This window comes from Tatumella sp. JGM118 (assembly GCF_018257515.1).
In the GTDB taxonomy this organism is placed as follows: domain Bacteria; phylum Pseudomonadota; class Gammaproteobacteria; order Enterobacterales; family Enterobacteriaceae; genus Tatumella; species Tatumella terrea.
This window is the reverse complement of sequence record NZ_JAERJR010000001.1, coordinates 230,686-288,356: the sequence shown is the minus strand read 5'-3', so window position 1 is coordinate 288,356 and position 57,671 is coordinate 230,686. Positions and strand designations below refer to the sequence as shown.

General features: G+C 51.5%; 51 protein-coding genes (2 of these 51 only partly in view). 18 read left to right on the top strand and 33 right to left on the bottom strand.

Translation table 11 applies throughout. From position 1 onward, the window contains the following. The 6 genes in view from JK223_RS01335 to JK223_RS01310 are tightly spaced (at most 52 nt apart) and all read right to left on the bottom strand, a layout consistent with a single transcriptional unit that may run on beyond the window. On the bottom strand, positions 1 to 808 hold the 5' portion of the coding sequence (locus JK223_RS01335) for an anaerobic sulfatase maturase (RefSeq protein WP_212712416.1). Its footprint begins 482 nt before the window's first position; the window shows 808 of its 1,290 coding nt (coding positions 1–808); its start codon is at positions 806 to 808; the stop codon falls past the left edge of the window. A gap of 15 nt (positions 809 to 823) precedes the next feature. Continuing rightward, a complete protein-coding gene (locus JK223_RS01330) occupies positions 824 to 1,153 on the bottom strand; it encodes a DUF202 domain-containing protein (RefSeq protein WP_212712415.1) in 330 nt (109 codons plus the stop codon). Then, entirely contained in the window at positions 1,150 to 1,494 is a 345-nt protein-coding gene (locus JK223_RS01325; protein WP_212712414.1) for a YidH family protein, read from the bottom strand. The genes JK223_RS01330 and JK223_RS01325 overlap by 4 nt, the downstream gene beginning before the upstream one ends. Next, the gene (locus JK223_RS01320) at positions 1,491 to 2,216 is read right to left on the bottom strand and encodes a GntR family transcriptional regulator (protein ID WP_212712413.1); all 726 of its coding nucleotides are present in this window, start codon (positions 2,214 to 2,216) and stop codon (positions 1,491 to 1,493) included. Before JK223_RS01320 ends, JK223_RS01325 begins: the two co-directional genes overlap by 4 nt. A 52-nt stretch (positions 2,217 to 2,268) precedes the next feature. Beyond that, entirely contained in the window at positions 2,269 to 4,014 is a 1,746-nt protein-coding gene (locus tag JK223_RS01315; RefSeq protein WP_212712412.1) for a sulfatase, read from the bottom strand. 34 nt (positions 4,015 to 4,048) lie between these two features. Continuing rightward, the gene (locus JK223_RS01310) at positions 4,049 to 5,467 is read right to left on the bottom strand and encodes a PTS transporter subunit EIIC (protein WP_212712411.1); all 1,419 of its coding nucleotides are present in this window, start codon (positions 5,465 to 5,467) and stop codon (positions 4,049 to 4,051) included. Between the two features lie 1,448 nt (positions 5,468 to 6,915). Here JK223_RS01310 and JK223_RS01305 point away from each other — a divergent pair. Further along, positions 6,916 to 8,814 carry an aryl-sulfate sulfotransferase gene (locus JK223_RS01305; protein WP_212712410.1) on the top strand — a complete coding sequence of 633 codons (1,899 nt, stop codon included), beginning with the start codon at positions 6,916 to 6,918 and terminating at the stop codon, positions 8,812 to 8,814. Positions 8,815 to 9,449: 635 nt separating this feature from the next. Here JK223_RS01305 and osmE read toward each other — a convergent pair. After that, on the bottom strand, positions 9,450 to 9,791 hold the full coding sequence (gene osmE, locus JK223_RS01300) for an osmotically-inducible lipoprotein OsmE (protein WP_212712409.1): 342 nt from the start codon (positions 9,789 to 9,791) through the stop codon (positions 9,450 to 9,452). A gap of 245 nt (positions 9,792 to 10,036) precedes the next feature. Between osmE and JK223_RS01295 the strand changes: the two genes are divergently transcribed. Continuing rightward, positions 10,037 to 11,233: a multidrug effflux MFS transporter gene (locus tag JK223_RS01295; RefSeq protein ID WP_212712408.1), complete on the top strand. Its 1,197-nt coding sequence runs from the start codon at positions 10,037 to 10,039 to the stop codon at positions 11,231 to 11,233. Between the two features lie 67 nt (positions 11,234 to 11,300). Further along, positions 11,301 to 12,128 (top strand): ammonia-dependent NAD(+) synthetase, encoded by an 828-nt coding sequence (gene nadE / locus JK223_RS01290; RefSeq protein ID WP_212712407.1) that lies wholly within the window; start codon positions 11,301 to 11,303, stop codon positions 12,126 to 12,128. Between the two features lie 247 nt (positions 12,129 to 12,375). Here nadE and spy read toward each other — a convergent pair whose 3' ends face one another. The 8 genes from spy to JK223_RS01250 all read right to left on the bottom strand — a co-directional run bounded on the left by spy (position 12,376) and on the right by JK223_RS01250 (position 21,219). Continuing rightward, positions 12,376 to 12,849, bottom strand: a complete 474-nt coding sequence (spy, locus tag JK223_RS01285) for an ATP-independent periplasmic protein-refolding chaperone Spy (protein ID WP_212712406.1) — start codon at positions 12,847 to 12,849, stop codon at positions 12,376 to 12,378. 244 nt (positions 12,850 to 13,093) lie between these two features. Further along, a complete protein-coding gene (gene astE / locus JK223_RS01280) occupies positions 13,094 to 14,077 on the bottom strand; it encodes a succinylglutamate desuccinylase (protein WP_212712405.1) in 984 nt (327 codons plus the stop codon). A 12-nt stretch (positions 14,078 to 14,089) separates the two neighbouring features. Continuing rightward, the gene (gene astB / locus JK223_RS01275) at positions 14,090 to 15,436 is read right to left on the bottom strand and encodes an N-succinylarginine dihydrolase (protein WP_212712404.1); all 1,347 of its coding nucleotides are present in this window, start codon (positions 15,434 to 15,436) and stop codon (positions 14,090 to 14,092) included. 9 nt (positions 15,437 to 15,445) lie between these two features. Then, positions 15,446 to 16,897: a succinylglutamate-semialdehyde dehydrogenase gene (gene astD, locus JK223_RS01270; RefSeq protein ID WP_212712403.1), complete on the bottom strand. Its 1,452-nt coding sequence runs from the start codon at positions 16,895 to 16,897 to the stop codon at positions 15,446 to 15,448. Continuing rightward, positions 16,894 to 17,925, bottom strand: coding sequence for an arginine N-succinyltransferase (astA, locus tag JK223_RS01265; RefSeq protein ID WP_212712402.1), 1,032 nt, complete (start codon positions 17,923 to 17,925; stop codon positions 16,894 to 16,896). The genes astD and astA overlap by 4 nt, the downstream gene beginning before the upstream one ends. Next, entirely contained in the window at positions 17,922 to 18,059 is a 138-nt protein-coding gene (locus JK223_RS01260; RefSeq protein WP_212712401.1) for a hypothetical protein, read from the bottom strand. The genes astA and JK223_RS01260 overlap by 4 nt, the downstream gene beginning before the upstream one ends. Before the next feature lie 912 nt (positions 18,060 to 18,971). Beyond that, positions 18,972 to 20,396 (bottom strand): YchO/YchP family invasin, encoded by a 1,425-nt coding sequence (locus JK223_RS01255; RefSeq protein WP_212712400.1) that lies wholly within the window; start codon positions 20,394 to 20,396, stop codon positions 18,972 to 18,974. 151 nt (positions 20,397 to 20,547) lie between these two features. Next, a complete protein-coding gene (locus JK223_RS01250) occupies positions 20,548 to 21,219 on the bottom strand; it encodes a gamma-glutamylcyclotransferase (protein WP_212712399.1) in 672 nt (223 codons plus the stop codon). Between the two features lie 479 nt (positions 21,220 to 21,698). Between JK223_RS01250 and chaA the strand changes: the two genes are divergently transcribed. After that, the gene (gene chaA / locus JK223_RS01245) at positions 21,699 to 22,790 is read left to right on the top strand and encodes a sodium-potassium/proton antiporter ChaA (protein WP_212712398.1); all 1,092 of its coding nucleotides are present in this window, start codon (positions 21,699 to 21,701) and stop codon (positions 22,788 to 22,790) included. 85 nt (positions 22,791 to 22,875) lie between these two features. Here the strand turns inward: chaA and kdsA are convergent, their stop codons facing one another. From kdsA to hemA, 6 genes are read right to left on the bottom strand one after another with little or no spacing between them, the layout of a single operon-like run. After that, positions 22,876 to 23,730: a 3-deoxy-8-phosphooctulonate synthase gene (kdsA, locus tag JK223_RS01240; RefSeq protein WP_212712397.1), complete on the bottom strand. Its 855-nt coding sequence runs from the start codon at positions 23,728 to 23,730 to the stop codon at positions 22,876 to 22,878. 31 nt (positions 23,731 to 23,761) lie between these two features. After that, positions 23,762 to 24,571 (bottom strand): invasion regulator SirB1, encoded by an 810-nt coding sequence (gene sirB1, locus JK223_RS01235; RefSeq protein WP_212712396.1) that lies wholly within the window; start codon positions 24,569 to 24,571, stop codon positions 23,762 to 23,764. Positions 24,572 to 24,573: 2 nt separating this feature from the next. Beyond that, positions 24,574 to 24,966, bottom strand: coding sequence for a SirB2 family protein (locus tag JK223_RS01230; RefSeq protein ID WP_212712395.1), 393 nt, complete (start codon positions 24,964 to 24,966; stop codon positions 24,574 to 24,576). 1 nt (position 24,967) lies between these two features. Beyond that, complete coding sequence (prmC, locus tag JK223_RS01225; protein ID WP_212712394.1) at positions 24,968 to 25,816, bottom strand: peptide chain release factor N(5)-glutamine methyltransferase; 849 nt, start codon at positions 25,814 to 25,816, stop codon at positions 24,968 to 24,970. Next, positions 25,816 to 26,898, bottom strand: coding sequence for a peptide chain release factor 1 (gene prfA, locus JK223_RS01220; protein ID WP_212712393.1), 1,083 nt, complete (start codon positions 26,896 to 26,898; stop codon positions 25,816 to 25,818). Before prfA ends, prmC begins: the two co-directional genes overlap by 1 nt. 42 nt (positions 26,899 to 26,940) lie before the next feature. Then, a complete protein-coding gene (gene hemA, locus JK223_RS01215; protein WP_212712392.1) occupies positions 26,941 to 28,197 on the bottom strand; it encodes a glutamyl-tRNA reductase in 1,257 nt (418 codons plus the stop codon). A 218-nt stretch (positions 28,198 to 28,415) separates the two neighbouring features. On the opposite strand from hemA, the gene lolB reads away from it, so the two are divergent. The 3 genes from lolB to prs all read left to right on the top strand — a co-directional run bounded on the left by lolB (position 28,416) and on the right by prs (position 30,960). Beyond that, positions 28,416 to 29,036 carry a lipoprotein insertase outer membrane protein LolB gene (gene lolB, locus JK223_RS01210; RefSeq protein WP_212712637.1) on the top strand — a complete coding sequence of 207 codons (621 nt, stop codon included), beginning with the start codon at positions 28,416 to 28,418 and terminating at the stop codon, positions 29,034 to 29,036. After that, positions 29,033 to 29,887: a 4-(cytidine 5'-diphospho)-2-C-methyl-D-erythritol kinase gene (gene ispE, locus JK223_RS01205; protein WP_212712391.1), complete on the top strand. Its 855-nt coding sequence runs from the start codon at positions 29,033 to 29,035 to the stop codon at positions 29,885 to 29,887. The genes lolB and ispE overlap by 4 nt, the downstream gene beginning before the upstream one ends. Before the next feature lie 125 nt (positions 29,888 to 30,012). Next, positions 30,013 to 30,960: a ribose-phosphate diphosphokinase gene (prs, locus tag JK223_RS01200; RefSeq protein WP_025901877.1), complete on the top strand. Its 948-nt coding sequence runs from the start codon at positions 30,013 to 30,015 to the stop codon at positions 30,958 to 30,960. 129 nt (positions 30,961 to 31,089) lie between these two features. Here the strand turns inward: prs and JK223_RS01195 are convergent, their stop codons facing one another. Then, a complete protein-coding gene (locus tag JK223_RS01195; protein WP_212712390.1) occupies positions 31,090 to 31,356 on the bottom strand; it encodes a DUF2583 family protein in 267 nt (88 codons plus the stop codon). A gap of 193 nt (positions 31,357 to 31,549) precedes the next feature. Here JK223_RS01195 and pth point away from each other — a divergent pair, with 193 nt between their 5' ends. Continuing rightward, a complete protein-coding gene (gene pth, locus JK223_RS01190; RefSeq protein ID WP_212712389.1) occupies positions 31,550 to 32,137 on the top strand; it encodes an aminoacyl-tRNA hydrolase in 588 nt (195 codons plus the stop codon). Between the two features lie 115 nt (positions 32,138 to 32,252). Then, complete coding sequence (gene ychF, locus JK223_RS01185) at positions 32,253 to 33,344, top strand: redox-regulated ATPase YchF (protein ID WP_212712388.1); 1,092 nt, start codon at positions 32,253 to 32,255, stop codon at positions 33,342 to 33,344. A 563-nt stretch (positions 33,345 to 33,907) separates the two neighbouring features. On the opposite strand, the gene JK223_RS01180 is transcribed toward ychF, so the two are convergent. From JK223_RS01180 to JK223_RS01160, 5 genes are all read right to left on the bottom strand, one after another. Then, positions 33,908 to 35,626, bottom strand: a complete 1,719-nt coding sequence (locus JK223_RS01180) for an AIPR family protein (protein WP_212712387.1) — start codon at positions 35,624 to 35,626, stop codon at positions 33,908 to 33,910. Between the two features lie 724 nt (positions 35,627 to 36,350). Further along, positions 36,351 to 36,815, bottom strand: a complete 465-nt coding sequence (locus JK223_RS01175) for a hypothetical protein (protein ID WP_212712386.1) — start codon at positions 36,813 to 36,815, stop codon at positions 36,351 to 36,353. Next, a complete protein-coding gene (locus tag JK223_RS01170) occupies positions 36,812 to 37,174 on the bottom strand; it encodes a tlde1 domain-containing protein (RefSeq protein WP_212712385.1) in 363 nt (120 codons plus the stop codon). Before JK223_RS01170 ends, JK223_RS01175 begins: the two co-directional genes overlap by 4 nt. A gap of 944 nt (positions 37,175 to 38,118) precedes the next feature. Next, complete coding sequence (locus JK223_RS01165) at positions 38,119 to 38,358, bottom strand: contact-dependent growth inhibition system immunity protein (RefSeq protein ID WP_249213422.1); 240 nt, start codon at positions 38,356 to 38,358, stop codon at positions 38,119 to 38,121. Positions 38,359 to 40,004: 1,646 nt separating this feature from the next. Continuing rightward, a complete protein-coding gene (locus tag JK223_RS01160) occupies positions 40,005 to 40,508 on the bottom strand; it encodes a GNAT family N-acetyltransferase (protein WP_212712384.1) in 504 nt (167 codons plus the stop codon). A gap of 94 nt (positions 40,509 to 40,602) precedes the next feature. On the opposite strand from JK223_RS01160, the gene JK223_RS01155 reads away from it, so the two are divergent. Continuing rightward, a complete protein-coding gene (locus JK223_RS01155) occupies positions 40,603 to 41,559 on the top strand; it encodes a LysR family transcriptional regulator (protein ID WP_249213398.1) in 957 nt (318 codons plus the stop codon). A gap of 225 nt (positions 41,560 to 41,784) precedes the next feature. Here the strand turns inward: JK223_RS01155 and JK223_RS01150 are convergent, their stop codons facing one another. Beyond that, complete coding sequence (locus JK223_RS01150) at positions 41,785 to 42,261, bottom strand: GNAT family N-acetyltransferase (protein WP_212712382.1); 477 nt, start codon at positions 42,259 to 42,261, stop codon at positions 41,785 to 41,787. 700 nt (positions 42,262 to 42,961) lie between these two features. Here JK223_RS01150 and JK223_RS01145 point away from each other — a divergent pair. From JK223_RS01145 to JK223_RS01125, 5 genes are all read left to right on the top strand, one after another. After that, entirely contained in the window at positions 42,962 to 43,372 is a 411-nt protein-coding gene (locus JK223_RS01145; RefSeq protein ID WP_212712381.1) for an ASCH domain-containing protein, read from the top strand. Between the two features lie 179 nt (positions 43,373 to 43,551). Then, entirely contained in the window at positions 43,552 to 43,974 is a 423-nt protein-coding gene (locus tag JK223_RS01140) for a bifunctional diaminohydroxyphosphoribosylaminopyrimidine deaminase/5-amino-6-(5-phosphoribosylamino)uracil reductase RibD (RefSeq protein ID WP_371813010.1), read from the top strand. Between the two features lie 216 nt (positions 43,975 to 44,190). Then, positions 44,191 to 45,090 carry an EamA family transporter gene (locus JK223_RS01135; RefSeq protein WP_212712380.1) on the top strand — a complete coding sequence of 300 codons (900 nt, stop codon included), beginning with the start codon at positions 44,191 to 44,193 and terminating at the stop codon, positions 45,088 to 45,090. Between the two features lie 352 nt (positions 45,091 to 45,442). Further along, complete coding sequence (gene yddG, locus JK223_RS01130; protein ID WP_212712379.1) at positions 45,443 to 46,327, top strand: aromatic amino acid DMT transporter YddG; 885 nt, start codon at positions 45,443 to 45,445, stop codon at positions 46,325 to 46,327. Positions 46,328 to 46,617: 290 nt separating this feature from the next. After that, positions 46,618 to 47,835 carry a multidrug effflux MFS transporter gene (locus tag JK223_RS01125; RefSeq protein ID WP_212712378.1) on the top strand — a complete coding sequence of 406 codons (1,218 nt, stop codon included), beginning with the start codon at positions 46,618 to 46,620 and terminating at the stop codon, positions 47,833 to 47,835. Between the two features lie 211 nt (positions 47,836 to 48,046). Here the strand turns inward: JK223_RS01125 and JK223_RS01120 are convergent, their stop codons facing one another. Continuing rightward, positions 48,047 to 49,492 (bottom strand): MFS transporter, encoded by a 1,446-nt coding sequence (locus tag JK223_RS01120; protein WP_212712377.1) that lies wholly within the window; start codon positions 49,490 to 49,492, stop codon positions 48,047 to 48,049. Between the two features lie 108 nt (positions 49,493 to 49,600). Here JK223_RS01120 and JK223_RS01115 point away from each other — a divergent pair, with 108 nt between their 5' ends. After that, a complete protein-coding gene (locus JK223_RS01115; protein WP_249213397.1) occupies positions 49,601 to 50,479 on the top strand; it encodes a helix-turn-helix transcriptional regulator in 879 nt (292 codons plus the stop codon). 19 nt (positions 50,480 to 50,498) lie between these two features. On the opposite strand, the gene JK223_RS01110 is transcribed toward JK223_RS01115, so the two are convergent. From JK223_RS01110 to cbpA, 4 genes are all read right to left on the bottom strand, one after another. After that, positions 50,499 to 51,284: a putative hydro-lyase gene (locus JK223_RS01110; RefSeq protein ID WP_212712376.1), complete on the bottom strand. Its 786-nt coding sequence runs from the start codon at positions 51,282 to 51,284 to the stop codon at positions 50,499 to 50,501. Between the two features lie 87 nt (positions 51,285 to 51,371). Then, positions 51,372 to 52,610 carry an MFS transporter gene (locus JK223_RS01105; protein ID WP_212712375.1) on the bottom strand — a complete coding sequence of 413 codons (1,239 nt, stop codon included), beginning with the start codon at positions 52,608 to 52,610 and terminating at the stop codon, positions 51,372 to 51,374. A gap of 607 nt (positions 52,611 to 53,217) precedes the next feature. Next, positions 53,218 to 53,520, bottom strand: a complete 303-nt coding sequence (cbpM, locus tag JK223_RS01100; RefSeq protein ID WP_212712374.1) for a chaperone modulator CbpM — start codon at positions 53,518 to 53,520, stop codon at positions 53,218 to 53,220. After that, complete coding sequence (gene cbpA, locus JK223_RS01095) at positions 53,520 to 54,452, bottom strand: curved DNA-binding protein (RefSeq protein ID WP_212712373.1); 933 nt, start codon at positions 54,450 to 54,452, stop codon at positions 53,520 to 53,522. The genes cbpM and cbpA overlap by 1 nt, the downstream gene beginning before the upstream one ends. Before the next feature lie 579 nt (positions 54,453 to 55,031). Between cbpA and JK223_RS01090 the strand changes: the two genes are divergently transcribed. Both JK223_RS01090 and JK223_RS01085 read left to right on the top strand, forming a co-directional pair. Then, a complete protein-coding gene (locus JK223_RS01090) occupies positions 55,032 to 55,961 on the top strand; it encodes an AEC family transporter (RefSeq protein ID WP_212712372.1) in 930 nt (309 codons plus the stop codon). A gap of 51 nt (positions 55,962 to 56,012) precedes the next feature. Next, positions 56,013 to 57,671, top strand: the 5' portion of a protein-coding gene (locus JK223_RS01085; RefSeq protein WP_212712371.1) for an acetolactate synthase large subunit. Its footprint extends 6 nt past the window's final position; only the first 1,659 of its 1,665 coding nucleotides appear in the window; it begins with the start codon at positions 56,013 to 56,015; the stop codon falls past the right edge of the window.

The following is a 57,671-nucleotide window of genomic DNA, read 5'->3' as shown; positions in this document are numbered from 1 at the left end:
ATAATACCGGAGCCTGGCCACGCCAGGCCGCTATCGCCACATCGAACATCTGCACGGATACCTGACCGATATCCCGACGCACCCAGATATCAAATATCTGATTCAGAAATTCACCATATTGCCATGCAGGAACCGTCCAGGGTGCCAGCGATGCCCCACTTTCTCCCGGCATCACCAGCCGGAGAATAGCTGAACCCGGGGGGCTGATCCGTTCAACCAGAGGGATAAACTGAATATAACGGGAACCTGCTGTCAGTAAAAATTGGTACACCTCTGCAGCATGCCCGACATTATGTTTACCGACCACTGTCAGAGTATTAAACCTGACGTTGTGCTGTTGCAGAAGAGTCAGTGCTTTCATTACCCGTTCATGTGTGCCTTGCCCTGAACGGGTAACACGGTAGAGGTCATGCAGTGGCTGGGGACCATCAATGGAAAGACCTATCAGAAAATCGTGCTGCGCAAAAAAAGCGGCCCATTCGTCATTGATCAGCATACCGTTAGTTTGCAAAGCATGCTGAATCTGGCGACCTTCACCGTACTTATCACAGAGTTCAATAACCCGGCGGAAATAAGAAAGTCCCATCAGGGTGGGCTCCCCCCCCTGCCAGGCAAACAGCACCTGTTTACCACTCTGCGCGGCAATATACTGGCGTATAAAAGTTTCCAGTGTTTCATCGGACATTCGCCAGTTCTGTTTGCGCTCAGGGTACAGAGCTTCTTTTTCCAGATAAAAACAGTAACTGCAGTCAATATTACAGACAGAGCCAGTCGGCTTTGCCATCACGTGACAGCCGCTCAGTGTCATGGCAGAACTCCCTTTTCAGAACAATCGAGGCAGGCTATGTAGCATCAGGGCAAGGGCATTAAGCCCCAAAACACTGCATACCAGTCCTTTTAATATGAGTGAAGAGGACGAAAGCAGATGATTTTCACGGGATAGCGTGTTATGCCGGTGAAAAGCGCTAAACACTAGTCCCAGCGAGAATATTGCGGCAATGCTTCCCAGCGTCAGGCATACCCTGTCATCATGAACCAGCCCGCTTCGCATAATCAGCAGTGCCAGCACCAGGGAAGAGAATGCTGTCCGGTGCCAGGATAAGGCTGTGCGTTCTGGCTGAAGACCAGGATCTCTTTCGCCGACAATATTCACAACGCCACCAGCACAGCCAGGGTGAGCATGACGCCGGTTGAAAGTCCGCAACTGAGCCAGATAAGTGCATACGGGAAAGGTAGTTCGGAATCATTGCGCATGGCTCTCTCATTACGTACCCAGCGCCGGTAAGCGTAATAAGATAACCCTGCCGCCGTCAGACTAAGAGCAATCACCAGTGCACTACGAAAGAACTCCGGAGCAAGGCGAGGAGCTAACTGATCAATTCCAACCGCGGCCGCCATAAACGCCAGTGCCGTACGTATCCAGGCAAGGAATGTGCGTTCATTGGCCAGTGAAAAACGATAATCCGGTGGCGTTCCCTGCTTTTTCCACCTCATCGACTGTTCTCCACCCTATACTGGTAAAAGCGGGCGATATGGCGGGCAATAGTATATTCAACCAGTTCACCCTTTTCGTTGAAGCCTTTACGGGTTTTAATCAATAGCGGCTCTGAAGATGCCACGTTGAGAATATTACAGTCCTTTTCCGTTGCCATTTCTGCAGAGATGATATCCTGAAAGGCATCTATATTCTCACCTCTGGCTTCCAGAACGCTGTACAACCCATTAGTTATATCCTCCAGCGTCAAGGCCTCCAGTCGGGGTGTCAGCCAGATGTAATTCAACTGGGCAGGGACTTCATTCTGCCTGCAGATTGTTCGCGTCAGACACTGAAGCTTTTCACCCGATGTCAGACCAAAGGCTTCAGCCACAACCTCTGGTGGGAGGATAAATTCGAGTTTAAGATTTTTGCGATTAATGGGCACCTGCTGCTGTCCATCGACCAGACTCATTCGGGTTTTCACCCCCTGCTTTTCAGAGGTGCTGATGACCATCGTGCCGATACCGGCCTGCCGTTTCACCAGCCCCTTAGCAACCAGTTCTGCCAGTGCCCGCCGGGCCGTAATGCGACTGACGCCAAAACGTTCTTCAAACTCAGCTTCTGTGGGCAATACGTCATTTTTTTTGTACTCACCTGTTTTAAGTTTATGCAACAGGATGTCATACAGTTGAGCGTAAAGTGGTTTGGCACCACGTGTATAGTCAAGCTCTTGTTTCATAGCATAAACCGTCCTGTATAAAACACGCCCCTGTGCACAGGGGCGTGTTTCTCTAATTGAGTCGCATCTCTAAAGCCATTTTATAGAACACGCTCTGGTGCTGTTCTGCGGGAACCTCATCCAGCACAAACTGCCACAGGTTTTCCCGGTGCCAGTCTGCTTGTGCCTGTTGTTTCAGTTTCTGTGCCACCAGGGGTAGCTCGTGACTTTCCAGATATTGATGCAGGCAAACCATACCGTAGCGGATCTTCGGAGAATAGCGACTGTACTCCGGGAGGAGACCGGGATCACAGCCTAACAAAGGCGATCGATGTCCGGAAAAACCGTAACGTGACCAGAGCTCATCCGGGGCATCGGCTGCCAGTAATTCCCGCTCCATGGCAGTAAACAGACGCCCCGCGATGTTGATATCCTGACACAACTGCTCCTGATGCGGATCTTTTATCACGTCATAAAGGCGATGCCCGAAGCGATCGGCATCCCGGGTCATCACAGACTCTGCCGGGATTTTCATCACCTGGCAGCCTTTCGTAAAAGTGAAGCCCGGGTGCAAAGTCATCCCCTGAAGTTCTTTTGGGGTAAAGCGACGATTGATGCGTGTCGGCATCAGAGTGTATTCAAACAAATGATCAATCCCCTTTACAACGGGAGAGCGCATATACACATAACGACCGTCCGTGATATTCACATGACAGCCGTGATAGCCGAATAGAGCAAAATCACGAACAGGTGTATCATCCACAATGGCCGGTTTCAGCGAATGCCCCTGCATATCTGCGGGTTTATCAAGCCCAAAGTAATCCAGAATGGTCGCCGGGATATCAATCGTCTGTGCCAACGCCTGCCGGGATTCTCCTGCACCACCACATTGAGGATGCCAGATAAAGAAAGGGATATTCGCCACTTCGTTATACAAGGGCATGATGTTTTTACCCCACCATTCATGCTCACCCAGCAGGAAGCCATGATCGGTGTTGACGATAAGCAGGGTGTCTTTCCATAGGTCATAGTGGTCCATATGGTCCAGCACCTTACCCACATACTCGTCCACCATGGTCAGCAGCGCTTTGTAGTATTTCCGGATGATGCTTTGACGTTCTTCACTTTCAGTGACGAAGTAGTATGGCGGCCAGCCATCAAATACGGAGGGATCCTCAATGCCATACATTCTGAGGTATTTTTCAGGGACAAAGAATGGCTCATGCGGATCAAAACATTCCAGCTGTAAGAACCAGTTATCCGCCGCATGGTTAGTAGAAATGAACTCCAGCCCGCTGTTAATGGTTCGAGCCAGGTGATGATCTTCCTCGTTTGCCATAAACCTGACGTTGATTTGGTGTTGTGTACGACTGGTAATACGACGCTGTTTAATTTCCTCCGGTTCACCGGATTCATACTGATACTGCGGTTTGTCCACTACCCCCTTCCAGGCATCACCTTCCTGCCCGCGAATAAATTCATAGGTTGTATAGCGGGAGTGGTAGGTGGCCCCGCCATCACGCCAGTAGTGCTTGTGATCCGTCACCAAATGGGTATGGATCCCGTGTTTTTTCAGAATTTCCGGCATAGAGTCATCAAACGGCTCCAGCGGTGACCATGAACGATGCAGGAAGTTATAGCGCCCGGTATGGAGTTCCCGGCGGGCAGGCATGCAAGGCATGCTGCCGACGTAAAAGTGGTTAAAACGCACTGTCTTTTCTTTCAGGCGCTGAAAGTTTGGCGTGATGGCCGCATCACTGCCATACGCAGATAACATATGCTTATTCAGTGAATCGAACATCAACATAATGGCTTTCATACGAATTCTCCGTTATACGAAATCATACGTCTGTTCATGCGGGAAGGGCTTCTTTATCGTAGCCACGCAGTTTTCCGGTCACATACGTCAGGGCGAAAGCGATCGCACACCCTGTCAGCCAGGCCAGGACATATTGCAGGTATTTACCGTCTGCAATCAGCGGCAGCGCAGACAGACCAGCCGCTCCGACACCATTGGTCGTCACTCCAAGCAACACAACGATCATGCCGCCAAAACCTGCCCCGATGGATCCGGTAATAAATGCAAAACCTGCAGGAATATTAACCCCAAAAATCGTGGGCTCCCCTACCGCCAGAATCGACGTTGGAATAGCGCCTTTGGCGATGTTCCTCATCACCGGATCCCGGGTCAGCAGTAATACGGCTGTCGCTGCGCCCACCATTCCGGCATTGGACATGATTTGAATAGCGAACAGAGGGGCATGACCGGTGGCATTGATCATCTCAAGATGGATAGGGATAAGCCCCTGATGCAATCCCAATGAAATCAGGAACGGGAAAAGAGCTGCGAGAACAAAACCGGCGGCGAGCCCTCCCGTGGATAACAAGCCATTCATACCGTGCAGAATAGCATCGGACACCACACCTGCTGCCGGCATAATAATAAACAGCAGAGCACTGGCCATAATTGTCAGCACTATCGTCGGGGTCAGCACCACATCCAGTACATCAGGAATAACCCGGCGGATCTTACGTTCCAGCCAGCACATCAACCAGACGCAGAAAATCACGCCGATCAGTCCCCCCTGACCCGGTGTAAGGCCAAACTGCGTCAGTTGTGGCGCAATGGTAATGGCTCCCAGCAGGCCCCCCATAACAACTGTTCCCCCAAATTCTTTGGCTGCTGTTACGCCGGTATAAATCGGCAGAAAGCTGAACAGACCTTTGGAGACAATGTCAAAAAAGTGAATAACTCCCGTCAGATGACGCTGCTCAAGTATCACCTGAGCAGGGGATAAATCCCCTATAGCAGCAATCTGATGCATCATTGCATAGGACGTTGCAGAATTTACCAGCAAATTATTAATCCCCATCAGGATCCCGGCAGCAATCAGCGGGGGCAGGATGGGAACAAAAATATTGGCGATATGTTTAAGGATCTTTTTTACCGGCGTTTGCTTTTTCGCACTCTCCCGCGCGGCTTTAGCTTTCAGCCCGACATCCTCCGATGAGGGCGGTGAAGCTCCCCCCTTAAGCCGTTCGTTAATCAGAATGGTAACTTTCGAGGATTTTCCCGGCCCGACGATCACCTGAAGGGTGTCATCTTCCACCACGCCAAGGACACCTTCGATGGCTCGCAGAGCCTTCATGTCAACATTTTTCATATCGTGGATAGTCATGCGTACGCGGGTCATACAGTTCGTGACATGCCCCAGGTTCACCAGCCCACCACAGTGTTTTACTATGGTTTCAGCAACAAGGTTATAGTTCATTCCGAAGTCCTTTGAGGTAATGATCTCCCTATTGTTATAACAATATAATATTATTATTTATGTGCGTGTGGTCAAAATTTAAACATGGGCGTTTGCAGGATAATGTCCAGCGAGGGCCAGGTGATGCCCATCCCTACAACTTTTCGATCCCGATGGGAGAGGTTCTGAACGTTGCTGGCGGGTGGTTGGTTATTAAGATAATGAAAAGAGAAGTAACAGCGTTTTAGCCTTAGACGGAATGTTAACTTCAAAAAAAACTTAGCTGAATTCATTGGGAAGTTTCCTGCATCAATATACAATCAAACCAGCCAGGGGAATGATATGAAATTCAGGGACAGTGCATCCTGTAATGTCATCCACGATGCTACCCTCTGAATTAATGGCAGAATCTGCGTTTTTTCTCCATGAATAATGTGACTCACACATCTTCTCCATTACCCGACAGGCTACACATGATGTGTTTATCACAACTGCTTTAAATCCCCCCAATCAATCTCTATAGATATTTAGTAGCTAACGCCATTTACCGCATTGATAAATAATAATATATTTAACATCATGACGTTTATATCGAATTGATAATTTTCCGCTTGCAGATGTTAACCTGAAGATTTCTTTTTTATCCTGCCTGATTTTAATTGAACAATACTCTGGCCGTCCGGTATCGCCGATCATCTGACGCTCTGTGATATATTTATGACATACTCAGAGTGAAAATAACCGTCAGGACATTAACGAATGATTAAACACCATTATGATTCCGGGAATTGCCCTGTTCAGGCTGAGAGCTCTGAAATCAATGGAGTCCTCATCCTCCTGTTATTTCTACGGAGATTACGTACCTGTCACCACTGGCTGCACTTCCGGACCAAATTCATGAGTTAAAACGACTCATGTCATACCGCCTGAGCCAGTCAGCATATTCCTTAGCTGTTCCCCCGGACAGTATGCAAGAGAGTCAGTGACGATAATAGTCATGGCAGGGATTACTGTCTGCAGTTTCAGAGCCAGATAACTCCCTGTCTTATGGTTCACGGAAGTATTATCAGAAATTTTATTTTGAATTTTTCATTGAAGTATTTACTGATGTAAGCCTGATAAAAACCCCCTATTTGTGACCAGTCTTACTATATAGTTTCCCTGTAAGGGGTAACATAAAAATGAACCTGCGGTATTCTTAAGAGTTAATCACCCTCACTTCATCGTAAGGATAATTAAATATATAATCAACTCAGCCATTGATTTATCAATACCTAAGTGACAAAGGAGAAAGCCTTATCAGATAGTTTTTAAACGGCTCACCACCTCTTCATTATTAAAATAAACCCAATTCTCCTGTCATGAAAAGTATCTATGCACTATTCAAGCCACAGAATGGAGACGCATTACGTATTTCAGCTTATTCTCCTTAATACATTATTTTTTCAGATTAAATAAGGAATTATATTATGGCGATACCAACCCATATTGGACAACGGGATCCCGGAGATGGTACCTATAATCCCGGCCTCCAGACCAATATTCCCCCTGTCATCCGTGATAACGCGCTGTATGATTCTTTTATCTCGACGATTACCTCCGCAGATACCCTTGGTAGTGGTAACGAAAAATACCAACAAGATCTTTTCGGTCGCTCGCCAATGAGCGCTCTGTTGGGTTTCCGGAGTACAGGTGCAGAAATCACAGTCACAGTTTCATCCACTGATGAACCTACCGCACCCGCGATTACGCAAACGTGGTCAGATCTCGCGGCGGACCAAATCGTTGTCCTGCCTGTGCTGGGATTTCTTGCGCGGTCAAATATGACGACTGAATGTCAGGTTGTTGTCACCGATGGTGTAAACACCTTCCGGAAGGAGGTTACCCTGGCCGCTCTTCCGCCGGACGATTCTGATGGAGTTACGACCAATGGTTTCCCGAAAGTTCAGGTAATGACAACCGCCGGACAGAATGAAGTTAGCGATGACTTGTACTTCGTCATCCTCTCCGAACGCCGGGCTAATATCGCCTTCGACAGGTTGGCGAACGTCCGCTGGTATGTTCGTGCCGGCGATCCGGATGAAGACCCGGCTCTTTGGCTTCCCGTATTCAACACGGTACGACTCTCTGATGGAACGTTTATCGGCAGCGACGATCATCTGCAATACTACTATACACCTCCGGATTTGAAAGAGAATGAGCCGCCGGGGCTACGTGAACTCTGGCGTTTCGATGCGACCGGACGTGTTCATGGTATTTATTTCATTCGGGACAGAGCACACCATTCTCTTATTGAAGTGCCGGGAGAAAACGCATTGCTGTACGCCTCAGATTACATCAGTGCCCGCAATGCCGGTGAAGGTCCTGTGACTCCGGCGAATCAAGGCCCTTCCGGAGAAGACTGCATTGCGATCCTCGACCTTGGGACGGGATATGAAAAAGTTTACTATGACCTGCGTATTATTATGAACTTTTGGCGCCTTCCTGTACCGACCGATTTATCCGTTCCCTTTATTTACGACTGGATCCACATTAACCAGGTTTATCTTGATTCTGACACTCATTTGCTGATCGCGTCATGCCGGCATCAGAGTGCCATTATCGGGATCGAACGTGAGACCGGTTCGCTGCGTTTTATTTCGGCGCCCTCTGATGGTTGGGAAGCGAGTGAGTCAGGTATTCCTGTTACCGACTGGTCTAATCTTTTGCTCCATCCTGTTAATCCAGCCCCCAAAGGATCAGGTCATTCAACAGTTTCAGCACGGTCAGGCGATGAAAATAACGATTTCTGGACCTGGGGACAGCATAACGTTCGTGAGATTATCAAATCCACGTCCGATCCGGATATTATCCGGTTTTCGGTATTCAACAACGGAAATTATCGTACCCGGGATCAGTCTGAAGGTGTGGTGGCGTCGGCTAATGCGTCGCGTTGCTCCCGTTATGAAATCATGCTTAGTTCGAAGGAAATTAGTCTGCAGGCAACCTACGGTGAATCAGAACTCGGTCCTGCGGGCTACAGCTCTTTTGTTTCGACGGCTCATTTCTTTAACCACAATGATGATCCGGAACAACCCCGCCTGTTTGCGAACTTTGGCGGTATTATTTTCCAGGACAATGGCAGTGGCACAGATACCGGACTGCCGTTGACTTTGATGCCCGGCGAATCTGATCGACAAGATCCGCAGGAACAGGTGAACGGCACTTATCAGGGCAGAGTCATTCTGCAGGAAGTCGATCTCAATTCCCGTATGCCAGTGTTTGAGATCAGACTAACGTCCGGATCATTCAAGTACCCCGGAAGCGGAACCCTGCGACGGGCTGAACTTTACTGTTTCAGAGCATATAAAATGCCACTCTATCACTAGCAGGACTACAGCCACCTCCGGCAGCGCCGGAGGTTTTCCATATTCGCCTGTAAAGCTTTCAACCCCATAGCGTCCTGACAGGCACAACGTAATCTTACCTTTGCATTTTATGGCTCGTTAACCGGCTTCACTGAGAAAGTCGTGACTGTTTCTTTTCCATTTTTCTGTATGCTTGCCCTGCCGTACCCACATAATCTTCCCGGCACCCGCAGGATCTCCTGAACCCCATGCAGAGCCTTAGAACACCCTTCTTCTGCCGGCATCTTTACCTTTACCTGCCACACCTTTTCCAAAGGATGCTTCCGGTTATTCTTCGTTTCTTTCCATCGTCATTCTGTCTGCATAAGCCGGGGGCAATAACGGTTTAACTGTTACAGTGCCTTCGGGGATGCGTTTAGCGCTTCTCAGATTAATTAATGCCCTTTTAAGTTCCGGTGGAAATTCCCTTACAGGTAAGGTTTTTATTAATGGCCCGGCATTGAGAGCGCCACCCAGTCATGCAGGAGGCTGCGGATACAAAAAATCCGCAACCCTTGTGAGATTGCGGATTTTTGCAGGGCTGCCCGGAAGTTTAAGTACGACTTCACGGATAGGCTTCACCCCATGATGTCTGCCCGTTTTATCTCTGCAAAAGATCAGTTCGTTTGCGGAGCCTGAGGATCGGTGTCGTATTCGGTGCAGCTCTGGAAGCCGTAATTCATCACATGTCCGGTGTCGTTATAGCTGACAAAATACGTCAGCGGTTTACCTTCGCTTTGGCCAATGATGTAGGTATCACAGGTCCCGCGGGCATGGATCATGGTGATCACGGAAGCCGGTTGACCGCCGATATGGCGAACCTGGTCACGTGTCATTCCTTTTTTAACGTCTTTTACCACAGGTTTGGTGACATAGCTTTCTGCCTGATGATAAGTCGTACACCCGGAAAGAATGGCGATGGCAGCACCTGCTGCGATAAGTCCGGTGAATTTATGCATTATTTACCTCACTGTAATCGTAATACACAATAAAAAATCTGATGAACGGGTCAACTCACGCCTTTTAAGTGTAATAGGTAATAACGATAAAACAAATGGTTAGCATGGACTGAAACGTCTTAAACCGATATTCTCTTGGACAGCCCATCGCGGTAAACCAGCGCGCCTCAGGCCGATGACAGATATAATCTGTTAATTTTCATAATGATATTATTCAACGGAAACACCATAGATTCAGAGGAAAAATGTCCAAAGCCCTCCCGCACCGTTTCTCTTTTGTGCTAATCCTTGGCCTGATGGCAGGACTTGGCCCCTTATGTATTGACCTGTATCTTCCGGCGTTACCGCAGCTTGCCGGCAGCCTGCATATTGCTACCGCCAGTGCGCAGCTTAGCCTGACCGCAGGGTTGCTGGGGCTCGGGTTCGGACAACTGCTGTTTGGCCCGATGAGTGATAAGTACGGGCGAACAGTTCCGCTGGCATTGTCATTAGTGCTACTGCTGCTGGCCTCCGTCGCCTGTTCCATGGCTCAGAGCCTGGACCAGCTACTGATTGCCCGCCTGTTCCAGGGCCTGGGTGGCGCCGGTGGCGCGGTATTATCCCGGGCCATCGCCCGGGATATGTACAGTGGTCATGAACTGACCCGTTTTTTTGCCATGCTGATGCTGGTCAATGGTCTGGCGCCGATCGCGGCCCCGGTCATTGGCGGTGCACTGATGAATATCATGAGCTGGCGCGGAATTTTCCTGGTGCTGTCCGGGATTGCGGTTTTACTGATCACCCTCAGCCGGTTACATGTTCATGAGACACTGCACCCGGAAAAACGCAGCCAGGGATCACTGCTATCCGCCTGGGGCGCGCTGGGCCAGGTGGTCACCCATCGTCCGTTTATGGGCTTCTGCCTCACCCAGGGATTTATGATGGCAGGTATGTTTGCCTACATCGGTGCATCGCCGTTTGTACTGCAACAGATTTACGGGATGTCACCCCAGACCTTCAGTCACTGCTTTGCACTGAATGGCCTGGGCCTGGTCATTGCTTCACAAACCAGTGCCCGTCTCAGTCCCCGACTGGGAGAGTATCGGGTGCTGAAAGGCGGACTGATGCTGGCATTTGTGGCCTCTCTTAGTCTGTTGATTGCCGGCATTCTGCATGCTCCGTTACCGGTGATCCTGTTCACGCTGTTCTTCAGCATCGCCAGCAATGCCGTCATTTCCACCACGGCGTCCTCTCTGGCGATGCAGAGTCAGGGCCGCCGCGCGGGCAGTGCTTCTGCGGTGATCGGCGTAACGATGTTCACCCTGGGGTCACTGAGTATTCCTGTCACAGGGCTGGGCGGGACATCGGTGCTCAGTATGACATCGACGATTTTTGGCTGTTTCATGCTGGCGATCCTGATGTTTACCTTTGTGGCGAAAAAACCTGTTGCCGCGGTAAAATAAACAGACCGCACAGAAGGCATGTTGTGACACGGCGGTCACTGACCGCCCCTGAACCGAGGAGTCCTGTATGACATTACAACAAGAGATTATCCGTGCACTGGGGGTAAAACCGGTGATTGATGTTCAGCAGGAAATACGCACCAGTGTGGATTTCCTCAAGTCCTATCTGAAGACCTATCCGGGGCTGAAAAGTCTGGTGTTAGGCATCAGCGGGGGTCAGGACTCCACCCTGACCGGTAAACTCTGCCAGACGGCTATCTCAGAACTGCGTGCTGAAACCGGTGTTCAGGATTACCGGTTTATCGCTGTACGTCTGCCCTACGGTGACCAGGCCGATGAACAGGACTGTCAGGATGCCCTGAATTTTATCCAGCCGGACCAGACGCTGACCGTCAACATTAAAGAAGCCGTGCTGGCCAGCGAACGTGCGCTGAAAGAGGCGGGAATTGTGTTATCTGATTTTGTGAAGGGGAATGAAAAGGCCCGCGAACGAATGAAAGCACAATACAGTATCGCCGGAATGACCAGCGGTGTGGTGGTCGGCACCGACCATGCCGCCGAAGCGGTTACCGGCTTTTTCACCAAATACGGTGACGGCGGTACCGATATCAACCCTATTTTCCGCCTGAACAAAGGTCAGGGAAAACAGCTTCTGAAACAGCTCGGCTGCCCTGAGCATCTCTACCTGAAGCATCCGACGGCAGACCTGGAAGACGGTCGTCCGGGCCTGCAGGATGAGGTAGCCCTGGGGGTGACCTACGCTTTGATCGATGCTTATCTGGAAGGTAAAACCATCGCGCCTGAGCCGGCAAAAATCATCGAGGGCTGGTACCTGAAAACTGAACACAAGCGTCAGCCACCAATTACGGTATTCGACGACTTCTGGAAAAAATAATCACCTTACGCATAACATGAAAAACCCCCTTCTAAGAAGGGGGGTTTTTTTATATCTCCGGCCGGGACCTTCTGTCACTTTCCTGTACCCTGCCGGTATCGGCGCTAGGGATACCAGGTTCTGCCGGGAGTGACCTGGCGGCCTGCCCCCCCGCGTCATCTCAGAATAAAACCGCCCATAATGGCTGACGGGATCATCGATCCGTCAGCCCTCAGGGCGGTCTCAGGGGATTCAGAGGGCAAAGGCGTTAGCCGGCAGTATCCTGTGGCGCATGTCCTTTAGCATCATGCTTTTCGGTCAGGTGACGCTCAAAACCGTCGTTATATTGTTTCTTCTGTTCCGGTGTCAGAACGTTGTACAGTTTATTTTCTGTCTGCAACCGCTGGAATGCACGGTCTTTAGCCCCTGCGGCCAGGCTGGCAGCTTCGGTCTCTGCTTTTGCCTGATCAAAACTGTCTGAGGCTACTATGTCATGTGCTGCACGGCGTTGTTCCACCGACGGACGTTTCATCTGCTGATGGCTCTGCTTCATGATGTCACGCACCTGTTGTTTCTGTGCATCAGTCAGTTTTATGCCATGAAAGAAGTCCGGTCCATGAGGATGCATCGGACGGTGCTGGGATGCCGTCGGAGGCGTTAAATTATCGGCCTGCGCGTGTACCACACTGGCAGCACCAAAGGCCAGAGATGTTGCCAGGAACAGTGAAGTGAGTTTACGCATAGAGTCATATCCTTAATAGTTTTAGTTGTCTGACGATGTCTGCTGACATTGTCGTCGTCGGAAACCACTTTACGCCTGATAACGTCAATTACTCAGAGGCTGCGTAAATCACTGAAAACGAAAATGTGCAAAACTCCGCAATCATGGAGAAAAAATGAGGAAATAGCAGCAGAGTGATAAGAAAGTGTATGGTAAGTCAGGTCCCGCCCGGCAAATCGTCATCCGGGCGAAACATTGCGGCAGTTTACAACTCTTCTTCCAGCATCAGCCCGGCCCGCTGACCATACGCGACCCGGGGGTTTGGGAAAAGTACCCGCTCGCCCTCCGGATGCAATACCCGCTCAGACCGGCCCCCTTCCTCGCTCAGTATCGTCCCCGGCGGAAACCATGTAAAATTCGGTGTCGTGTCTGACATATGCAGGTGAAAATCCGCGCCGGTGCGGGTTAACTGCCTGACCACCCGGAAATGGCGTGGCGGGGTATCCGGGGTGGCTGGCGTTTCTGTGTCACCCCCGATCCTGGCCCGTAATGCCTGCCGGGCGCAGTCAAAATCCGCCAGAGCATTACAGCCAAACGGTAGCGCCTTTCCCAGCTCCAGAGTACAGCTTTCCGCTGCCAGCGTGTGGCAGGTGAAATGGCTGAAGGTGCCGCCCGGTGCCTGATGAAAAACCAGCGCTTCCAGACCTGCCCGCCCCAGCCAGTCAATAAACGATGCATTACGTGGCCGGGGACTCGCCGGTAACAGCCCGAACTTCGGGTAGAGTGACCCGCGGATGGCCGTATGCAAGTCAAGATGCCAGCAGACTGACTGCGCCGGGTCCTGGCCGCGAAACTCACTGACCGCCTGCTCCAGTTGCGCTGCACGCTGCGATTCATCACAGGGCGGCAACTTATCGCGATATCCTGAAAACAGGCGATTCATATCATAATCAACAAAGCGTACGCCCTGACGGATTGCCGCCGGATTACCGAAGATCACCAGTAATCGCTGCGCAACAACGCATTCTCCGCGTAAAATTTCTGTGACCAGTTGATTGAGGATCTCTATCGGCGCAGTTTCGTTACCGTGGATCCCGGCCGAAATGATCAGCGACCCCGGTTGGCGGGGCGTACGGGGGATCAGTTCCAGAATCCCTTCTCCTTTTTCACGCCAGAAAAGCACCGCATTTTCTCCCTGCGGCGGCAGAGCCGGTTGCCCGGTTAACATTCCCTGAAGATAATCGGTCATTCGCTTTCATCCTCACTGTGATTGCTGGAAGTCATACACCGTCCCGAGATTCAGTATCCCGGTCAGTTCATCCAGGGCCTGATAATTGTCTGTCAGTAGTTGCGGATCTGCCAGGTCATCCGTCGTCAGCCGGTCGCGGTAGAATTTCCCTGCCCACGCCGTCAGCCGGGTATAGAGCGCATCATTCATCATGACGGCCGGGTTAACGGCCTGACGTTCTTCCTCTGTCAGGGTGACCCGTAAACGCAGACATGCCGGTCCGCCACCATTACGCATACTTTCGCGCAGGTCGAAGACCTGTAAGTCGGTGATCGGGTTATCCCCGGCCAGCAGCTGTTGCAGATATTGCCAGACCGCCGGATGCTCACGGGCCTCCTGTGGCAGTACCAGCGACATACTGCCATCCTGCCGGCTCAGTAACTGGCTGTTAAAAAGATAGGTGTTAACCGCATCGCTGACCGTCACGGCCTCGTCCGGTACCACCAGCGGATGAAACTCAGGCAGACGCTGGCGGATGGCATCAAACAGGGCCTGTTGCCCGCTGAAGGCCTGTTCATGACAGAACAACACTTCGCGGTGACTCACGGCAATGACATCATTATGAAACACCCCCTGATCGATCACCGCCGGGTTCTGTTGTGCATAGAGGGTTGTTTGCGGATCCAGCTGATGCAGCCGCGCCACGGCTTCACTGGCCTGACGGGTCTGCCTGGCGGGGTAGCGCACCGGCCCGCCCGAGGGCAGCCTGGCATCATAACCGTAGACAAATAACTCCAGTCCCGGCCCCTCTGCACCGCCATACAGACGGTTATGGTTCGCCGCGCCTTCATCGCCGAACGCCGGAGTCTGGGGTAAGGCGTCATGGATGATAAATCGACGCTCATCGGCGAACAGTGCCCGCAGTACCGCGGTTGTCCCGCGGGCTTCAGACATCCGGTGCAGTTTATTATTCAGGTTAGCTACCGTGAAATGGACACGGTTATCAGCAGTATCTGCCGAAGGCGATACGGTCGCGGCATTGGCAACCCACATAGAAGAGGCCGAGCAGGCGGCAGATAACAGCTCCGGGGCCTGTTGGCGGGCTTTCTGCAGTATCTGAACATCATTACCGGTAAACCCCAGCTGCCTTAGCAGGCGCAGGTCCGGCCGGGCCAGTGGCGGGATCACGCCCTGCACAAACCCCTGGTCTGCAAGGGCTTTCATTTTCCCCAGCCCCTGCAGTACCGCTTTCAGCGGGTTGGACGGCTGATACTGGTGACGTGCCGAGGCCTCATTGCCGAAGGATAACCCGGCATAATGGTGTGTCGGCCCCACCAGCCCGTCAAAATTAGCCTCTGTTGACTGACTATTTCTGTTCATCGCGCATCCTTAACGGGAAAAATCGAGGCCCGGCGGCAGTTCTTCCGGCAGTGTTAACTGCGGACTTTCCATTGAAGCCATCGGCCAGGCACAATAATCTGCGGCATAAAAGGCCCCGGGACGGTGATTACCGGATGCCCCTATCCCGCCGAAAGGTGCATTACTCGCAGCACCGGTTAGCGGTTTATTCCAGTTAACGATCCCTGCCCGCGCCCGTTTTTGCAGCAATAAAAACTGGCGGCGATCCGCAGAAATCAGCCCGCAGGAGAGGCCATAGCGGCTCTGATTCGCCAGAGTGATTGCCTGTTCAAAATCGTCATAACGGATAACGTGCAGTAACGGCCCGAAGATTTCCTCATCCGCCGCAGGCAAACCGGTGATATCAATGATGCCCGGATAAATCAGTGCAGAGGCCGGATCCGGCCAGCGCATTCTGAGCAGCACGTCTCCGCCGGCCTGCTCTGTCTGCTGCCAGTGCTGCCAGATATGCCCGGCGGCGGCGGGTGAGATAACACTGCCCATAAAGGGCTCCGGCAGCGCATCCCAGGCGGCCGGGACAATTTTTGCGGCCACCTCCGAGAGTCGTGTGAGAAAACGGTCCCCCTGCTGACCACGTCTGACCAGCAGGCGCCGGGCACAGGTGCACCGCTGACCGGCGCTGATAAAAGCGGACTGAAGTGTAATATTGACCGCTGCATCAATATCTGCAGGATCTTCGACGATCAGGGCGTTGTTGCCGCCCATTTCCAGCGCCAGAATCACCTCCGGCCTTCCCGCAAACTGACGATGGATATGATAACCGGTGGCCGCACTGCCGGTAAAAAGGACTCCGGCCAGCGAGGGCTGAGCCAGCAATGCCTGTCCGGTCTCTTTGCCTCCCTGTATAAGGTTAATCACCCCGGCGGGCAGACCGGCCTTCTGCCAGCATTCCAGTGTCAGCTGGGCCGTCGCAGGCGTCAGTTCACTGGGCTTGAATACCACGGTATTTCCCGCCAGCAAGGCAGGAATAATGTGTCCGTTCGGCAGATGCCCCGGAAAATTGTAAGGACCAAATACCGCCATCACGCCATGCGGGCGGTGATGCAGGCTGCTGCCCGGTGTTTCGCTATTGCCAGTGCGCTGATGCCAGGACTGTACGGAGATGGCGATTTTGTTGATCATGGAGGTCACCTCACTGGCGGCTTCACGACGGGGTTTGCCGGTTTCTCTGGCAATACAGGCGGTCAGCGCCGGCTGATGGTCTTCCAGCTGTTTTCCGAAACGGTTAACCACCGCCAGCCGATCGCTGAATTCCAGTGCGGACCAGGCCCCGAATGCCGCACCGGCGGCCTGACAGGCCGCAGTGACCTCCTCCTCTGTCGCACTGTGCCCCTGCCAGAGCACCTCGCCGCTGACCGGATCATATTTTATCAGAGCGCTCCCGCGGCCGGTCAGCCACTGGCCATTGATCAGTAATGTCATAAACAGGTTCCTTGCGGGCTAAGAGAGACAACGCGTACCGGGTCTCCGGCAGCTATCTGTAGGCGGGCCGCGCAGTCGGGCGGGATTAACACCGTCCCGGCCTGCGGGTCGACCGGCAGCAGCACGGCCCGGAACCGGAGATAGTCCATGCCGGCGACCAGACTGAGCGGATGGTGGTCATCAGGGATCCCTGCGGCCGTTGTCATGACCCGGCTCTGTTTAACAGCCCGGATCGCCGCTAACTCACATTCCAGAGTCGGGCCGCCATCAAAAATATCGACATAGTTCTGATAGCGAAACCCTTCGGCTTCAAGCAAAGCCCTGGCCGGTGCGGTCTTTACATGCACCTCACCGATCACCGCCCGGGCGTCTTCGCTCAGATAATGGATATATAACGGGTGCTTTGGCATCAGTTCGGCAATAAAGGCTTTATGTCCGGTACCGCTGAGGAAGTCTGCCCGGCTGAAATCCATCGAAAAGAAATGGCTGCCGACACTGTCCCAGAAGGGTGAATTACCGGCGTCATCGATCACGCCGCGCATTTCGGCCACTACCCGCGGAGAAAAAACCTCCGGAAAACCGGCCATAAATAAAAAGCGGGATTTCGACAATAACTGACCGTTTTTATGCATCCGGTAATCCGGGTCCAGAAACAGCGAACACAATTCGGTGGCCCCGGTGTGGTCATTGCTTAGTGACAATGTCGCTAATGGATTATAAATATCCAGTTGCCGTGAAGCGTGTACCAGTGAACCGACGCGATAGTTATACCAGGGCTCTTCCAGACCCACGGCGACTTCGATAGCACTGATCCCGGCAATGGCACCATCGGTGGTATCTTCCAGCACAAACACGTATCCCTGCTGTGCCTGAGGACGTTCCCCCTGCCATGTCTCTATAGAACGCTCAATGCGCGCTGCCAGAGTCTTCTCATCCTGAGGCAGGGATGTCAGGCCCCCGCCGGTTTTCTTAGCAAGCTGCATCAGACCTGGCAGGTCGGCACGGCAGACAGGACGGATCACCATCATCGGTTTGCCCTCCCCGCCAGCCCGGAAAGATCAGTCACTGATGCGTAGTTACCGTTATGGGCTACCCGGGCACGACCGCTTCCGTCCGGATACCCGACGGGGCTCTGTTTTTTACAGCGAATAGGTTGTCTCATCAGGATCTCCGGACTGAATATCAAAAACGATTATTTAAATTTCAGCCTCAGGCTGGCTGCAGTCAGTGTAGATTGCAGTTAACGTGCCAGAGCGGGATGAAAATGCATAAAATTATCCGCAATAAAATAAATCAATAAGTTACACCACTCTATTATTCACTTTTAATGAATAAAAAATGAATAGACCGCTGACAGCATAAGACTCATCCTCTCCGGGAAAGCGGATTTATGCAAAAAGCGAAAAAATTATTTATTTTGTGATTTTTATCACTCTCAGGAATAACCAGTCATAACAACGCACTCCCGGGGGGCAGAAAACAGCCCGAACGAGGGAATGGTGAACCAAAAAGGTGCAGAGAGTGCGCGTCGTCCCGGAGAATGCCCCGTATCAGAACATCGCCAGTCTGCCGGGCGGAACGAATGCGCTTATGCCGGTGAACCCGGTGCAGGTCTGTTACCGGCCGGTAACCTGTTGGCGGTGACTGAGCCGTCATGCATGGCAGCCGGACAGCCGGCCGCGTAAATATTATCAGGCGGCTCCGCAGAGCAGACAGGAGTAAAACCCGAAGCCTTTCCCTTAAAGGAGTCACGGCCGACTAATGGATTAGTAAATAACTCATTGATAAAATGATGTTTCTGTCAAAGGTCGCCGATACGGAGCCGGACGAACCCATAGATAAATCAATAAATGTAAGGCCCCGGATCGCAGGTCAGGTATACAGTCTGCCTGATACGCCTTTCCGGGGTCAGCGCTGAACCGGGCGATGTATGTGCTGAGTGCTGCCGCAGGTGAATCACCAATAGTAAACAGCCAGTAGCGAAGATAACCTCCGGCAGCTTTGATGCGCAGAGAGGAGAAGTGTTTCAGGACCACCCGCCGGAAAGTACCTCCCGCCGGGCGGTCATTTCGGTTTACGGTGCCATCAGATCATATTGATCAGGATTCACCGTATCATCCAGCTGCATCGGCGGTGTCAGCTTTAGCGTAATGGTATTGGAAGTCACCGTATTATGATTATTGGTCACCGTGACGGCGAGGTGATATTCATTGGTCGCCCCCGGGTCATTACTCCATGCCGGCATGATAATACTCCAGCCCTGGGTACCGGAAGCATCGGCTGGCGGTGTCAGACTAAGGGCACGGGTATCGCCTTCCCAATGAACCGATTTAATATTCTTATCCGGGGTCACCTGCAGTTTCAGAACCAGGCTCTCTCCTGCGGATAACTGCCACGGCGGTGTCGCGAGGAAGACACTCAGTGAACTGCGTTTACGGTAACTCAGCACCGGACTGTTATTACGGCTGACAACATCAAACCGGCTGCCCCGCAGTGAACGGGCCGCCGCCACTGCATCCGGCGAAAGCTGTTCACGCAGCGATTCGCCAAAATGGTAATTCAGCTTCAGACCGAACAGGTCCTGACTCTCCCCGCCGGTGCCGGTTTTATGGCTGGCCGAGAACGTTACCAGCGGTACCGGTGTATAGGAGACACCTAAAGAAAGCGCGGAGGGATTGTGGTAATAATTACCGCTATCGAAGGCATCGATATTATCCCCAAGATATTGCTGCCAGCTCACCGTGACGCCGAGTTGCCGGTAAAACGGCAGATACCCCTGACTGGTAATATCATATCCGCGAGCCATACGCGCCATCTGAGTGTCGTTCACATCACGCCAGCCGGACAGCGGCTGATAGTAGTTCGCGGAGAAACGAAGAAAATCTCCCCAGGCCTCAGAACCGACCGATGCCCTGTTCAGTTGTTTATTAAACAAATGGTCGAGAAAGGCATTATACCCGAACAGCCAGTTACCCTGGCCCCAGCGTTGCCCCAGGCCGACACTGCCGGTCGTCCCGGGCATACTTTCGCTCAGAACGACCTCACTGAACGTGAGGTAACGATCATTTTCTGCCAGCGGACTGAGCAATGAGGCTGAGGTACCGTCAAAATTCCCGTCCACATCGACATTCAGATTCACACTGGCGTGACCATAAGGTGACAGCAGCGACTGACTCTCCTGATTCAGCCGTTTCCCGAGCTGGTCGCGGAAATGATCAAACGCCCAGAGCCCGGCGCTGTGTCCGAGACTGGTGTCGGTGTCACTGTCATTTGCGGCGGCAATCCCCTGAGCTATCTCCGCCAGCTGGCGGGAAAAATCGTTGCTTCCCGCACTGCTACCAAGTTCCGGTAGCTGGTCTGCTTGTTTTGCAAAGCGGGCTGCAGCATCATCGAACGGCGTCTCAGAGAGTGTTGTGTCACTGTCGGCCCGGGCGGTGACGTGCGCTGCAAGCAGCAATGTGACGAAACAACAGAGGATACGGGATCTGTTTAAGGGCATAAATAATATCAACAGCTTCCGGTAGGTAAAAAGATTAACTGGCGATTCACAACCTGCGTACTCGGGTAAGTGTTAAGGGTCAGTATATCATAGCCTGCCTGAAGTATAACGTTCAGCACAATTTCTGCGCAAGGGTCTCTCTGGCAGTCTGTCAGGGCGTGTCCTGCTCCGGAGAACATTCCCTGACCTGCGAGGCCAGTGTACTCAGCTTTTCGTCCGGTGCGCCAAGGGCAGCCAGACTGTTGACCAGATCATAAAGATAACGGGCATTCGTCCCGAGCGGACCGCGTGCCGCCGCGATCAGTGGCGCTACGATGGCGGGCGAGTCATCCGGTTCGTAGAGAGGGTGCTCGGTATTAATGGTAAAAACCAGCGCAGTGATTTCACGGCCATCATCCAGTGTCACTGTCTGCCAGCGCGGGCAATAACAGCCGGTGATCATTTCCCGCTTCCAGAGTAATTCCAGTTCAGTGGCACTGGTCGTCTCATTCAGGCGAAATACCAGCCCACGCGTCTGACCTCCGGCTTTTAATGCCAGCATACGGCCTGGAGTACAACCGGTCCCCCGCCCTGCAATCAGACGGATACAGAAGGCACGCTGCCACCCGTCCAGTTGTGCCGCTTGTACTTCACTATAGTCCAGCACCGGATTCCACATCAGTGACCCGTAACCAAAGACCCAAATCGGCTGTCGTGGAGGGAGTTCTGCCAGAAAACGGCTCAGGGAGGCTTTCCGCTGTTCTGTACTTAGTAACAGATGCGGTTCGATACTGCCAAACGAGGACTGGCAATCAGCATTAATCAAAAAATCCCGGGTCAGCACATTCCCTCCCTTCTTGTTCTGCTTTTTCAGTGAAACCCGGTGTTATGATTACAGCAAACAGCTAGTTATGTGAAGTGCTTCACAAATAATAACTCTTTATCCTGATGGAAAATAAGATTCATTGAACATTCATTGAGCTTCTGCTGCAGTTCATCAGGAGGAATAACCCTGAAAAACACCCACCAGGCTACACTAAAGATAATCTGACCCTATAACTCCGTCTGAAAATGCCAACTTACACCAATATACCCCCATAAAGACAGGATTAATTTTTTAAAAAATAAATTAATAAACATAGAGTTAGAAAAAGTAACCCTTAAAAAACAGAGCGCCGAATTAAAAAAGTAAAATGATGTAAAAAAATATATCAATTCCGGAAATAAATGATAAGATTATTGAAAGTTACTATTCCCCAACCGCTTTACCCGAAGCCTGACCTCCTGAAAAGATAGTTCATTTTTAACGCGTGAGGAAACAGAATGCCAGCGCATGAAAAAACCAGACACACGGAGTATTCTCTTATTTTCCCGATAGTGGCATTGATAGTACTTTGGTTTTTTAGTCATCAGACTTCATTACCTCTTGTCATTGCTATCAACCTGCTGACACTTGTCGCTATCCTGAGTAGCGCGTTCAGTGTGGTGCGTCATGCTGACGTACTGGCACACCGGTTGGGGGAACCCTTTGGTTCGCTGATCCTGACGCTGTCGGTCGTTATTCTGGAAGTGAGCCTGATTTCTGCATTGATGGCGACCGGCGGTGCCACGCCGGGCCTGATGCGGGATACGCTGTATTCCATCATCATGATTGTGACCGGCGGGCTGGTCGGTTTCGCTCTGCTGCTCGGCGGCCGTAAATTTGCCACCCAATACGTCAATCTGGCGGGGGTAAAGCAGTATCTGATTGCCATTTTCCCGCTGGCTATTCTGGTGCTGGTGTTCCCGAACGCCTTACCTGGCGGTAACTTCAGTACCGGACAGTCACTGCTTATTGCCCTGGTCTCTGCCGCGATGTATGGCGTTTTCCTGCTGATACAGACCAAAACCCATCAGAACCTGTTTATCTATGAGCATGAGGACAAGAGCGATGACGGCGACCCGCATCACGGTAAGCCGTCTGCCCATAGCAGCGGATGGCATGGTCTGTGGCTGGTCATCCACCTGCTCGCGGTGATCAGCGTCACTAAAATGAATGCGCCGGTCCTCGAACAGTTGCTGGGAGATTTACACGCACCGCAACAGTTCACCGGGTTCCTGATTGCTTTACTGATCCTCTCTCCGGAAGGGCTGGGAGCGATAAAAGCGGTACTGGCAAACCAGGTTCAGCGGGCGATGAATCTTTTCTTCGGTTCGGTACTGGCCACCATCTCGCTTACCGTGCCGGTCGTCACACTGATTTCGGTGATCACCGGTCAGCCACTGATTTTCGGGCTGGAAGCCCCGCAGATGATTATCATGTGCAGTGTGCTGCTGCTGAGTCAGATTTCCTTTTCGACGGGTCGCACCAACGTACTGAACGGTGCCGCCCATCTGGCGTTGTTTGTCGGTTATCTGATTACCATCATGCTGTAGGTCGGTGCAAAAGCCGCGTTATCGTCCGGAATCATGCAAAAAAAACGCTGTCATCTGACAGCGTTTTTTATACCTGAAGCCCTGCTTATTTGCTGGTATCCAGCGCCGGGAAAGATTTCACCACATCATCGATGGCTTTCATCTGCACCAGGAAAGGCTCCAGTTTATCCAGCGGCAATGCCGAAGGACCATCACATTTGGCGTTAACCGGATCCGGATGCGCTTCAATAAACAGACCGGCAATTCCGACGGCCATCCCGGCGCGGGCCAGTTCAGCCACCTGGGCACGACGGCCACCGGAGGCGGCACCGAAAGGATCACGGGTCTGCAGGGCATGGGTTACGTCAAAGATCACCGGGGAATTATTGGAGACTTTCTTCATCACATTAAAGCCCAGCATGTCGACCACCAGATTGTCATAGCCGAAGTTACTGCCGCGATCACAAAGGATAACTTTTTCGTTACCACCTTCAGCAAATTTATCGACGATGTTACCCATCTGACCCGGGCTGATAAACTGGGGTTTTTTAACGTTGATAACGGCCCCGGTTTTTGCCATCGCTTCCACCAGGTCTGTCTGACGGGCTAAAAAGGCCGGAAGCTGGATCACATCCACCACTTCTGAGACCGGTTGAGCCTGTGCCGCTTCATGCACATCAGTAATGATTTTTACGCCAAAAGCAGCTTTCAGTTCAGCAAAGATCTTCAGCCCTTCTTCCAGGCCCGGGCCACGGTAAGAATGAATTGAAGAACGGTTTGCCTTATCAAAAGAGGCCTTAAACACATAAGGAATACCCAGCTTATCTGTCACTTTTACGTAATGTTCGCAGATACGCATGGCCAGCTCGCGGGACTCCAGCACGTTCATACCGCCGAACAACACAAACGGCAGATCATTGGCTACGTTGATGTCACCGATGGCGACGACTTTTTCTGTCATACTGTTGTTCCTATAGTTACTGATGCGCTGCTCAGTGCAACGTCACTTGTTTATTCTCAATCGCGTGGATCTGGACTTTGATCATCTCACTGACCGGATCTTCAGGGCACTGTTCAATAAAATACGTTAAATCATTCAGCGCAATATGTTCACATTCCAGTTGTGCGTAAATCAGGCCCCGGTCACGAATTTCGTAAGGATCTTCCGGATCCATATTCAGCAAGACCTCACTGACATGTAAGGCCAGTTCCAGTTGCTGTTCTTCCATCAGCGAGGCTTTCAGCGTATCCAGCATTTTGCGGACCACGGTGGCATTATCTGCCTCATCCAGGTCCTCATCATATAATCCGGAGGTCGGCCCTAATGTGCCTTTCACCCAGACGTCGAGCGTATGCTCGTCCAGTGTCTCTCCGTTAAAAGGATTGATCAGCCACATCTCTCCGTCCACCCAGTCGGCTCTCGCGATAAGCTGGGTCGGGAAGATGACCGGCAGCAGAGGTAATGACAGTTCGCCGGCGATAAACAGTAATAAAGCGCCAAGAGAAACTGCCGTACCCTGACGGGTTTTTAACACATTATCCAGCCACAGGGCATCAGATAAACGGTAAATACCGCTGGCCCCGGTAAAACCCCATTCCCGATAGAAGAGGTCCATCAGCTGTTTAAGTTGCTGTTCCTGGTCAGCATCGGCTGAGACGTGCTCTCTGGCCTCAGCCACCATTTCTGCCAGCCGGGTGCGAATTTCCACGGTCGGGAAATCAGTGCGAACCCCGGCCATCACCGTCATCATGGCTTCACACAGTGAGCATTCACTGAAATCGTATGCAGTCGTCGTACTCATGATTACACCGCCAGCAGCATTTTTTGCGTTGCCAGGGTGACAATGATCCCGACCATTATCAGCGCGGCGATAAAGGCCCCGCTCCGGACCGGCAATGAATATTGCCGGCGTCCGAAGGCGATAAACCCGAGGCCGATATACAGCACCACGGCAAACAGTTTTTCGGTCAGCCAGCCGTTGCCTTCGGTGAACGGATACTGATGGGTGATCAGCACCAGCAATATGCCGCTCAGTAACAGAAAGGTATCAACAATATGTGGCACTATTTTTACCCAGCGGCGGTCTGACATTGCAGAATGTGCCGCCTTCCAGTAAAAGCGCAGAATAAAAAGGGCCACAGAGATAAACACTGTCAGCAAATGAATAGATTTAACTAACGGAAAAAGAGTGTACATATCAGCTCATTGTAGTCGGTTTAATAGTCTGGCCATAGGTAACACGGGGGTTGCCCGCATAATCAGGGCGTGTGTTCACCTGGCTGAATCCGGCGTCTGTCAGTAATGTTCTGACCGCTGCATCCTGCTGCCAGCCGTGTTCCAGTACCAGCCAGCCTCCCGGAAGAAGCCAGTCACGGCTCTTATCGATAATAATCCGTAAATCTGCCAGTCCCCCTTCGTCGGCGACCAGCGCACTCAGCGGCTCAAAACGCACATCCCCCTGCCGGAGATGTTCATCTGTCGCATCAATATACGGGGGGTTACTGACAATTAAGTCAAAACGGGTAGCGGTCAGGGCATCAAACCAGTGGCTTTGCAGAAACCGGCAGTTTTCCAGCGCCAGCAGGGCCGCATTTTCCTGCGCCAGGGTCACCGCTTCTGCAATACGATCCACCCCGGTAACCTGACAATCTGCCCGCTCTTTGCCCAGCGCCAGTGCGATAGCCCCGGTACCGGTTCCCAGATCCAGCACTGCCGAGGCCGTACGGGGAATAAGCTCCAGTGCGACTTCAACCAGAACTTCCGTATCCGGCCGGGGGATCAGGGTGCTGTTATTCACTTTTAACGGCAACGACCAGAATTCACGTTCCCCCAGCAGATGTGCCACCGGTTCCCCTGCCTGGCGACGCTGCAACAGCCCCGCCAGCGAGGATAACTGGGCATCCGTCAGCCGGGTATCGTCAAAGGCGATGATCCAGCTGCGGGGTTTGCCGAGCACAAAGCCCAGCAATATTTCAGCATCCCGTTTCGGGCTGTCACTCTGAGCTAAAACACTCCGGCTCTGTGTCAGCCACTCACGTATAAGCATTAGTCCTGGCCTGCCAGTGCGGCCAGCTGATCGGCCTGATATTCCTGAACAATAGGCTCTATCAGGCTATCGAGTTTCCCTTCCATCGTTTCATCCAGACGGTAGATAGTCAGGTTGATACGGTGGTCGGTCACGCGGCCTTGCGGGAAGTTATAGGTACGGATACGGTCAGAACGATCACCGCTGCCCAGCAGGTTACGGCGTGCGGAAGCTTCCGCTTCATGACGTTTGGCCATTTCGGCGGCATGGATACGTGCGCCCAGCACCGATAAGGCTTTCGCTTTATTTTTATGCTGTGAACGCTCGTCCTGACACTCCACCACGATGCCGGTCGGTAAGTGGGTAATACGGATGGCCGAGTCGGTGGTGTTAACGTGCTGTCCGCCTGCGCCGGAAGAACGGAAGGTGTCGATTTTCAGATCCGACGGATTGATATCCGGTAATTCGGCGTCCGGGATTTCCGGCATGATGGCCACGGTACAGGCCGAGGTGTGGATACGCCCCTGCGATTCGGTTTCCGGCACACGCTGAACACGGTGACCGCCGGACTCAAATTTCAGTCGTCCGTAAGCACCGTCACCGACGATTTTAGCGATCACTTCTTTATAACCGCCGTGTTCACCGTCACTGGCGCTGACAATCTCTACCCGCCAGCGGCGGGTTTCAGCATAACGGCTGTACATACGGAACAGGTCACCGGCAAAGAGTGCCGCTTCATCGCCGCCGGTACCGGCACGGACTTCGACAAAGCACGGACGTTCATCGTCAGGATCTTTCGGCAGTAAAAGGACCTGCAGGTCCTGTTCCAGCACCAGACTTTGGGCTTTGGCCTGCTGTAATTCCTCCGAGGCCATTTCCCGCATTTCCGGGTCATCCAGCATCAGGGTTGCGGTATCGATATCTTCCTGAACTTGCTGCCACTCACGGAAGCATTTGGTCACATCAGTCAGCTGTGAATATTCACGCGATAAGGCGCGGAAACGCTCCTGGTCGGAGATAACGCCGGCATCACCCAGCAACGCTTCCACTTCTTCATGACGTTCCTGCAGCGCTTCGAGTTTAGCAACAATTGATGTCTTCATGTATTTGAGGTTTATCCAATAACTGAAAAGGGCAACCCGGCATTATTCAATGCCGAGGCTGTCGCGTAAAATTTGCAGGCGTTCGCCATCGCCATCGCGGGCTGCCTGCTGAAGGGATTTGGTCGGGGCATGGATCAAACGGTTTGTCAGTTTATGTGCCAGGTCGTGCAGCACTTTAGTCGCATCCTGCCCTTGCTGTAAGGCCTGCAGGGCACGGGACTCAAGCTCTTCACGAATAAGATCCGCGTGAGAGCGATAATCACGGATGGTCGTCACCGCCGCCTGAGAACGTAACCAGGACATAAACTCGCCACTTTCATAAACGACAATGCTTTCTGCCTCCACGGCAGCGGCCTGACGCTGGGCCATGTTCTGCTCGATGATGGTTTGCAGATCGTCAACCGTATATAAATAGGCATTCGGCAGTTTGCCCACTTCAGGTTCCACATCACGGGGAACAGCGATATCCACCAGCAGCATGGGCTGATTACGGCGGGCTTTCAGCGCCCTTTCCATCATCCCTTTACCGATAATCGGTAACGGACTGGCGGTGGACGAAATAATGATATCCGCGTCCTGCAGACGGGAAGTCAGTTCGCCGATTTCAATCACTTCCGCATCCACCTCATCCGCCAGCACCTGTGCACGCTCCCGGGTACGGTTAGCGATGATCAGTTTTTTGACCTGGTGTTCGCGCAGATGGCGGGCCACCAGCTCAATGGTCTCACCGGCACCGACCAGCAGGACATTGACTGACGAGAGGGATTCAAAAATCTGACGTGCCAGAGTACAGGCAGCGAAGGCTACCGAAACGGCACTGGCGCCGATTTCGGTCTCTGTACGCACCCGTTTTGCCACCGAGAACGTCTTCTGGAACATGCGTTCCAGTTCACTGCTCAGCACATGACCGCGTTGCGATTCTGCAAACGCCTTTTTAACCTGCCCCAGAATTTGCGGTTCGCCCAGCACCAGCGAATCCAGCCCGCTGGCGACACGCATCAGATGGCTGACGGCTGCGTTGTCCTGATGCCAGTAAAGGCTTTGACGGACATCGTCTTCCCGCAACTGGTGGTAGTCGCATAACCAGCGGACCAGTTGTTCCTGAATATCCTCATTTTCGCCGACACTGAGGTAGAGCTCGGTGCGGTTGCAGGTTGAGAGTACCACGCCACTTTCGACCTGTGGCTGTGATAACAGGCTGTCCAGCGCTTTATCAAGTGTGTCCGGCCCAAAAGATACCCGTTCGCGCAGAGCGACAGGTGCCGTTTTGTGATTGATTCCGAGTGCTAGAAGCGTCATGGCAATTCTGGTTGGGTTGTCCCAATAATGTCAGGGTTATAGAGTTATTCTACAAGATGCAGCAGATCAAGAAAAGCCATACAAAAGCTAAGACAGTAATAAGATTATGCCGAAGACCAGGAATAATCCCTGAATAGCATTGACGGTTAAATAGCATGGCTGTAGCGTTAACCGTTATGCTGTAAGAATATCATGTCCAGGGAGACGACTACGTGAGTATACTGAACCTTCGCCGGGGAGCCTTTTTAGTGCCTCTGGCCAGTCTGTTATTAAGTGCCTGTGCCACCCTGCCATCACAGGGACCGGGCAAAAGCCCTGATTCTCCCCAATGGAAACAACACGTCAATGAAGTGAAACAGGTGCAGGCTTTCCAGACCCGGGGTGCCTTTGCTTATATCTCACAGCGACAGAACGTCTATGCACGTTATAACTGGCAACAGAGTGCCAGTGACCGCTACCGGTTGATCCTGACTAACCCGCTGGGCAGTACCGAAATGCAACTGGATACCCAGGGACAGACCGTGCAACTGGTAGACAATACCGGCAAACGCTATATCAGCAACAATGCCACTAAGATGATTTCTGAGCTGACCGGCATGAATATTCCGCTGGAGAATCTGCGTCAATGGATGCTGGGCCTGCCGGGTACCGCTGACAGCTTTACTCTCAATGATCACTACCAGCTGCGTACCGCCACCTATCAGCAGGACGGCCAGACCTGGCATGTGACGATCAATGACTACAAACAGGATGTCACCCCTGCTCTGCCGGCCGACCTGGAGCTGACGGCCGGCAACCTGAGAATTAAACTGCGTATGGATAGCTGGAAACTGCAATGATCACGACCTGGCCTTCTCCCGCGAAGCTGAACCTTTTTCTGTATATCACCGGTCAGCGTGCCGATGGTTATCATGAATTACAGACTTTATTTCAGTTTCTGGACTTTGGCGATACGCTGACGATTGAGGCCACCCAGCGGGGGACTTTGACACTGCATACCCCGTTTGCTGAGGTGGAGGATGAAAATAACCTGATCCTGCGGGCGGCACGGTTACTGAAAACGACCGCTTTAGCCGACCAGCGTATTGATGCCTCTGCCGGGGCCGGGTTTTCGATTGAAAAACGGATCCCGATGGGTGGCGGACTGGGGGGTGGCTCGTCGAATGCGGCTACCGTGCTGGTCGCCCTGAACCGGTTATGGCAATGTGGCTATTCTGATGAGACGCTGGCGGCACTCGGTCTGCAGTTAGGCGCGGACGTGCCGGTATTTATCGATGGCCATGCTGCCTTTGCTGAAGGTGTCGGGGAGCGGTTACACCCCGCCAGCCCGCCGGAGAAATGGTACCTGGTCGCCCACCCGGGCGTCAGTATCCCTACCCCGGCGGTATTTGGTGATCACGACCTGACCCGTGACACTCCGCGGCGCTCATTAAACCAGCTTATGGATGAACCCTGGCACAATGATTGTGAAGCTGTCGTAAGAAAACGTTTTCGTAAGGTTGATGAATTGCTCGTCTGGCTGTTAGAATACGCGCCGTCGCGCCTGACAGGGACAGGTGCCTGTGTGTTTGCCGAATTCGACACAGAGGAAGCTGCCCGTCGGGTCCTTGAACTCGCTCCTGAATGGATAACCGCCTTTGTCGCCCGTGGAATGAATATTTCGCCGCTGCAAAAACGCTTATCTGAGTGATCAGCGTGTGCGTGACAGTATCACCTGTTCCAGATACTGCACGTATCGCATTTATACACCTGTGTGAATCTTCCCTGTGACACAGCGCAGGGAGTTCTCTGGACGTAAAGCCTGAGGTTTTTCTCGTGCCCGATATGAAGCTTTTTGCTGGTAACGCCACCCCGGAACTAGCGCAACGCATAGCCAACCGCCTATACACTAACCTCGGGGACGCCGCTGTTGGCCGTTTCAGTGACGGTGAAGTGAGTGTGCAGATTAATGAAAACGTGCGCGGGGGTGATATTTTTATCATTCAGTCCACCTGCGCTCCGACTAACGATAATCTGATGGAACTGGTGGTGATGGTAGACGCCCTGCGTCGTGCCTCCGCCGGCAGGATCACTGCCGTTATCCCTTATTTTGGTTATGCCCGTCAGGATCGTCGCGTTCGTTCTGCCCGTGTCCCTATTACGGCGAAAGTTGTGGCTGATTTCCTGTCCAGCGTCGGTGTTGACCGCGTACTGACAGTAGACCTGCACGCAGAACAGATTCAGGGCTTCTTTGACGTCCCGGTGGATAACGTGTTCGGTAGCCCGATCCTGCTGGAAGATATGCTGCAGCTGAACCTGGAAAACCCTATCGTGGTTTCTCCGGATATCGGTGGTGTGGTTCGTGCGCGTGCCGTCGCAAAACTGCTGAACGACGCCGACATGGCGATTATCGATAAACGTCGTCCGCGGGCTAACGTTTCACAGGTGATGCATATCATCGGTGATGTTGCCGGTCGTGACTGCGTTCTGGTCGATGATATGATCGATACCGGGGGCACGCTGTGTAAAGCGGCTGAAGCCCTGAAAGATCGTGGTGCTAAGCGTGTCTTTGCTTATGCAACCCACCCGATCTTCTCCGGTAATGCACTGGAAAACCTGCGTAACTCCGTGATTGATGAAGTAGTGGTCTGTGACACTATTCCTCTGTCACCGGAAATCAAAGCCCTGCCGAATGTCCGTACTCTGACATTATCCGGCATGCTGGCTGAAGCGATTCGCCGTATCAGCAACGAAGAATCTATCTCTGCGATGTTCGAGCATTAATCCTGCGTCATCAGAGGTAAAAAACCGGGCCATCAGGCCCGGTTTTTTTTATACAGGCCATCCGCTGCCTGGCATCATTACCCCCGGGTCTGCCCTGCCCGCTAACGGCGACAGGACACCCCGTGATCGTTACTTATGACGCGGATGCAGGCGACAGCCGTTATAACGTAACAGGAAATACCGGTCACAGACTTTTTCTCTGCCCCCGACCTGCGCGCCGGTCAGCCACAATAACGCCCCGAGAAAGATAGCAAAGACGGCGCCCCCGGTGGCCAGTTCCGACAGATGCATCGACGGTAACTGATTCATTACCGCGGCAACGATACCGCCGAGCATGGTGACCATCCCGACCCCCATCAATACATTGCCGATCAACAGTGATTGTTTGTGTTTCATGACAATTCCCCCATCCTTCTGCGGAAAACGTTGAACCGTTAAATAAAATTTTAATTAACAACGTTAAGACACACTGCAACACAGATCACAAAAAAGCGATAAAATGAACATTATGTGCTTTCGGCACAGACCTTTGTACTCCGGCGCGACACACAGTAAACTAGGGGTTTGGAATAATGGCAGAGTATAGATTGTGAGCAGCATTAAACTGATCGTCGGTCTGGCGAATCCTGGTGCGGAGTATGCCGCTACCCGACACAACGCCGGTGCCTGGTATGTGGACTTCCTGGCCGGACGCTATAACCAGTCTCTCAAAGAAGAAGCCAAATTTTATGGCTACACCGCCCGCCTGAATCTGGCCGGAAACGACGTCCGCTTACTGGTTCCCACGACCTTTATGAACCTCAGTGGCAAGTCCGTGGCGGCGATGGCCACCTTTTATCGGATAGCCCCGCAGGAAATCCTGGTGGCGCACGATGAAATGGATATGCTGCCAGGCGTGGCGAAGTTTAAACAAGGCGGAGGTCACGGCGGCCACAACGGTCTGAAAGATATCATCAGCAAACTGGGCAATAACGCCGACTTCCATCGCCTGCGCATCGGCATCGGCCACCCCGGTGACCGGAATAAAGTGACCGGGTTTGTGCTGGGTAAACCCCCTGCCAGTGAACAAAAACTGATTGATGAGGCGATCGATGAAGCGGCACGCTGTACCGAAGTGTGGCTGAAGGAAGATCGTCTGAAGGCAATGAACCGGCTGCACTCTTTTAAAGCCGGCTAAGGTTCGCCGGAAATCCGCGCCATCGGGGGCGGTTGTGTGTATAATGCGGCAAATTTTTTCTGTTCCGGGGGCAGTCACAAGCGCTGTCACCAATACGTTATAAGGTAACTCAAGCATGGGATTTAAATGCGGTATCGTAGGCTTGCCGAATGTGGGCAAATCCACCCTGTTTAATGCGCTGACCAAAGCGGGTATCGAGGCGGCAAACTTTCCGTTTTGTACGATTGAACCGAACACCGGTGTGGTTCCCATGCCTGATCCGCGTCTGGACAAATTAGCTGAGATTGTAAAACCTCAGCGCACTATCGCCACCACCATGGAATTTGTCGATATCGCCGGTCTGGTTAAAGGCGCCTCCAAAGGTGAAGGCCTGGGTAACCAGTTCCTGACCAATATCCGTGAAACCGAAGCTATCGGTCACGTGGTTCGTTGTTTTGAAGACGACAACATTATTCACGTTGCCGGTAAAGTCAGCCCGGCTGACGATATCGAAGTCATCAATACCGAACTGGCACTGTCTGACCTGGATACCTGTGAACGTGCGATCCAGCGTTTACAGAAAAAAGCCAAAGGCGGCGATAAAGACGCTAAAGCCGAGCTGGAAGTGCTGGAGAAATGCCTGCCACAGCTGGAAAATGCCGGTATGCTGCGTGCCCTGGGGCTGGATGAAGACGAAAAAGCGCTGATCCGTTACCTGAGCTTCCTGACCCTGAAGCCAACCATGTACATCGCTAACGTCAATGAAGACGGTTTTGAGAACAACCCGTTCCTGGACCAGGTGCGTGAAATCGCCGCTCAGGAAGGTTCTGTGGTCGTTCCGGTCTGTGCTTCTGTCGAATCTGACATTGCCGAACTGGACGATGCTGACCGTGATGAGTTTATGGCGGAACTGGGCCTGGAAGAACCGGGTCTGAACCGTGTGATCCGTGCCGGTTACTCCCTGCTGAACCTGCAGACGTACTTCACTGCAGGTGTTAAAGAAGTCCGTGCCTGGACCATCCCTGTCGGTGCCACGGCTCCGCAGGCTGCCGGTAAAATCCATACCGACTTCGAAAAAGGCTTTATCCGTGCCCAGACCATCGCCTTCGATGACTTTGTTGCTTTCAAAGGCGAACAAGGTGCGAAAGAAGCCGGTAAGATGCGTGCAGAAGGTAAAGAATATATCGTTAAAGACGGCGATATTATGAACTTCCTGTTTAACGTCTGATTCGGTTCTGCTGTCTTATCAGGGTTTACTGACCCGGATTAAGACGGATCAGCCCATAAAATCCACGCGCTTGCGTGGATTTTTTTATGTGAGCCGGGTTCACATGATAACCAGAATCGTCAGCAACCTTAATTTCTCTTATAATGTTATTTTCAATACAAGTCTTAGATCAATTATCATTTTTCATGACTGAAAAATTAAAAACTAAAATAACAAAATCGGGGCATTACATTTTCTCAAGCAGATTTTATTATCTAATGGTTTGACTTATTCCTTTTCTACTGACCACTGCTTATATCTCACCCTATATTATAGGGTGAGCTTTGCTTGCAGATTTAACGTTCATATCGGACTGTGGTGAAAAAGAAAAAAACAAGACTGATATAAGGGTTGATGATAAAACATGCCTATAATTTAATTTAAACTGGTCAGTTATTACCGGGTAACCAAAAAAATAATAAGTGACGAGAATAAGTAGAAAATAATATTCAGAAAACTAAATGTTGCTATTTTTTATATTTTAAATTCAGTGGGCTTAATTAAATTAAGCCCTTCTAATGATGTCACCCAAGGCTTGCAACTTTTTGTTCAAGAGACGATTCAAGCCCCTCACGGAAACGCACTTGTATCATTTTCCTTGCATCTGATAAAGACTTATCACCCTCACGGAAAGAAGATATTTCTTCCTCAAGGGTATTAATCAGAACATCAACATTACATGATGGGTATTTACTAATCATATAAACTAAATAATAAATTTTTTGCTCCATAAATATGACATCTGGTCTGTTATAATATGCTGCAATTGATATTTTATACCTATTAATAATTTCAAGTGATTCAGAAATATCAAAATCATTTAAGAAAAGGTCATCATAATATTTACTAAAAATGTATTGTTTATGATTTGATGATTTATCAGGCTCTCCTTTTTTAATCGCTAATAGAAGCTGACCAAATTTCTCCATGGTGATTTGATAATTATAATTTTTATCACTATCACCTATATCGCCACTCTTTCTAGAGTATAGAATATCATAATTTGACAAATAATTTTCAATGTCTATTTGTTCAGAGCTTAAAGATTTTAGATCGGCTGTAGATATTGAATTTTGGCTATTAGTATATTCTGCAATCTTATTTATTGTATTATCATTACCGCTAGATGAGAAAATCCTCACAAGAATTTCACATTCATTCAGAATATCAGATATATTTTTTTCCGACTCTTTATTAAAATCATGGATGGTTCGTAAAGTTTGCCCACCATTCAAAACCTGAAAGTCATTTATCCTCATCTTTTGCTTTCTATTACCATTGATACCTTCTGAATGAATTTCTTTAGCTACCATTGTAATTCCATTGTTATACATAAATAACTTTGACGGGCTATTTTTTAGCGTTTTATTTATATTTACATTATATTTTGAATTCAAGACAAAACCACGAACGTTATCAAATAAAACCCCATAATCTAATTCGGTCTTAGATAAAGGATTTATATCTTCAATATTATAATCATCCCTTAAAGAAGAGTTTTTGGAAGTAATCCTTATTAATTCACTGGCTTTCATTCTGACTATATAAGATTTTGAAGATGACAACTCATGTTCAACATAAGGCATAATACAATTAGAATCGAATAATATTGATGCACATATTGGTTCTGGCCTTAAAGACATCATATCTGAAATGTAATCTAATGATATTGACTTCACTTCAAGATCATATATATCTCTTAATCTATCCAAGTGAGGATCGTTTAACCGTATGTTATTACTTTCATTGCTTACCGAATAAAAAGTTATTCTCCATATATTATTCCCATTTAATAACTCTATGATTTTCTCTAACGAATCTTTCACCTTCCCATTAACACCAGACAGATTTTCAGTTTCAATTGCGTTAAAATACTTCGAGCTTATAAAAGGATCATTAAGGGCTTGCGTAGATGTTGCAGTGAACTTTCCTCTGTATTTAAAGTTGAAGAGATTTATTTCCTGCTTTTCGTCATCAAACAGGACAGCATCAATACCAAGATCATCATGCCCCACGCCATAAACAATATCATTGAAATCAGAATCTATAATACATTGTGAAAGATCAACGATATCTTTTCCTCTACCAAAAGATTCTAAAATAAAAAGATAGAAACCAATCCTGCGCTTATCGATTACTTTCTCTTCTGTCAATGTTTTTTTAATGGGAATCGTTTTTGTAAGAAGATTATAATACCTCTCACATTTTACATTCAAATTTTTAAACGTATTTATCCCTGCCATCTTGACCACCTTTAGTCTTGAATAAGTGAGTTAACTATACACCTAAATTTAAGAATGACAAATAATACACAACTGAACATTATACTTTAATAGTAAAAAAACATTAAAATGGAAATGTTGATAACATAGCCCAGAAGCTTAGTTGAAAAGGCAGTAGTCAAATGAACGATAGCAGAGTCTCTGCCGCCAATAACATATTGAATATACTTAACGCATGTATCCATTATCCATTATCCATTTTAATCACCTATCACGCCATATCGCCGTTACTATGGGTATTAAACGTCCTATCGCAAATGTCATAGACAACTCAGGTAATCGTGATCTTTTGTCCTTACCTGGTTTTCAGAATATCGTCATCCTGACCCTGATTATAAAACAACAGCACAGCTCCACCGCAATAGTATATATCAAGGGTCTGATTCGGTTCTGCTGTCTTATCAGGGTTTACTGAACCGGATTAAGACGGAATATCCCCATAAAATCCACGCGCTTGCGTGGATTTTATGGGGGCCGGGTTATTCCGGCGCCGGCAGGGGCAGAAATGGGTACAGGGATGCTTAAGGGTTTACTTCAGCATGAAGTAAAGCCCCCGCCAGGAACCTGAGCGAGTCACTGAAGAGCGGTAACCTTTTTCATTGTTACGACGGAACTCCCCGTCTGCCTTTTTTAAAAATAGCCGCCTGCCGGTGTCCTGCACGGGGTTTTCTTTTCCGGTGATCGATTATCTCTTAGTACTTGCAACTTCCTGCCGGAACTCGTCCATGATGGCGCGCATATCCTCCAGGCAAGCTGCCGCGGTGGCTCCCGCTTTTATTAACACTGGTTCAGCCTGCGAAAAATAGCGCTCTATCTGCGCCGCGGTTCCTTCGGCTTGTAAGGGGATGGCACAGATCAAAGACGTACCGAAACGCTGTTGCAGCTCGTCCGGATACGTCTCAATCACGTCTGTCGCCTTTAGCACGTTAACCGGGTCTTTGAGAAGTGCGTGGCCGATAGCGTTAGCCAGTTGTAAGGCGTGTTCGTCGTCCAGCTGATCGCCGATGCTTTTAACCCGCGTGGGTAGCTCCCGCAGAGTAAAGCGATCGGCGTTGCTTACCTTTCTGATATACGCGTTCCAGACTTCGCTGTTCGCCATACAGGAAGCAGAAAGTGCGCAGGTGATTAAAATTACCGCCCGTAGGATCATCGTACTACCTCAAGCGTGCGATCAGACGAAAAAATAATTTTTGAGCGTACATGCGGCCCCATGATAATACAGCCTTCCGACGCGAAGCCAGGCGGTTTAGACGGTTTTCGCTCACCATGAATACGAAATTCCGAACGACCGAAACTCTGGCCGGAAGTCATTTTGAGGATAATGGTCATCGGTCCTTTTGACGTGCTATGTTCGACGATATAATACGTTCCGCGCGGTAGTGGTCCCATACCTCTTACGTGTTGTCGATCCGGGTTGTTCTTGTTGGTCAGGTTGCCGGAATACCCTTTTCCAACTAACTCCCCTTTATGCCATAACTCGCCGGTACTCTGATGGTATGTCCATGTCATAATTTATATTCCTTTATATTGCACTGCTGTCTTTCCCGTTGTCCGGGTGGGTGATATTCCCGTCCGGAGAATGACAGGTGATTTCGTCATAGGTCATTTTGACCCCGTGCCTATGGATATCATGCTGATAGCCGGCATCCTTTACATCTTCCTGTATAGCACGACGCTGATAATTCGCGTGCCTCCCGGGAAGGTATTGAAGTATTCCTCTTACTGCCCTGCGTGATTAATTCGATAATATTTAAAGGTTTTCCATTGCCGGTAACTTAATAAAAAGACTGACAAAATGAGTAAATCGCTTTTATGAATACAGAGAGTGCAGACTCTGGCATCGCGGTAATCTTGCTGCCCGGCGGGCCGATAGGGAGGAATACACCGCGTGACAAATCGCTAATCTCTAAGATACGTTCTTACGGGTCAACGTCTGCGGCTCCTTTAAATTTATTTCCCGCGTAATATTCCGGACGTAAAGAAGAGACACTCAAGCCTGATTCCATAACTTTATAAAATCACCAATACCTTACTCCTGTTAAATAATCATGGTAAGTCACTTTATATCCTCATCACCATTAAAAAACGAGTTAATAACTCTTATGAATTAATTTTAAAATGATTAATATAAACTGCCACCGTGGCACTTATTTATTTCCCGGATTAAGTAAAGCCCCAGTACTTCGGCGGCGAGCTATTCACTAAACTGTTCGTCTTTCTCACACTGCTTAATCATATATGCAACGTTAACGGGCACAGGCGATTACAGGCTGGACTCCACTCCAGACAGGTCTGGCAGCCCAACATCTGCTCCCCGCCCTCAGCAGATATGGATAATTTTCTGATCATGTACATAGGACTTTGCTGCGCATAGCCCGTTATGATCGACAATGTATTACGCCCTTATTGAAAAGCGCAGATTATTAAACGACATGTTTCCGATAATCCTTTAATCAGGGAAACTGGATCCTGTTAGCTAAATGCCTTTTTGTTTTTTCCAGAAAAGTGCGAACGGTTTCACCCCGGAGTTCAGGAAAACACTCTCCCTGGCTAAGAATTGCAAAGGTCTTTGTCAGTGTTTCATCATTTAATGACATTAAATTTTCCGCCTCCTGACAAACGTTAATTGCCGTTTTTGGGTTCTCTATTTGTAAATAACTGTCCGGTACGTCCTCTACCGTTTCGCCAAACAGATCGTAATCCTGACCAAAAAAAACCGAATAAGCGTACCAAGATTTTTATAATTGTTATTCATTGTCAGCCTCAGAAAGATGGATATGACGTCAGAAGATAATAAGGTTTGCCGTTAAACACGTTGCGAAGTAAAAAAATCCTGACAGAATGAGCCATAATCCGGGTTGTGCTTCCCTGCCTGAAACCCTAACCCACTACGGTTCGGCTTTGCCAGGTCAGCTACTCTCTATTTATCCCTGGCAATCGTTATAAAATAACGGAATACCGCTGCACGATACTGGCGAACACTGCACATTTTTCGATAGCGCCGTTAAATTTTAGCAGCACACTAAGTATCTTCCGGCCGTTTTATATCAGCGACGGGACTGTATGCTGCATCGGTAAAATATCACCAATCCAATCCACCATGATACCACTGGCTAACCACTGTGCTGTGTTAAGAATTTTCCACTGACACGCAGGTGTTTCAGCCGTATCTTCAACACCCGTTTTAAGGCTCTCTTCTGTTCTTTTCAATATTCGCGGGTGTTAGTGTCATCTGATATTTGCTACCGTGCGCAATCCTGCTCCGCCCATGAGTTCAGAGACAAGATGCCCCTGTGAAATTTGCTTTCTGTCAACTCATACGGTTAATCAGAGATGTGCCTGACAGCATTTCGCCTGATTGTTGTGAGGATCCTGCGTCGTATCAGACCACTAACCGGCCTGATAAGATACCAGTAGGGGGTAAAACTGCGGAGTGCATCTTTATCCGGACAAAATATCCGGGTTTCTGTCGTCAATAGGGACTTCGTTTCACTGAGTTGATTAAGTGTAAAGCTCAGCACGAGCTTTGCAGTCCCTGCCTCGCTAAATGCGATAAAATCAGCGCCATTAGTGATAACCCTTTGACCATAATCGGCTTTCCAGAATTTGCCGGCCAGGCCAAATATCAGTTCCCGATCACCCTTTTTCTCCAGCAGCGTAAAGTTGTCCATCCCGAAGGGTTGCAGGGAGGACGCAGGCCGGGTATTTCTCATCTTCAGTAACCGGAGCGGTAACTCACGAACCGCTATCGCATACCGAAAGAACCAATCATCCCGCAGCCGAAAATTTAATACTGCGTCCATAATATCCGCCTGCCGTGCCGTTATTTTCAACGTATGTTTCTCGCTGAACTGATAAACGGGCAAATACTTTTCCTTAAGACACATACCATAACCTCTTCGTTTAATGAGCCTATGTAGCCAGAAACGTTACCACGTTTGACCGGCCAAAGAACCACAGCAAAGAGTAACTTTTCAGCGAAGATACAGCCGTTCATTTTAAATGACGATGCAGCCAATTCTGTCGGCCTGCAGTTATTATCGGGGCTGACCTGTCCGGCTTGCCATTGTGTTTTCAGACGGACTCTTCATCCTTTCCTGGCGGGAAAAGTGAGAATAACTGTTCGCTATCATTCAGTGCAGAATATTAACTGCCAGGGTATCCGGGTCTTTCCAGATGACACTGTCTGGTAATGATATATCAAGACAACATTTTTCAGGAGATAATTGATACCGACAGATAGCGGCATTTATTTATAGTCCGGTAATACGGGGACTGGCCTGCAGATAACCGGGACACAATATTCAGGCCCCGGACACCGATAGCAGGCAGGTACCTGCTATCGGTCATACTGCAGTTGCATCAGCATTTCGTGCCACACCATGCCGCCGTGTTCTGAGTCAGAAGGTTTGATATAGGAATAGCCAAGCTTTTTATAGAAGTCCACATGGTGCGTTTTACACATCAGGTGGATCGTTTGTTTGCCTTTTTCCTTCATCAGGGCGATAAATGCTTCCATCATCAACCGGGCGTATCCCCTCCCCTGATAAACCGGATCGACCACCACCGACATAATGACAACATTTGGTGCATCATCTTCGTGACCGATCAGTTCCTTGAATGCCTCATCCGACATCACAACCTGCCGGGCACAACCGGAGTTAATGAATCCGGTGATTTCGCCTGCCCGCTCTGCACACAAGAATCCTTGCGGATATTGCCGGATACGGGTGGCAATTTTTTCCCGCGTTGCTGCTTCATCGCCTTCATAAGCTTCACTTTCAATCTGAAAGCAGCGATCCAGGTCAGATAAACTGACCTCACGGAAAACAAGACAGGTCATACTATTACCTCTGGTGATTAATTCCGAACGGTCGTATTGTACTGACTTATCATAATGAACCTACTGCATTCTATTCACTTGCGGAATGAAAACTATGCATCAGAAGTTACGAGCGCTGGATATGAATTTACTGCTGGTGTTTGAGACAATTTACCGGCACCGGCAAGTCACCTCTGCAGCCAGCGAGCTTGCTATTAGTCCTTCTGCACTGAGCCACGCACTCTCACGGCTCAGGGCGACACTGGGTGACGATCTGTTTATCCGGCAAGGCAGTATGATGCAACCGACCGCCAGGGCACAGGTCCTGGCACCGGGGATTTTTTCGGCACTCAATGCGCTGTCTGATACACTGAAATCGGCGGAAGTTTTTAATCCGCAAACCAGTACTCAGACGTTCCGTTTTGCGGTGACCGATTATACGGCGGCCGTTTTCTTTCCTGCCCTGATCACACGCTTACAGCAGGTTGCACCCGGGGTTTCGGTGAAAACCATCAACTCAACACACAGTGATTCATTTGAAGACCTTGCGTCCGGAAAAATCGATTTTGCGATTGGTTTTCAATCGACGGAAGCAGTGGATCAGCCACGGACCCGGACCATTGAATGCTTTCGCGATAACTACGTTGTTGCCGTCAGCCGTCGTCATCCCCGTATCCGGGACGCACTCAGCCTGCAGCAGTTTCTCGCCGAAGGGCATATTGTTGTCAATCCCTGGAATGAAGCCCGCGGTGTTATCGATCGCATACTCGACTCTATGAATATTCGCCGCCGGATCGTCATTGAACTGCCTGGTATGCTGTCGGTCCCTGCCATAGTCGCGGGTTCCGGACTGATTATCACCCTGCCTGAAAAAGCGGTCAGGACGCTTTTCCACGCAGAGGATCTTAACTATTTTCCTGTTCCCTTCAGCGTGCCGCCCTACATGCTCAATATCTGCTATAACAGTGAGCTGAGTGCTTCTCCGGGCCATGACTGGATGCGAACACTTATCGCAGAGGTAACGGGAGTAACCGCGACTTCACCAGAAATGATGATATCGCCTGAGAAATGATTCAGCCGGAGCGGAGGAGAGTGTTTACGCGAAGAGAACCGTTCCCGCGCTATCTGCCGTCGGGGTTATCCGGCGTTTTTTGTGAAGAATGAAACAGAGCCCTGAGGGCCATCGGCATAAAAATAGCACCCTGACCTGTAACGTTAGCCGGTAAGACGGAATGAGAGGAACGCTGAAATACGACCCGCCCTCCCCTGTAAAACACTCGAACCGATGCTCATTCCTTCAGACGACAAGATCTATGAACATATGCATACAGAGAAGATCGGCCTGAGCGAGCCCGGAAAAATGGTTATCTTCGCCGATCAGTAAGAAGCCATGCTGCTGATAAAATGACTGCGCGTTCGGGGTGGAAGATAAAGTCAGTCGTTTCAATCCACGTTGCTCTGCTTCACTTTTAATCGCTTCGATGATCTTACTGGCACAACCCTTCCCAAAATAGTCCGGTAGCGTGAAAATAGCCTCTACACTTCCGGCGGCCAGATCCAGATATCCGGTGGCAACAAGACCATTACGGGGGTCTTCTGCCACAAAGAACGGGTTTTGCGTAATCTCTTTCCTGTAATCTTCCGGCATGACATCAGGGGTCCAGGCATTAATCACCGCGGCACTATAAGCGGTTTTGCACCCTTCCCGGATGGCAAGGTTTCTTATATTCCAGCATGCTTCCGCCTCTTCAGCCAGGGCTCGTCTGATTTTCATGGTAATTCCATCTTTAGGTTAGTCGGGTAGTTATATCTATCACAAAACATCGCCAGGTTGATCATCTTATTTATCAAAAGCAACGGGTTACAACCGACTGGCAGAGAAACAGCCGCAATGTTATTTTCCCCGAACGGAGGTTAATAAAGAATGCTGCGGCTTATACCAGCGCCCGGATGAAAAATCGGGTCATATTACGACCTGCGGAAATATGCCAGTCAGTTTGGGGATGAACAGGCTATGTATCGGCACCCGTCCGGGGTAAAAACCCCCGGGGATTACTGTCATGGGGTGTGCGGGCTAATCGTCTCTGCTATCCGGCCGCCCTGCCGGGATAAAGTGAGTTTGCGCCCCGCTGAGGCCACTTCCCCTGCTACCCCGCTCGTTACCGGAAGGTATCATTCAGATCTCTATCTCTCTCCGCCAGCGATGTCTCTGTGGCTGAGTCCGGGACCAATATTCCTGTCAACAGGAAGTTAGCCTTAAACGGGTTGCCGACCCGCAGAATCCGCCGGAACCGTAAAACGTCAGGAATCAACAGGCTGACCGGTTTTTGCCGGCGTTTTATTACCCTTTAATTTTATCCGTCTGATATATTAGCGAGACGCATATCTTAACGGGACTGGATGAGTCTCAGTGGCCTTTCGCTGTATTAAATCCCCCGAAAAAGACAACATTCTCTTAATAAAGGTGTTTTACGATGGCACTGATCGACGAACTTAAAAAGAAGTATCCGCAGTCACTGGCATGGGCGTTCGGTGACAGTCCTGAAATGGCAGATGAACTGGCTGACCTGGTCTGTCGGGGATTAAAAACCGCATCCTGCGGGTCCCTGTCCGCATTCCGGGAAGACCCTGATGCGCCGCGACCTGGCAGCATCAATATCATCCTTAACGGACAAGATGTACCGGTCTGTGTCATCCGTACGATATCAACCCGTCTGTTACGCTTTTCAGAAGCTACCGAAGCACTGGCCATCAAAGAAGGTGAAGGCGATTTAAGTCTGGAATACTGGCGACAGGAACATAAAGCGTTCTTCACCCGGGAAGGAACCTATTCCGACGATATGGAGATTGTGGCAGAAGAATTTGAAGTTATTGAACTACTGTAATCAGACCCCCGGGGGCTGGTGATTTTCGCCAGCGATATCACTATTTCGCGATACTGCAGGAATGCCGTGATCCCGGGGGACCTTAAGGAGTTTAAGATGTATATTCACTATCCTGAGAGGATATGGTCAAGGGATGAAATTTTATCCTCACACCTTAATCCACGAAGGAGATATCATCTGTGAGTCACGAAGCCTTTATGTTGCTGGCCTTAGCCGTCTCAGAACAAGCCTTACCGGAATGCCTGCCTAATCCCCCGGTCGGATGTGTGATTGTCCGGGACGGTAAGGTGATTGCCACGGGCTATACCCATGCGCCCGGTTTACATCATGCGGAGATGGATGCCCTGTCCAAAGTGTCAGGTTCGCTTGAAGATTGTGATATGTATGTGACGCTGGAACCCTGTTCGTTTACCGGCAGAACCCCCTCCTGTGCCAGGGCTCTGGTAAAACGCAATATTGGCCGTTTATTTGTTTCTGTGATCGATCCACACCCGCGGAACCAGGGTAAAGGTATCGATATTGTGCGTAAAGATGTACCACGGGTAGAGATCGGGCTATGTGACTCAGAAGTCAGTGCATTCCTTAAGCCTTATCTGGCTTAATCCCTCACGATCGGCCCGGGAGGCTCCCCCGTAATAGGCTTTCCTTATTTACCTCAGTCAGCCGCTGAGTTATCTGTAATGCCCTGCTATACTTCGCTTTCCCCGGAGGCACTGTCGGCGGTAATCATGGATAGTCAGCCCCGGGATCTTACTACGACGTCATTTTTACCGGTAAAGGGGAAAGCCGTACCGGGAAACGGTCAGGGAGCCATTATTATGCTAAATAAACATGCCTCCGGGGCGGTCATGATCATCCTGGGCGCCATTTGTTATGCACTGCCGGGCATCATTATGAGTCTGGCCATCGGGCATGGCGCACATATCAGTAATATCATCGCGACTCAGTATCTGTTCTCTTTTATTCTGTTTTTTGTGCTTTCCGAGTTCAGCAGTAATAAAAAAGGCGTGATCTCGCCGAAAGAGAAAGGTATCGCCCTGTTAACGGGAGTGCCCTTATTCGGTGTGACCTACTGTTTTTTCAGTGCCGTGGCCTATGTCGGGGTCCCGACCGCGACTCTGCTGATCATGCAATCTTCCTGGATAGCCCCGCTGATGACCTCGCTTATCAAACGCAGCCGTATTGCACGGCAGGACATCGTGGCCCTGGTCTGCATCATCTCCGGCGTAGTGATAGCTACCGGCGCGTTTGGTGGCCATGTCACTCTGAATATGACCGGCCTGCTGTGGGGATTATCCGCCGCCTGTTGCTACAGTATGGTGATCCTCTGTTCCTCACAAATCGCAACCAGTAATCGTGTCACAGATAAAGCGAAGTTACTGACTCTGGGAGCTTTTATTACGGCTATCTGTGTAATGAAGGATCACGTCACTATTTCGCCATTTACCACCGACAGTTTCTGGTCACTGCTGACAGCCATGTTCTCTTCTGTATTACCGGTGCTGCTTTTCGGGCTGGGGATGCCGCGGACATCGCAGACACTGGCGGGCATGCTGGTCACCCTGGAGTTACCCGCAGCCTACGTTTTCTCCTATCTGATCCTGGCAGAGAAAATTACGATGTCGCAGATTGTCGGTTGCCTGATTATTGTTATCAGTATGATGATACCTAAAGTCTCTAACGCACTGCGTTACAGGAAAATGCCAAAGGTTCCCTGAACGTTTTCAGCAGGCTGACACGGTCGGGGAGTGCCGGTAACAATGCACGCCCGGCCCCCTGCTCTCAGCATCGTCGGTCATCTGTTCCTTACATCGGCCGTTTATCTGATCGCCGCTCCCTTCGGGTAGCGGCAACATCTGCCACCGTCCGGCGATTTCTCCGTACATACTACACATCCCCTGCGCGAATATCCCCGTCAAAGCGATACGGACTAACAGCCCCTGTCCCCCCGGGAAACCGGTTGATTTTTATTTACTTATTGTTAATTTATTCTTATCTTTCATTAGTCTCCGGCAACGGCAGCTAACCCCGGGGCAATCCATTTCCCCCCATGACGGAGCGATTTCAGGTATGCCAGTCAGAAAAGCCACGGTAATCGGCCTGACCGCCGTGATATTATGGAGCACCCTGGTCGGATTCCTTCGCGGGGTCACTCAGGGACTGGGAGCGATCGGCGGCGCAGCGATGATCTACACCTGCAGTTCGCTGTTACTGTTCTTCGTGGTCGGGATCCCGGCGCTGTCTTCCTTCCCGCGTAAGTACCTGATCCCCGGTGCGGTGCTGTTTGTGGCCTATGAAATCTGCCTGTCGCTGTCCATCGGCTTTGCGCATTCGGATGCCCAGGCGATTGAGGTGGGCATGGTCAATTATCTCTGGCCCAGTCTGACCCTGCTGTTCACGATGATTGCTGACAAACGACGGCCAGGCCTGCTGATGCTGCCGGGGATCCTGATTTGTTTCGCCGGCGTAGGGAAAGTCCTCGGCGGTGAACAGGGTTTTTCACTGCATGAGGTGACCGGGAACATTATTTCCAACCCTCTGAGCTACGGCATGGCCTTTGCCGGAGCCGTCATCTGGGGCATCTATTGTGTGCTGACCAAAAAACTGGCCAATGGCAGTAACGGGATCACGCTGTTTTTCGCCCTGACCGCGGTGGCGTTATGGGTAAAATTCTTTTTCTCCGATACCCCGGTCATGCATTTCAGCCCCGGTGTGCTGGGCTGTCTGGCCGGTATTGCGGTGGCCATGGGGCTGGGATATGCCGCCTGGAATATCGGTATTTTACATGGCAATGTCACCCTGCTGGCGGCCGCATCCTATTTTATTCCGGTGATTTCCTCGCTGTTCGCGGCCCTGCTGCTGGGACAAACGCTCAGTCATAACTTCTGGGCCGGCGCGCTTATGGTCTGTGGCGGCTCGCTGCTGTGCTGGTATTCCAGCCGCAGTCCGGCGTAAACCCGCAAAAGGCGCTGCCGCCCTGAGTGCCGGCAGCGCAAAGCGCATTCACTGATCAAGCCCCTCCCTGCGGCGGCCATTTGCGCTGGCTATATTTCTTTACAGAAAATAGCTGCTACGCTTAGGGGGTCAGCGGCCTCAGGCTTGTCCCGACCCCGTCTGTCAGGTAAGATCCCTGCGAATTAACCGTGGTAAATTCAGCTCCCGGGCCTTACCCGTTCAAACCTGCCTGCTTCACAGCTAATACGGCTTACGACTTACATACATTGCTTCCTTGCATCAGGATTTTTATGTCTGACATGAAATCACAGCCGCGTCATGCTGCTTTGCCGGTCACCGGCATGCCTTTCGTGCTGATCCTCAGCGCGTTAATGGCCTTTACTTCGCTTTCGACAGATATTTATCTGCCGGCATTACCCGCGATGCAGAAAGATCTGCAGGGTAATACCGAACTGACCATTACCGGCTTTTTACTCGGTTTCTGTATTGCGCAGCTGGTCTGGGGACCGATCAGTGACTCTCTGGGACGCCGCAAACCCCTGATGATCGGTATGGTGCTGTTTATTGTCGGCTCCATCGGGTGTTCGTTATCGCACAATATTACTCAGATCGTGTTCTGGCGCGTCTTTCAGGCACTGGGCGCCTGTACCGGCCCCATGCTGGCACGGGCAATGATACGGGATCTGTTTACACGGACCCGCGCAGCGCAGATGCTGTCGGTATTAATGATGATTATGTCGATAGCCCCTATCGCCGGCCCGCTGATGGGGGGGCAAATCATCCGTTTCGCCTCATGGCAGGCTATTTTCTGGTTACTGGCCGGGCTGGGCACACTGATGCTGATTTCCCTTTATTGGCTGCCGGAGACACTGCCTCCGGAGAAACGGGTAAAGTCCTCCCCTGTCAGGGCGGTCACTAACTATTATTCACTGCTGCGTAACACCGTTTTTATGCGCTTTACCCTGTGTCTGGCGTTTTATTATCTCGGGGTGTATGCCTTTGTTGCCGGCTCTCCGTTCGTTTACATCAGTTATTTCGGGGTTGACCCGCAATATTTCGGCTGGCTGTTTGCGGTGAATATCGTCGGGGTGGTGATTATGAGCCAGGCCAACCGTCATCTGGTACGACATTTTCCGCTGGAGAAACTGCTGAAGGTCGCGGCGATCGTTGCAGCGATTGCGGCAACCATACTGGCACTGGTCTCGGCAGGACATCCGGCTGGGATGGTGTTGATTGTCATTACCATCCTGTTCTTCTTTTCGATGAACGGCATTATCGCGGCCGGTTCAACGGCGGCGGCGCTGGATAATGCCGGTGAGATCACCGGTTCTGCCTCTGCACTGATCGGCTCTTTGCAGTACGGTAGCGGGATTTTTGCCTCGTTATTGCTGGCCATGTTCAGCGACGGCACTCCGTGGACAATGGCCTGGATCATCTGGGTATTCAGTCTGGCCAGTGCCATTATGGCATTGACGACCCGGGTCCAGCCGCAGAGAGACGACGACTGAGCCAGCCCCGTCAGTCAGACCGAAATGATGCCTCCCCGGGTAATGTGATTCAGTTAAACGTTTTAAGAAGATAAACGCATACATAGGTTGAAAGGGAAAACGGAGGAACCCGGGGTTCCCCCCTGATGAACTGCACCACAGGCCCGAAATTTCGGGCCTTACTCCCTTAAGCGACCGGCATGACCTCCCTGGGCGTTTTTTCTGTCCGATCTTAAGACCTGCTGCTCTCCCCGCTTCCTGCCTGTACGGACGGCAGAGTCAGTGTGTGACGTTTCAGCAGGGTGGCGAGTCCCAGCGCCATCATCACCAGCGCCTCCGCCAACAGGAAACCGGACATAGCATGGGGATAACTGCCATCCAGGTGCTGATGCAGATGCTGGTAGAGCGCGCCCGCGGCGGCGGGCCCAATCCCCAGGCAAGCCTGCTGTAAGGTACTGAGAATGGCACTGCCTGCACCGGCATCCCGGGTAGCAATATCCCGCATCCCCACCCGGTAGAAACAGTTCACTATCACCGCCTGTCCCATCCCCATCAGCAACGAGCCGGGGGCGATCGACCACAGTGTCAGGGCATTTCCCTGCCAGGCCAGAGTCGCCATCAGCAGCACAATGCCGCTGACCTGCACCAGCACTCCTGCCAGTAATACCGGGGCCGGAGAGTATCGGGCAATCAGTTTTGGCGCATAGAGTGCAGCCATAAAATAAGAGGCGCCGAGCACGATAAAGCTGTTACCGGAGGCCAGCGGGCCCATACCGGCACCCGCCTGCAGGGTTAACGCCATACAGAACATAAACCCGGACCAGCAGGTGAAAAACAGCACAGCAATCAGTAAGGCGAAGCGCACCCCCGGCAGTTTGAGTAAGCGCGGCGGTAACAGCGGGGTCAGGCCGCGCCGTTGCTGCACAAGCGCGCCATAACGCATCAGCAGAGCCAGTGGCAGCACGGCGATAAAGGCTCCCTGCATCATCCACGGCCAGTGCATCACCGGCCCCAGAGCCAGCGGAAACAGCAGACAGCAGAGGATGATTGCCAGTAACACTGTGCCCTGCCAGTCGATGCGCGAAGGCTGGTCATTACGGGTTTCCGGAATAAAGCGCAGACTGAACATCAGAACCAGCAGACAAATGGGCACATTAATAAAAAATGCATTACGCCAGCCCAGCCCGGCGATATCCGCCGACACCAGCCAGCCGCCCCCGACCTGTCCGATAATAAATGCCAGTCCCCCGATGCCGCTGTACAGGCTGATTGCCCTGCCGTGGGCGTGCCCGGACAATGTCACATGCAGGGTTGCCAGAATTTGCGGCACAATCAGGGCCGCCCCCATCCCCTGAACCGTCCTGGCGATCAGTAACTGAGTCACAGTGGCGGACAGACCGCAGAACAGAGAGGCGAGGCCGAAAATAGTCACCCCGGTCAACAGTATCCGCCGCCGGCCATAGTTATCGCCGAGTTTGCTGCCCACGGCCAGACAGACGGCAAAGGCGACGCCGTACAGCGCAACAATCAACTCCAGATCTGTGGCGCTGCTGGACAGTGAACGGGTGATCGATTCCAGTGCAACGTTAGTGATTGAGGTATCTATCAGCGGTAACATTTGCGCCGTCAGTAACAGTATCAGACCGGTTTTCCCGGGCGAGGCAGGTGTCGCTTTCATGAAAGCTCCATTGTGTGTTTTATTTTCTGCCCGTAGTATTGAGGAATATTTAACAGGGTACCAGTACCTGCTTATACTGGTATCAGCACTACCATGCTGGAGTACAGAATGACCATGCAGCCTTCCGCTGTCAGTCCTGTGAGACAGGAAAAAAACAGCCGTCAGTTACTGGCCACCTTTTTGCGTACCCGCCGGGAAAGCCTGGACCCGCAACGTCTGGGGTTACCGAATACCGGCCGCCGCCGTACCCCCGGCCTGCGCCGGGAGGAAGTGGCAATGCTGGCGGATGTCGGTGTGACCTGGTACACCTGGCTTGAACAGGGCCGGGAGATGAAGCCCTCGGCCACCGTCTTATCGGCAGTCAGTAAGGCATTACAATGCACGCCGGCAGAAACCCGCCACCTGTTTATCCTGGCCGGGCTGCCGGTACCGGAGGGCCCGACGGGCGCAGAATGCCGGCAGGCAGGCCCGGCATCACAGCGGTTACTCAACTCACTGATGCCAAATCCGGCGACGCTGCAACGACCAAATTTCGATATTCTCGGCTATAACGCAGCCTTTTGCCGCCTGATGGGCGTGGATCTTGATACGGTACCGATCGCGGAACGGAACTGCATTTATCAGTACCTGACGAATGCACAATGGCGCAGCCGTTTGTGTGATGAGTCAATGCTGTTACCCCTCTATGTGGCTTATTTCCGCGCCGGGATGGCGGAATATCGCGGAGATCCGCGCTGGGAAGAGTTACTGGAGCGTTTTTTTGCCGTCTCGTCCCGCTTTTATGAGCTCTGGCAACAGCATTATGAAATCCGCAGTATCGAAAATCACATTAAACATTTTAACCATCCGCGCCACGGTCACTTCACCCTGCAGCAGATGAACTGGTTCTCTGCCCCCCGCGATGGTTCCCGTTTGCTGGTGTTTCTGCCACAGGATGCGGAGGGCGAAAGAATACTCGGCGAACTGGCGCAGCAGACCCATATCTGACTGTGATGCTGCGTAGTGATCAGATATGAAAGGTGCTGTCTGCGATATCGGTAATAAACATATGCCCGGGCGCATGGCTGACCGCAAACGGCACCTGTGAGGCCATCACCGCCGCTTGCGGGGTCACTCCGCAGGCCCGGAAGACCGGGATCTCTCCGGGCCGGATCTCCACTGCATCGCCAAAATCCGGATGACGGAGATCGGTAATGCCCAGGCCCGCAGGGTCACCGATATGCACAGGCGCACCATGAACGGAAGGATAGCGCCCGCTGATCGCCACAGCATCGGCCACCCGGTCCGCCGGTATCGGGCGCATTGACACCACCAGCCTGCCGCGGAGCTTCCCTGCCGGACGGCATTCGCGCCGGGTAAGGTACATCGGCACATTACACCCGGCACTGATGTGGCGGATGTCGATACCGGCCTCCGCCAGCGGGGTTTCAAAGGTAAAACTGCAGCCAATCAGGAAGGTGACTAAGTCAGGATGCTGCTGCCAGAGAGCGGAGGCATCGGTAATTTCTTCGGTCAGCTTGCCATTTCGCCAGACGCGATATAACGGAATATCCCGGCTGATGTCCGCCCCGGCGGCCAGAGGTGTCTCTGTCCGGCCGGATTCGATCACATCCAGTACCGGACACGCCTTCGGGTTACGCTGCGCGTACAGCAGAAAATCCCAGGCGTAATCCGGCGGTAAGGCAATCATATTGGCCTGGGTCATCCCGGGGGCGACACCGGCGGTAGGCATAACCGTCCCCTGCCGGTAGCTCGCGCGGGCAGCGGAGATCTGCGGGTAGGTTTCAGGCATAACGGGTATGACTCTTCTGCTTTTTAGTCCGTCGCTTCACTATAAAGCGACGGATATAAATAGCAATCCTCAACCTCAGACCCGGAGTTAACCCGCCGCGTCCAGTTGTTTACCACGGGTTTCCGGTAATGCCAGGCAGGCAATAATCACCAGCAGATACGAGCCGCCAGCCATATAACCGATAGCGGTGCCCAGAGGCATGTGCCCGCTCATGTAACCAATCATTCCCGGGAAGATAGCCCCGACGGCACGGCCAAAGTTATAACAGAATCCCTGCCCCGATCCCCGGATATGCCCCGGATATAACTCACTAAGGTAGGCCCCCATTCCTGAGAAAATACCGGACAGGAAAAAGCCCAGCGGGAAGCCAAGGACCATCATCACCGCATTGGTCACCGGCAGTAAGGTATAGCTGACCACCAGCACGATGGCGCACAGGGCAAACAGGATAAAACAGCGGCGACGGCCAAACGCATCGGAAACCCAGGCACTGGTCAGATATCCGGCAAAGGATCCTGCAATCAGTATGACCAGGTAACCACTGGTGTTCAGCACTGACAGGTGACGTTCAGTTTTCAGGAATGTCGGCAGCCAGGTGGTGACCGCATAGTAAGCCCCCTGCATACCGGTGGCCAGCAGACTGGAAAACAGCGTGATACGCAGCATTTTCGGGTGGAAGATTTGCATAAAGCTGCCTTCCGATACCCCGGTCTCCTGCTGACGGCGGCGCGTTTGCAGATAAATTTCCGGGTCCTGCAGGTTGCGACGTAACCAGACCAGGATCAGCGCCGGCAATGCGCCGACCCAGAACAACATTTTCCAGGCCAGTGCCGGAGAGAATGAAGAATAGATCAGCCAGTAAGCAATGGCAGCCACTGCCCAGCCGACTGCCCAGCTACTCTGTACCAGACCGACCGCTTTACCCCGGTGACGGGCGCGGATCATTTCAGAAATCAGTACCGAACCGACCGACCATTCTCCGCCGAATCCCAGCCCCTGCATAACCCGGGTAAACAGCAGTTGTTCCGGTGAGTGAACAAAACCGCTGCACAGGGTGAAGAAACTAAACCAGAGGACGGTGACCTGCAGCATTCTGACCCGGCCATATTTGTCTGCCAGGATCCCGGCAAGCCATCCGCCCACGGCGGATGATATTAATGCACCGGTTGCGATGTACCCGGCTTCGGTGGTTGTCATGCCCCACAACGCAATAAACGTCGGGATCATAAAGGTGTAAATCATGGAGTCGAACGCATCGATCCCGTATCCCATAAAAGCAGCGGCGAGCGTTTTACGCTCGGCGCTGTTGGTTTCCCTGAGCCACATAATTATTTACTCTGCAGGTTAATGTATTGTCTTGAATGCTGCGCAACCGCAGCGGCTACCGCAGGTCAGTTCTCTTATCTGAGGACCTGTCTTATATACAAGCAAGCTTTATGCCAATAAGAATTAAAGCGCTGACATTGTCTGGCGCACACCCTAATAGGCTTAAATCTGAATTGCAAACCCGGCCGCAAAGGAACCGATACCATGGCTGATAATTATACAAAAAGACTAAATATTATCAGGCCATTTATTCCTGTTTTCCTTATAAACCATAAAGTTACACTGTTTACTATCATCTGCGTGAGGAAACCCGTTTCCGGGATTAACAAGGTCACCCTTTGTACCCGCGTGACGCAGTTTTGCCTGTCCGCGATCCCCGTAAAGTCGCTGAACTTACCGTAGCCAGCAAAATGTCATACCGGCTGGCCAGCCAACCGGTCAGCGATAAAAAGCATTAAAGGGATTGCCGCCCCCCAGGCGCATGAGGAGAGAGGTTGCTGCAGGTCATAGCGGTGGTGGATCTTATGCGGTGTGTACTGGTGTGCCGATGCCGATGCGGCGACCGGGAAAGAGTTAGCGCCCTGCCGCCGAGGCAGGGCGTATTCCGCTAACGGGAGGTGAAACGCTGCAGACGCTGATGCAGCTGCCTGTTTTCACTGTTAAGCCGTTCTATCTCATCCAGTAACGAAAGCGTCACCGCAATACCCGGCCAGTCGAGTTCGAGTTCGCGGCGCAGACGCTGGGCACGAAGACAAAGCGCCAGCGATTCATCATCAAACAGCCACTGTTCAGAGACATCACCCTGTGGCTCCAGGACTCCCAGGCCAATAATTTCGGTCAGTTCCGGCCGGCTTAAGCCGGTATGCAGACAAAACTCGGTGACGGTAAAGGTGATTGTGACATGACTCATTATTCTTTCCCCCATCCCCGGCGGGCATCAAACGCCGACCCGGCGTCAGCCAGTTGCTGCCAGAGTGCCTGTGACTTTTCATCCGGCCGGGGTGGCATCACAATTTTCACCACGGCGTACAGATCTCCCTGATTCTGCTTCCCGGCCAGGCCTTTCCCTTTTACCCGAAGACGCTGGCCGGCTTGTGTCCCTGGCGGAATGGTCAGCAGAATGCTGTCCTGCAATGTCGGTACCGATACTTTGGTTCCCAGCGCCGCCTCCCACGGGGCCAGCGGTAAAACGACCTCCAGATCATTCCCCGTCACATCAAACAGAGGATGCGGAGCGATACGGATGACCAGATACAGGTCGCCGGCAGGTCCGCCACCGCTCCCCGGTCCGCCCTGGCCTTTCAGTCGGATCCGTTCACCGTCACCGATACCGGCAGGGATTTTTACCTTCAGCGTTTTCGGGATTTCACTGACGATCATCCCAAAGCCATTACGGACCGGTAAACTGAACTGAATGGTCCGGGTTTCCCCCCGTTGGGCCTCTTCAAGAAAAACGGCCACTTCGGTTTCGATATCCTGCCCGCGCTCCGGCCGGGGTTGCCTGGCCTGTCGCGACTGCTGACCAAAAACGGAGCTAAAGAAGTCAGAAAAGTCTTCCTGCCCGGCACTTCCGGCGTCTGAATAGGCCGGGCCTGTGGAAGAATACTCATTAAAACGGGGATCATTGCGGTGCTGCCAGAGGGTGTCATATTCTTCCCGACGCTCTTTGTCCTTCAGCACTTCATAGGCTTCGGCGATCTCTTTAAACTTTGTCTCTGCATCTTTCTCACTACTGACATCGGGATGATATTTTCTGGCCAGACGGCGATAAGCGGTCTTTATGGCTTTTGTATCATCAGTGCGTTCCACCCCGAGAATAGCGTAGTAATCCTTCAGTTCCATAGCATTAGCCTTCGGGTCAGTAAGAAGCGAATATTCTGGTCAGGTCAGTGATAACGACCTGCTGAGTAATAAATATAGACGGCAGCGTAATGCTTTGCAGTGTCATTCCCATGGTAATTTCCTGATATGGCGCCGCCCTGACTGCCGCAGAAAAGGAAAAACACAAAAGAAATTCTTTACCCTTCAATCCCGGTGACAGGTTAATATCAGCTTACATTATTTTCTTACAAAACGGTGTGACCGGCTTCCCGTGGCGCTTATTTCCTGAAGGGATGGAAAATAACCCGATTAAAATCAATGCTTTTACCCGATTAACCCTGCAATATACAAGGTTAATTAGCTGTTTAAGCATATCGCCATGTTTTATATCACCGGCTGAAACCTGCCCTTAATTCCTGCAGGCTGACAGTCTTCGTGCGGAAATAACATTTATTTACGGAGTTGTTTCATCAGTAAAACTTACGGATTCCCCGTAAGCCGCGCGCTATACATCCTGGATCATCAGAGCTACTTTAAATGCCTTTGCGGGCCACAGCCCTGGCCCGGCGATGCTGCCAGACCTGATGCGGGAGGACAATAATGATTGATCTGATTATCCCGGCACTTCTGCCGATAGTCGTCACACTGTTGCTGGGGTTTATTGCCGGCTGGCACCATGATTTTGATGCCGGTCAGGGAGCGGTACTCAACCGGATGGTCATGCTGTATGCCCTGCCGTTAACCCTGTTTGCGGGGATGATGGGTCTCTCACGTTCCGTATTGCTTGCCCAGGGGGTGATTGCCGTCATCCTGCTGGCCGGCATGGTGGGAGGATATCTGCTTGTCTTTCTGCTGGTACGCTATCTGTTTCGTCAGAAACCCGGTCTGGCGGCGTTGCTGGCCCTGTCGGTTTCCGGCCCGGCGGTCCCTTTTGTCGGGGTACCGGTGCTGGGCCATCTGTACGGAACTATCAGCACCATTCCCATCGCCTTATGCAGTATGATTATGAACCTCTTCCAGGTACCGCTGACTATCCTGATCCTCTCCTCTTCCGATACAGAAAAGAAGGACGACTCCTTTCTGCAGCATATCGTCCATACCCTGAAAGAACCCGTGGTCTGGGCCCCGGTACTGGCGCTGATCCTTTTACTGTGTAACCTGCATATTCCCGCGGCGTTCCGCAGCGCCTTACAACTGCTCGGCGGAACCACCGGAGGCGTGGCGCTGTTCGCGTCCGGGGTGATTTTGTACTCCTATCATGTGGTGTTTAACCGCACGGTGATCCTGTCCATTGTGGCTAAGAATATCCTGCTGCCGTTACTGATTATGGCCCTGGCGATCTGGCTGCATACCGACCGACAGACACTCAGCCTGTCGGTGATCAGCATGGCCATTCCGACCGCCTCCGTCTGTGTCATCCTGGCGGTTCAATATAAAACGGCCGGGCAGGAAATCGCTTCCATTCTCTTCTTTAGTACACTTTTCTCGATTCTGACCATGGGCGGATTGTTATATTACCTGGCCGGATAATTAACCCTTCGTTGCGGTTTGAGCAGATAACCGATATCCCGGAGATAATGTATGACCGTTAAAACAAAAAATGTCGCAGAGTTTCTTGTTTCCTGTCTTGAAGCCGAAGGCGTGAAGTACGTCTTCGGGATCCCGGGCGAGGAAAATATTAAATTCGTTCGCGCCATCACTGCCTCAGAAAATATCCGTTTCATTCTGGTCCGCCATGAGCAGGCCGCCTCCTTTATGGCCGATATCTACGGTCGCCTGACCGGTAAAGCCGGAGTCTGCACCGCGACCCTCGGCCCCGGAGCCATCAATTTATTGCTGGGCACTGCTGATGCGCAGACCGATTCCAGCCCGCTGGTAGCGATTTCGGCCCAGGTCGGCCTGAACAGGATCTATAAAGAATCCCATCAGATTGTCGATCTGCCGGCTATGTTCCGGCCGGTCACTCAGTGGGCAGAAACGCTCTACACCCCGGACGCCTCGGCTGAAATGGTCCGTAAAGCCTTTCAGATAGCACAGCAGGAGCGGCCGGGGGCCACTTATCTGGCCATTCCGCAGGATGTGGAAGCGATGCCGGTACCCGATACCCTGAAACCCATTCCACCGGTGACCAGCAGCATTTCGCTGCCGCCGCCGGAGACGGTTTCGGCTATCGCGCAACGGCTGCGTGAAGCCCGCTTCCCTGTCATCCTGGCCGGACACGGCGTGGCGAGAAACGGTGCCGCGGAAGCGCTAAACCGGTTTACCGAACGTTATCAGATCCCGGCAGCGACCACCTTTATGGGGAAAGGCGTGGTGAGCGATCGCAGTCAGCATGCGCTGGGGGTGATGGGCTTTATGCGCCATGATTACGAGAATTTTGCCTTCGATAAAGCCGATGTGATCCTGGCGGTGGGTTACGAACTTCAGGAATTTGCCCCGGAAAGAATGAACCCGCAGGCCGACAAAAAAATCATCCATATTAATAGCTTCCTTCCGGATACCGACCGTCATTACCGCACCGATATCGCCCTGGCCGCAGATATTTCACTGACACTGGCCGCACTGAGCGAGGCGCTGGGTGAAGCACCGCTGCATGCTCAACCGGGCAGCGCCACAATCCGCCACCTGCGTGAGCAGGAACTGGAGAAAGGCCGTCATGACGACAGTTTCCCGCTGAAACCGCAACGGGTGGTGGCTGATATGCGCAGTGCGCTGGATGACCATGATATTGTGCTGGCGGATACGGGGGCGATTAAGATGTGGGTTTCCCGTCTTTATCCGACCTATCAGCCCCTGACCTGCCTGACCTCAAACGGGTTATCCACCATGGCATTTTCCCTGCCCGGCGCGATTGCGGCAAAACTGGCGTTTCCCCGGCGTAAGGTGCTGGCCAGTATGGGGGATGGCAGTTTTATGATGAATTCCCAGGAAATTGAGACCGCTGTCCGTGAACGTATTCCGCTGGTCGTGCTGGTCTGGGTGGATGGCAGTTACGGACTGATTAAATGGAAAATGGATATTGAAGAAGGTGCCCATGATTCGGTGGATTTCGGTAACCCTGATTTCGTGAAGTACGCCGAAAGTTTTGGTGCCCGCGGTCATCAGATCTCTTCTGCCGGGGAATTACTGCCAGTGCTAAACGAAGCCCTGGCCAGCGACGGTGTGACGGTGATTGCCTGCCCGGTCGACTACCGTGAAAACATGGCACTGGTAAAAACACTCGGGGAATTAACTATCGCA

Excerpts from the sequence above, each read along its gene's own strand:
- prfA (WP_212712393.1), bottom strand. The coding sequence starts at position 26,898 with ATGAAGACATCAATTGTTGCTAAACTCGAAGCGCTGCAGGAACGTCAT.
- hemA (WP_212712392.1), bottom strand. The coding sequence starts at position 28,197 with ATGACGCTTCTAGCACTCGGAATCAATCACAAAACGGCACCTGTCGCT.
- JK223_RS01325 (WP_212712414.1), bottom strand. The coding sequence starts at position 1,494 with ATGAGGTGGAAAAAGCAGGGAACGCCACCGGATTATCGTTTTTCACTG.
- spy (WP_212712406.1), bottom strand. The coding sequence starts at position 12,849 with ATGCGTAAACTCACTTCACTGTTCCTGGCAACATCTCTGGCCTTTGGT.
- JK223_RS01305 (WP_212712410.1), top strand. The coding sequence starts at position 6,916 with ATGGCGATACCAACCCATATTGGACAACGGGATCCCGGAGATGGTACC.
- JK223_RS01230 (WP_212712395.1), bottom strand. The coding sequence starts at position 24,966 with ATGTACACTCTTTTTCCGTTAGTTAAATCTATTCATTTGCTGACAGTG.
- JK223_RS01115 (WP_249213397.1), top strand. The coding sequence starts at position 49,601 with ATGACCATGCAGCCTTCCGCTGTCAGTCCTGTGAGACAGGAAAAAAAC.
- cbpA (WP_212712373.1), bottom strand. The coding sequence starts at position 54,452 with ATGGAACTGAAGGATTACTACGCTATTCTCGGGGTGGAACGCACTGAT.
- yddG (WP_212712379.1), top strand. The coding sequence starts at position 45,443 with ATGCCAGTCAGAAAAGCCACGGTAATCGGCCTGACCGCCGTGATATTA.
- JK223_RS01110 (WP_212712376.1), bottom strand. The coding sequence starts at position 51,284 with ATGCCTGAAACCTACCCGCAGATCTCCGCTGCCCGCGCGAGCTACCGG.
- ychF (WP_212712388.1), top strand. The coding sequence starts at position 32,253 with ATGGGATTTAAATGCGGTATCGTAGGCTTGCCGAATGTGGGCAAATCC.
- JK223_RS01090 (WP_212712372.1), top strand. The coding sequence starts at position 55,032 with ATGATTGATCTGATTATCCCGGCACTTCTGCCGATAGTCGTCACACTG.
- JK223_RS01170 (WP_212712385.1), bottom strand. The coding sequence starts at position 37,174 with ATGACATGGACATACCATCAGAGTACCGGCGAGTTATGGCATAAAGGG.
- astB (WP_212712404.1), bottom strand. The coding sequence starts at position 15,436 with ATGAACAGAAATAGTCAGTCAACAGAGGCTAATTTTGACGGGCTGGTG.
- JK223_RS01260 (WP_212712401.1), bottom strand. The coding sequence starts at position 18,059 with ATGAGACAACCTATTCGCTGTAAAAAACAGAGCCCCGTCGGGTATCCG.
- JK223_RS01255 (WP_212712400.1), bottom strand. The coding sequence starts at position 20,396 with ATGCCCTTAAACAGATCCCGTATCCTCTGTTGTTTCGTCACATTGCTG.
- nadE (WP_212712407.1), top strand. The coding sequence starts at position 11,301 with ATGACATTACAACAAGAGATTATCCGTGCACTGGGGGTAAAACCGGTG.
- sirB1 (WP_212712396.1), bottom strand. The coding sequence starts at position 24,571 with ATGAGTACGACGACTGCATACGATTTCAGTGAATGCTCACTGTGTGAA.
- prmC (WP_212712394.1), bottom strand. The coding sequence starts at position 25,816 with ATGCTTATACGTGAGTGGCTGACACAGAGCCGGAGTGTTTTAGCTCAG.
- JK223_RS01320 (WP_212712413.1), bottom strand. The coding sequence starts at position 2,216 with ATGAAACAAGAGCTTGACTATACACGTGGTGCCAAACCACTTTACGCT.
- kdsA (WP_212712397.1), bottom strand. The coding sequence starts at position 23,730 with ATGACAGAAAAAGTCGTCGCCATCGGTGACATCAACGTAGCCAATGAT.
- JK223_RS01310 (WP_212712411.1), bottom strand. The coding sequence starts at position 5,467 with ATGAACTATAACCTTGTTGCTGAAACCATAGTAAAACACTGTGGTGGG.
- astD (WP_212712403.1), bottom strand. The coding sequence starts at position 16,897 with ATGACATTACTGATCAATGGCCAGTGGCTGACCGGCCGCGGGAGCGCT.
- chaA (WP_212712398.1), top strand. The coding sequence starts at position 21,699 with ATGCCAGCGCATGAAAAAACCAGACACACGGAGTATTCTCTTATTTTC.
- cbpM (WP_212712374.1), bottom strand. The coding sequence starts at position 53,520 with ATGAGTCATGTCACAATCACCTTTACCGTCACCGAGTTTTGTCTGCAT.
- osmE (WP_212712409.1), bottom strand. The coding sequence starts at position 9,791 with ATGCATAAATTCACCGGACTTATCGCAGCAGGTGCTGCCATCGCCATT.
- JK223_RS01155 (WP_249213398.1), top strand. The coding sequence starts at position 40,603 with ATGCATCAGAAGTTACGAGCGCTGGATATGAATTTACTGCTGGTGTTT.
- JK223_RS01195 (WP_212712390.1), bottom strand. The coding sequence starts at position 31,356 with ATGAAACACAAACAATCACTGTTGATCGGCAATGTATTGATGGGGGTC.
- astE (WP_212712405.1), bottom strand. The coding sequence starts at position 14,077 with ATGACCGATTATCTTCAGGGAATGTTAACCGGGCAACCGGCTCTGCCG.
- ispE (WP_212712391.1), top strand. The coding sequence starts at position 29,033 with ATGATCACGACCTGGCCTTCTCCCGCGAAGCTGAACCTTTTTCTGTAT.
- JK223_RS01180 (WP_212712387.1), bottom strand. The coding sequence starts at position 35,626 with ATGGCAGGGATAAATACGTTTAAAAATTTGAATGTAAAATGTGAGAGG.
- JK223_RS01105 (WP_212712375.1), bottom strand. The coding sequence starts at position 52,610 with ATGTGGCTCAGGGAAACCAACAGCGCCGAGCGTAAAACGCTCGCCGCT.
- JK223_RS01175 (WP_212712386.1), bottom strand. The coding sequence starts at position 36,815 with ATGATCCTACGGGCGGTAATTTTAATCACCTGCGCACTTTCTGCTTCC.
- JK223_RS01150 (WP_212712382.1), bottom strand. The coding sequence starts at position 42,261 with ATGAAAATCAGACGAGCCCTGGCTGAAGAGGCGGAAGCATGCTGGAAT.
- JK223_RS01135 (WP_212712380.1), top strand. The coding sequence starts at position 44,191 with ATGCTAAATAAACATGCCTCCGGGGCGGTCATGATCATCCTGGGCGCC.
- JK223_RS01295 (WP_212712408.1), top strand. The coding sequence starts at position 10,037 with ATGTCCAAAGCCCTCCCGCACCGTTTCTCTTTTGTGCTAATCCTTGGC.
- JK223_RS01145 (WP_212712381.1), top strand. The coding sequence starts at position 42,962 with ATGGCACTGATCGACGAACTTAAAAAGAAGTATCCGCAGTCACTGGCA.
- astA (WP_212712402.1), bottom strand. The coding sequence starts at position 17,925 with ATGATGGTGATCCGTCCTGTCTGCCGTGCCGACCTGCCAGGTCTGATG.
- JK223_RS01160 (WP_212712384.1), bottom strand. The coding sequence starts at position 40,508 with ATGACCTGTCTTGTTTTCCGTGAGGTCAGTTTATCTGACCTGGATCGC.
- JK223_RS01125 (WP_212712378.1), top strand. The coding sequence starts at position 46,618 with ATGTCTGACATGAAATCACAGCCGCGTCATGCTGCTTTGCCGGTCACC.
- JK223_RS01120 (WP_212712377.1), bottom strand. The coding sequence starts at position 49,492 with ATGAAAGCGACACCTGCCTCGCCCGGGAAAACCGGTCTGATACTGTTA.
- JK223_RS01315 (WP_212712412.1), bottom strand. The coding sequence starts at position 4,014 with ATGAAAGCCATTATGTTGATGTTCGATTCACTGAATAAGCATATGTTA.